We start from the raw sequence: 54,834 nt of genomic DNA on the forward strand, positions 1-54,834 counted from the left end.
GGTGGCAAGCTGATCGCTGAAGATGGCTACAGCCGCACCGCAGGTAAAGTGCAGCCTGCGTGATCGCTTGGTACTTCTACAAAGCCCGGCCTGGTCCGGGCTTTATTTTGTCTGGCGTTTGGCTCAGTACTTGGCGCCGGTCTTGGTGTTATTGCCTTTTGCCAAACGATCGTAAAGCACTACGTTGACCGTCGCGGCAAGGTTCATGCAGCCCTGCGTCGGGATGTACACCACCTCTTCGCACCAGTCGCGCACCTCTTTGCTCAGCGAGCCATCTTCTGGGCCGAAGATATAGAAGGCGCGATCAGGGTGGGTATAGGTGGGCAGCGGCAGAGCACCGTCGACCAGTTCCACGGCAACCGGCGTGCAACCGAGCGGAATGACTTTTTGCAGGTCATCAATACCGATCAGCGGAATGTCCAGGTGCACACGCTTGGTGTCGGTCACGAAGTCGCGGGCGCGCTCGTAGCGCTTGCCGGTATAGAACACCGACGCCACGCTATAGCAGCCGGCTGCGCGCATGACCGCACCGACGTTCTCCGGCGATTTGGGGTTGTAGAGACCAATGCAGCTGTATCGTTTGTTGCCCACGGACAGGCCTCGCGCAAAAGGAGCGGCATTATACGGCCTGTTCGGCGCTCAGGACTTTTTCTGCAGCAGGTCGGCGAGATTGGCGAATGCCTTGTGAGTGGTTTTAGGCCCGGTCTGACTCGCCGTGGAGCCTTCGCTGAAATATTGCTGGTCGGTGTAACGGGCGTGTTCATTGTCATGGCAGAACAGGCACAGCAACTCCCAGTTTGAGCCATCCTGGGGGTTGTTGTCGTGGTTGTGATCGCGGTGGTGCACGGTCAGTTCGCTGAGGCGCTTGCCGGAGAATTCGCGGGCGCATCGCCCACAGACGTGCGGGTACATGCGCAGCGCCTTGTCCCGGTAGCCTTCTTCACGGCTGCGCTGGGCATCGGCAAGGATGCGGTCAAGTTTAGAGGTGGGCGAGGACGGGCTGCTCATGATTGCTCCTTGGTGGTGGGCTTCAGTATAGAGGGCCGGCGGTGGCGTTGGCTGCCAGGCTGAATCAATTTGCACTTTTGCCGGCCTCGACGTGCCCAATGCAGCACGTCTTAATGAATAGAGGAGCCAGAAGCATGCTCAAGTCCCTCATGGTGGTAGCTAGTCTGCTGTCATTCACTGCCGTAGCCCAAGCCCAGCAAGAGCCAGCCTCGTCTCCACAGTCGTCGGGCACGATTCAGCAGCCGAGTGTGCCTGATCCGTCCGCCGTGGACCCCGATAGCCCGCCGGTGATCCACGATGGTCGCGACAACGATGAGTCGACGGAGGCGGCCGAAGACGCCGCCGAGCGCCGCGACGAGCAGGCGCCCGAGCATGAGCCCGACCAGCAGCAGTGACCGCCAAGCCCTGGCTGCCCGTTGTGGCAGCCAGTCTTCAGCTGGCTGAGCGCAGGCCTAGCACCTTGAGCAGAAATGCATATTCCAGCGCGACATCACGTAGCGCCTGATAACGGCCGCTCATGCCGCCATGGCCGGCCTCGAGGTCGGTCTTCAGCAACAGCAGGTTGCTGTCGGTTTTCAGCTCGCGCAGTCGCGCTACCCATTTCGCGGCTTCCCAGTACTGCACGCGGCTGTCGTTGTAACCGGCCACTGCGAGGATGGCTGGATACGCCTGTGCACTGACATTCTCGTACGGTGCATACCCTTTGATTCGCTCATGCACGTCCGGCTCGTTGGGGTTGCCCCATTCGTCGTATTCGGTGACGGTCAACGGCAGTTCGGGGTTGAGCATGGTGTTGAGCACGTCGACGAAGGGCACTTCGGCAATCGCTGCGGCGAACAGATCTGGTCGCTGGTTGAGCGTGGCACCGATCAACAGACCGCCCGCGCTGCCACCGCTGATGGCCAGCTGCGACGGGTTGGTGAATCCTTCGGCGATCAGGTGCTCGGCGCAGGCGATGAAATCGCCAAAGCTGTTCTGCTTGTGCTCCAGTTTGCCGGCGCGGTACCACGCTTCGCCCAGCTCACCGCCGCCGCGCACGTGGGCAATAGCGAACACCACGCCGCGATCGAGCAGGCTCAGGCGCGCATGAGAAAACCACGGGTCGAGGCTCTCGCCATAGGCCCCGTAGCCATATAAGTAAAGCGGCGCTGCCTGGCCCAAGGCATCACGACGAGCCACCAGACTGATCGGCACCTGGGTGCCATCTTCGGTGGTTGCCCACAGGCGCTGGCTCACGTAATTATCAGCATCGAACTCGCCGAGTACCGGGGTTTCCTTGAGGACCTGCTGGGTGCCGTCGGCCAGGTTCAATTGGCGGATCTGCGCCGGTCGATTGAGCGCTTCATAGCGAAGACGAACTACCGGGCTGGTGAACTCCAGGTTGTCCTGCACGTAAAGGCTATAGGCTGCATCGGGCAGGGCAACCCGATAGCCAGCCAAGCCGCGTGGCCGCACCTCGATAATTGGCAGACCGCCTTCACGTAGGCTGAGCACCAGGGCCGACTCGGCCAAGCTGACGCCTTCGAGCATCACTCGGTCGTCATGTGCCACCCGCTCTTGCCAGTGTGGCCGTGTCGGCTGCTGCGGCGGCGCGCTGTACAGGGCGAAGTTGATACCGGCCTGGTTGCTGCGAATCAGCCAGGCCCATTGGTCGTCGAGCTTGCCGTGGTCGGCGTAGTATTCGTGACCTTCTTCTCGCGGCGCCAGGCACTGGAAGGGCTGCTCCGGGGTATCCGCGCCCAGCACCCAGCATTCGCTGGTGGTCTTGCTGCCGAGCAGCACTATCAGCTGGCGTTCCGAACTGCTGCGGTAGCAGCTGAGAAAGAAACGCTCGTCAGGCTCGTGGAATACCTGCGTGCTGGCAGTTTCGCCAAGTCGATAGCGGTGCAGCGTGCTGGGTCGGTGCGTCTCGTCCAGTTCGCCATAGAACAGTGTGTGGCTGTCGTTGGCCCACGTCATGCTGCCATCACAATTTTCGAACGGGAGCTCGTCGATTTTGCCGTCGGACAGTTCCTTGACGAACAGCCGATAGATCTCGTCGCCGCTGGTATCCAGACTGTAGGCGAGGCGTTGCTGGTCGGGACTGATGCTGAATGCACCGAGGGACAGGAAGCCACCCGCGGCCAATTCATTGGGGTCGAGCAGCAACTGCTCTGCGGTTTCGTCGATGTTCAGGCTGCCATTCGCCGGTCGCGGGCAGCGGTAGTGACGCGGGTATTCGTCGCCGGCGGTGGTGCGCTGGTAATAGAGATAGTCGCCCCACGGCGTGGGCAGCGACAGGTCGGTTTCACGGATGCGCGCCTTGATTTCCTGAAACAGCAGCTCGCGCAGATCGAGGTCGTTCAGCTGGCTTTCCAGGTAGGCGTTCTCGGCGCGAAGGTGCTCAAGCACCTCGCTGCTGCCGCGGGCTTCGAGCCAGCGGTAGGGATCGGCGCCAGTGTCCTTGCGGGCGATAGGGGCGTTGATCATCGATGTCTCCATAGCGCAGGGCGACGCCAGCAGCGCCGAACCGGGTAAAAGCCGTTATCATAAGCGTCTTTGTCGCCAGGCAGCCGCTCGAAATGCGGATTCGCCCGTTCGAGCCCAGTCAAGCAAGGGAACCGTCCCCTCATGATCGAAAACGACTATTTCCTCGCCTGGGGCGCCTATGCCATTGCCGCGCTAGGTTGCCTGCTGGTGTGGTTTCGCATCACCAGCTGGATGTGGCGCTATGTGCGCGAGCCGTTGCGCGTGCTGGTTGCCATCCTGTTGTTCTGCCCGACCATCGTCGATCCGGCCAAGGAGCTGTTCGCGCCCGCGGTGGCAATCGTTGCCCTCGACCTGCTCTTCAAGGTCGGCAGCAATGCCTGGCGCGCGGTGGCAGATCTGGCCATGTACGGGCTTATCGTATTCGCCGTTTACCTGGTGTTTGTGGCTATCCGCTGGCCGTTCCTGCGCAGCGCCAAGGCCCGCAAGGCGGCGCGCGATGAGGAGCAGGGCGAGGACAGTGATCTGACCCTGCGCGAGCGCATGCAGCAGGAGCAGCAACCGAAGCAGGTGCCTCGCAGTGCCCGCAGCGCTCGCGTTGAACCGCGCTTTTAAGCTTGCCCATCTAGAGCCAGACCATGTGCGAACTGCTCGGCATGAGCGCCAACGTCCCCACCGATATCGTCTTCAGCTTTACCGGGCTGATGCAGCGTGGCGGGCGTACCGGGCCTCACCGTGACGGCTGGGGCATCGGCTTCTACGAAGGCCGTGGCCTGCGCCTGTTTCAGGATCCGCGTGCGAGTAGCGAATCGGAAGTCGCGCAGCTGGTGCAGCGCTATCCGATCAAGAGCGAAGTGGTGATCGGCCATATCCGCCAGGCCAATGTGGGCCGGGTGTGCCTGGCCAACACCCATCCGTTCGTTCGCGAATTGTGGGGGCGCAACTGGTGCTTCGCCCATAATGGGCAACTGGCGGATTTCCGGCCGGCCCTGAGCTTCTACCGCGCCGTTGGTGACACTGACAGCGAAACCGCATTCTGCGATTTGCTCAACCGTATCAGAACAGCCTTCCCGGAAGCGGTACCGATCGAGGTGCTGCTGCCTGAACTCGTCGCCGCCTGTACGGCCTATCGACAGCACGGCGTGTTCAACTGTCTGCTCAGCGATGGCGATTGGCTGTTCAGCTTCTGTTCCAGCAAGCTGGCGCACATCACCCGGCGCGCACCTTTTGGTCCCGCGCAGCTGCGAGATGCCGACATGAGTGTGGATTTTCACGCCGAGACCACCCCCAATGATGTGGTGTCGGTGTTGGCAACCGAGCCGTTGACAGACAACGAGCGATGGACGCTGTACCAGCCTGGCGAATGGCGCCTATGGCGTGCGGGCGAATGCATCGCCCAGGGCCTCAGCAACTGACGAGCGTCCCGCATGGCGGGGCTGCGAGGGAATGATGGTAAGAAGTTATCTGCGTCTGGCGCTGTTCGCCCTGGGGCTGCTGTTGGGCGTTCAGGTGCCTGGTTTCATTGACGACTATGCCAAGCGCGTCGAAGCTCATCGTCTGGAGTCCGAACACAGCCTGAGTGGCTTTCGCGATACCGCCAAGCGCTTTTTCGACGGTGATCTGCCGCGGCTGGTTGCTCATTATCGCGGCAGTAGCGATCCGGTGATGCAGAGCGACGCACGTAGCGTTGGCCTGTTGGTTGAGCGCTCCGCGTTGCTCGAGCGCGAGTCGCTGGCGATGCAGGGGCCCTGGTATCACCAGGTCTGGCACCTGGCGACCGGGGCCGACGAGCAGCTGCTGCAGGAAACCCATGCCGCGTATCGCTATCAGGTGCTGCTGGCGCCAGAGGCTATCGCCTGGGGCATTGCCTGTGCGCTGTTCCTCGCCTGGGTGGTGGAAAGCATCGTGCTGCTGCTGGCCTTACCGTTTCGCCGCCGTGAGCGTCGCGTCGTATCCGAGCGCCAACAGCCGCGCATGCGCTGACTCAGGATGTCGATAGGCATGTCATGCAGGAGCGTCGCTCCCGGCGCGGACGTTGTGGCCTTACCGCCAAATCGCGTCGCTCGCATTATTTGCCGTGAGGGCGCGGCTTTTACAGCGTGCAGCCTGGGTTGAACGCAGCGATATCCGGTGCCGCCACCATGTTCCTGGGTGTCGCTGCACTCGACCCAGGCTACGGTTCTGACATCCGGGCGAAACCATCAAGCTCTTCGCCCGGCGGCGCCAGCGCCACTCCCTACTTGGCCAGAAACCGCATCCCGTCCTCCAGACCCTGCAAGGTCAGCGGGAACATCTGATCGTTGATCAGCTCGCGGATAATCCCAGTCGATGTGGTGTAGTCCCACGTCGGCAGCGGGTAGGGGTTGATCCAAATGAGCTTCTTGTAGGTTTCCATGAAGCGGCGGATCCATAGGTAACCCGCTTCTTCGTTCCAGTGCTCGACACTGCCCCCCGGCTGGGTGATCTCGTAGGGCGCCATCGCCGCGTCGCCGATGAACACCACTTTGTAGTCAGCGCCGTACTTGTGCAGCAGGTCGTGGGTGGAAATGCGTTCGGCGTTGCGCCGCAGGTTGTTCTTCCACACCGATTCGTACACGCAGTTATGGAAGTAGAAATACTCCATGTGCTTGAACTCGGTTCGGCACGCCGAAAACAGCTCTTCGCAGACCTTGACGTGAGCGTCCATGGAGCCGCCGATGTCGAACAGCAGGAGCAGTTTGACCGTATTGCGTCGCTCCGGGCGCATCTGGATGTTCAGCAGGCCGCCATCGCGTGCGGTGTGGTCGATGGTGCCGTCGAGGTCCAGCTCATCCTGCGCACCCTGGCGAGCGAACTTGCGCAGCCGGCGCAGGGCGACCTTGATATTGCGGGTGCCCAGCTCTACCGAGTCGTCGAGGTTCTTGTATTCGCGTTGCTCCCACACCTTGACCGCCTTGCCCTGACGCTCGCCGGCATCGCCGACGCGAATGCCCTCAGGGTTGTAGCCGCCCGAGCCAAACGGGCTGGTGCCGCCGGTGCCGATCCACTTGTTGCCGCCGGCATGGCGTTCCTTCTGCTCATCGAGGCGCTTCTTGAACGCCTCGATGAGCTTGTCGAGGCCACCGAGGGATTGGATCTGTGCACGCTCTTCGTCGCTCAGCGAGCGCTCGAACTCCTTGCGCAGCCACTCTTCGGGGATCAGGGCTTCCAAGTGCTGGTCGAGGTTCTGCAAACCCTCGAAGTAGGCGGAAAAGGCACGGTCGAACTTGTCGAAATGGCGCTCATCCTTGACCAGAATGGCGCGCGCCAGGAAGTAAAACTCGTCCATGTCGGCGAACACGACGTTGTGCTTGAGCGCATCGATCAGGTCGAGCAGTTCGCGCAGGGAAACCGGCACCTTGGCGGCGCGCATCTCGGTGAACAGGTTCAGCAGCATGCTGGGCCCTCAGTCGCGGTCGTCGACGGGCAGGCCGTCGTTGAGGCAGTACCAGTCCGCCTTGGAGCGGACGTAAATGTGCGTCTGGGTGAAATCGCTTACCGGCGTATCCAGAGTGCCCAGGGTCACGGACAGCCAGTTTGGTCGCGCCTGTTGGTCGAACCATTGCAGGTTTGAGCCGCAATGCTGGCAGAAGGTACGGCTCACGCCTGGCGAGGCCTGGAACACCGCCACCAATTGCTCGCCCTGAGTGAAACGGAAGTGCTCACGCCGCACGTTCGCATACGTTGCAAACGCCGCGCCATGACCTTTGCGGCACTGGCTGCAATGGCAATGGTTGGCGGATTCGATGGGCGCGTCGATCTCGTACCTGACCGTACCGCACAAGCAACTGCCGCGATGCATCAGCGATTGCCGCGGCGGGCCATGAACGCCAGGCGTTCTAGCAACTGCACGTCCTGTTCATTTTTTACCAGGGCGCCGGCCAGCGGCGGTATCGCCTTGGTCGGGTCGCGTTCGCGCAGCACTGCCTCGCCGATGTTGTCGGCCATCAGCAATTTGAGCCAGTCGACCAGTTCGCTGGTCGAGGGCTTTTTCTTCAGGCCCGGCACCTTGCGTACATCGAAGAATACATCGAGGGCTTCGGCCACCAGACTGTTGCTGATACCGGGGTAGTGCACGTCGACGATCTTCTGCAGGGTCTGGCGATCCGGGAAGGCGATGTAGTGGAAGAAGCAGCGGCGCAGGAAGGCGTCCGGCAGTTCTTTCTCGTTATTCGAGGTGATGATGATGATCGGTCGCTGTCTGGCTTTGATGGTCTCGTCGGTCTCGTAAACGTAGAACTCCATCTTGTCGAGTTCCTGCAACAGGTCGTTGGGAAACTCGATGTCGGCCTTGTCGATCTCGTCGATCAGTAGCACCACGCGCTCTTCGGCTTCGAAGGCCTCCCAGAGCTTGCCTTTCTTGATGTAGTTGCGAACATCGTGGACCTTCTCGGAGCTCAGTTGCGAGTCGCGCAGACGGCTCACCGCATCGTATTCGTACAGCCCCTGATGCGCCTTGGTAGTAGATTTGATGTGCCAGGTGATCAGCCGTGTGCCGAAGGATTCGGCCAACTGCTCGGCAAGCAATGTCTTGCCGGTGCCGGGTTCGCCCTTGACCAGCAGCGGGCGCTGCAGGGTGATGGCCGCATTGACCGCCAGCTTCAGGTCGTCGGTGGCGACATAAGACGGGGTGCCTTCGAACTTCATCGGGTAATCCTCATGCAGCGGCGCCGGCCAAGGGCAGGGCGGTTAACAAAGCGGCGACTATAACGTGACGGGGTCGTGACTGTGAACGCGGAGCAGCTATTCAGTCACTGAATGGACGCTTTTTACTCTTCGCTTGCAGCGCCTCGTTCGAAGCGGCTGTTGAATGCCTCGACGAAGCCATTACGCAGAATGCCGATGAAGGCCTGAAAGGCACTGATGTCCTGCTGTTTGGTACTGCCGCGCAGTTCCACGCGCGTGGCGATCTGATCCTGGCGCTGATTCTTCAGCACCTTTTCGCCGCCGCCGACCACGGCTTCCCAAATGGAGCGGAAGAAACCCTTGTCACTGTTCTCCACGTCTTGCTGCCAATCAAACACCTCGACATTGCGCAACAGCGGCTTGATATAGCCGCTGAGCTGCGAGTCCTCGGCGAATGCCTCGATCACCACATCGCCGTTACCGCTCTTGAAGTCGAATTTGCCATACGCGTTGGCCAGGTCATTGAGGCGTGGCAGTTCGATGCCGGTGGCGCGTACGCGGAACTCGAAATCCTGGAAGTTATGGAAGGGGTCGAATATCGCGCTGGCTTCCAATGGCGCGTGGCCGAGCAGCTGCGCCTTGCCTTCGAAACGGGCCACTCGATCACCCTGTTCATCGGCAACATTGGTCAGGTTATAGAGGCTGGCCTGGATGGACGTGGCCTGAATTTTCACCGCGGGCGAGGCATTGAAGTTGTAGAAGCCCAGCGTGCCGTCATTGACACGTACCTCGTTGAGGGTGATCGGCAGCAGCTTGTCCAACTGCTCGCGCCAGTCGACGCCTTCACCGGTTTGCACGTCCTCGCGGTTTTCGCTATCGATGAAATTCACTTCCGGCTTCTCGAACACCACCCGCGCCACCACCTCGCGCTGCCGCCACAGCTCGTTCCAGCCCACCGAAATTTCGATCTGTGGCGCCGCCACGAACGGCACCGGCGCTTCGCGCTCCTTTTTGGTGATGCGCAGACCATTGATGCGATAGCCGCCGCGCCACAGCGCTACGTCGATGTCGTCGATATGCCCGCGGTAATCACCCATGTCGGCGAGCTTGTCGTTCAGGTAGTCGCGCACCACATAGGGCAGGGCTACGTGAACAACCAGCACGAGTGCAAGCAGACCCAGGGCTATCCAGAGCGACAGGCTGTAGCGACGTTTCATTGAGCGCATCCGTTGTGGGCGTTGTCTGGGTGGACTGCGCTCGACGGTTGAGAGTTCGACCTTCCGGACGCTGGACGCTGGACGCCTTGGCGCATCGGGCATAGTCTGGTTGACCCAGCCATGACAAGGAACCGGTACACCATGAGCCGCATTTTCGCAGACAACGCACAGGCTATCGGCAATACGCCTCTGGTGATGATCAACCGCCTCGGGCCCAAGGGCGTGACCATCCTGGCCAAGATCGAGGGGCGCAACCCAGCCTATTCGGTAAAGTGCCGGATCGGCGCCAACATGGTCTGGGACGCCGAGTCCCGCGGCGTGCTCAAACCAGGCATGACCCTGGTCGAGCCGACCTCGGGCAATACTGGCATCGGCCTGGCCTTCGTTGCTGCCGCCCGCGGTTACAAACTGATGCTGACCATGCCGGCCTCCATGAGCCTGGAACGCCGCAAGGTACTCAAGGCCCTTGGCGCCGAACTGGTGCTCACCGAACCGGCCAAAGGCATGAAAGGCGCAATCGAGAAAGCCACCGAGATTGCCGCTTCCGATACCGCCAAGTACTACATGCCGCAGCAGTTCGAGAACCCGGCCAACCCGGCGATCCACGAAAAGACCACCGGCCCGGAAATCTGGAACGACACCGAAGGCGCGGTAGATGTGCTGGTTTCCGGCGTCGGTACCGGCGGCACTATCACCGGCGTTTCACGCTATATCAAACACACGCAGGGCAAGTCGATTTTGTCCGTGGCGGTCGAGCCAGTGTCTTCGCCGGTGATTACCCAGACCTTGGCTGGCGACGAGGTCAAACCCAGCCCGCACAAGATTCAGGGTATCGGCGCAGGCTTCGTGCCGAAGAACCTCGATCTGTCGTTGGTCGACCGGGTTGAGCAGGTGACCGATGAGGACTCCAAGGCCATGGCCCTGCGCCTGATGCGCGAGGAAGGCATCCTCTGCGGCATCTCCTGCGGCGCGGCCATGGCGGTGGCGGTGCGCCTGGCCGAGAAGCCGGAAATGCAAGGCAAGACCATCGTGGTGATTCTGCCGGACTCCGGCGAGCGCTATCTGTCTAGCATGCTGTTCAGTGACCTGTTCACCGAGCAGGAATTGCAGCAGTAAATCCAATCGTTTCTCTCGTTGGGCGTGGAGCGTCTTCCGGGGCGCTCTGCGCCCCGCAGCAAGCGCACTCGGGTGTTGGTCCCCTGGACCTAGGCCCTGCCTTGGAACATGGGCCATCAACTGCCTGCCATAGTGTGGATGACGTTCTTTTTCATCCACCACCGGTTGGGTCGTTGTGTTTAGACCGGTACCTTCTTCGCCGGACGCACCACTAACCACAAGGCGACTGCGATCAGCAGGCCGCCATACAGGTGCGCCCAGGACAACGGCTCGTCGAGTAGCAGGGCGCCCCAGAACACGCCGAAAATAGGAATCAGAAACGTGGTGGTCGAGGCCCTGATCGGGCCGATATCAGTGAGCAGCCGGAAGTACAGGACGTAGGCGAAGGCCGTGCAGCCCAAGCCCAAGACCAGCAATGACGACCATTCCAGCCAGCCGCCCCAGCTGGCTGGGGTCTGAAGGGCCAGCGAGCCGCCAAACAGCGGCAGCAAAAACAGGCAAGCGCCGCACAGGCTGCCAAAAGCAGTAAGGCGGTTATCGAGGTCGCCGGCGATCCAGCGCCGGGCAAGAAATCCCGCAAAGCCGTAGCACAGGGTGGCCACCAGACAGGCCAGGGCGCCCAGCAGCAGGCTCAAATCCATCTCGACCGGCCCGCTGCGGGTCAGCACGGCCACGCCGAACAGGCCGAGCGCCACGCCGGCCGCACGCATCATCGTCATTGCTTCGGCAAAGAACAATGCGCCGATCAACACGCCCATCATCGGCGTCGTGGCGTTGATGATGGCCGAGTAGCCTGCTGGCAACACCAGTGCAGCCAGGCTGTACATGGCTGACGGCAAGCCCGCGTTGATTACCCCAAGCACTATGCACAGGCCGAGCTTGCCGCGAAAGTCCCACTTCACGCGCATTAACAGCAGGATCGCCAGCAAACCGAGTGCGCCGATGGACGCGCGAAAGAATGCGGTCGGCATGCTGCCGATGACCGGGGCCACTACACGCAGAAAAAGGAAGCTGGCGCCCCAGATTGCGGCGAGTAGCAAGAGGCGCAGCATGTCGGCAGAGCGCACGGTCAGCTCCAGTGAGAGGGCGGAAGGCCGGCAGTTTTGCCGGATGGCGTTCGCAAGGCAAGCTCAGAATCAGCTTTCCGCGTTACAGCGCCGTCGGCGTGCAAAAGGAGCGGGCGAACTCGCTTAAACAACCTGTAGCCCATGCGCAGCGCCAGACTCGATAAGTAGCAGTATTGTTTGAACAACTGCTCTGGCCCGCAGGTCGCACCTCAAAGCCGAAAGGCAGGCAGTTATCGGCGCGTTAGCCTGAAAGGCAACGCTCGTTTCCGCCGCTCCGCCGCCTACACCGAATGAAGGATATACGCCCCATGAGCTGCAACCCGCGCGCGCAATTGCCAGAACTGTCTCGATTGGCCAAGGCCATGCTGCTCAGCAGTTTCGGAATCACCAGCAGCTCATTGGCCGCGGAGCCTGTTAGCCAAATTGTACTGGAGCCCAGCGTGGTCTCTGGCTCTCGTGCCGCAACGCAGAGCTTTGATCTGCCGTTCTCGGTGGATCGTATCGGCCGCGAGCAAATCAGTGACGGGCAGTTGGGCATCAATGCTTCGGAAGCGCTGACGCGCGTGCCGGGGCTGGTGGTGCAAAATCGCCAGAACTACGCCCAGGACTTGCAGATTTCATCCCGCGGCTTTGGCGCTCGGTCGGCCTTTGGCGTGCGCGGGCTGAAACTGATCACCGATGGTATCCCGGCCAGTACGCCAGATGGCCAGGGCCAGGCGGCTACCTTCAACCTAGATACCGCCGAAAGCATTGAGGTGCTGCGTGGCCCGGCATCGACGCTTTACGGCAGCAATGCCGGAGGGGTGATCCAGATGTTCTCGCGAGACGGCGTCGGTCGGCCGCGTATCGGTGCAGAAACATTGATCGGCAGCGACGGCCTGACCCGCAATCACCTGACCGCCGAAGGCGAGGCAGACGGTGTGGGTTTCGTGCTCGATGCGTCGCGGATGGATACCGACGGCTACCGCGATCACAGCTCAGCGCGTCGCGACCAGACTTTTGCCAAACTCAATTTCAAGCCGGACGAAGACAGCAAGCTGGCGCTGATTTACAGCAGCCTCGAGCAGAACGGTACGCAAGACCCGTTGGGGCAGGCGTGGCAGGCTTATAAGGCCGACCCGCGCTCGGTGGCGGTCAATGCGCTGAACTTCAATACCCGCAAAAGCATTGATCACCAGCAATTGGGCGCCAACTATGAGCGTTATTTTGGTGACGCGACCTTGCAGACCACTGTGTACGCCGGCAAGCGTAGCGTTATTCAGTATCTAGCCATTCCCCAAGGGCCGCAGGGCAGCCCGAACCATAGTGGTGGGGTAGTGGATTTCGACCGTGAGTTCCACGGCGGCAGCGTTCGCTGGCTGCAACCGGTGGATGGTGTGGCGGGTGATCTGCGCCTCGTATTCGGTCTGGATTACGATCAAAGCCGTGACGACCGGCGGGGTTACGAGAATTTCTCCGGCTCTCAAATCGGCGTGAAAGGGGCCCTGCGGCGAGACGAAGTAGATACCGTCACCAGCCTGGACCCCTACGCCCAGGCGACCTGGACGCTGGGTAACTGGACCCTGCAAGGCGGCCTGCGTTACAGCACCGTCGAGGTGGACGTCGACGATAAATATATTGTCGGTGCCAATGGTGACGACAGCGGCACCCGCCGCTACGAAAAGGCCACGCCCTCAGTCAGCCTAGGTTACGCGTTCACGCCGGACCTCAACGGCTATGTCAGCGTGGGTAAGGGTTTCGAGACGCCGAGTCAGGGAGAACTGGCCTATTCCCAAGACAATGCCGGTTTCAACTATGGACTCGAACCCTCAGAAAGCACGCAATATGAAATCGGTTTAAAGGCGCGTATAGCTGACGGTACTCGTGTGAACGCCGCGGTATTCCAGATCAACACGGAGGATGAGATCGTCGTGCTGGAAAACAGTGGTGGCCGTACCAGCTACCAGAATGCTGGCAAAACCCTGCGCCGCGGTTTCGAATTGGGTGTCGAAAGCCAGTTCAGCGAGCAGTGGTCTGCCGCTCTGGCTTATACCTATCTGGCGGCGACCTACGATTCACGCTTCGCTGCGGGCAGCAATACTGTCGACAAGGGCAACGACCTGCCCGGCGTGCCACGCACCACACTCTTCGGCGAACTCGCTTGGAAGCCGGTCGATAGCATCAGCACCGCACTGGAAGGTCTCTACCGCAGCAAGGTGTATGTCGAGGACACCAATGTCGAGAAAGCGGCGCCAAGCTATGCCGTTTTCAATTGGCGTACCCGCTTCGAACAAAACCTCGGGTCCTGGAAAACCCACCAGACCCTGCGCCTGGATAATCTGCTCGACCGGCAATATGTCGGCTCCGTGATAGTCGGAGACGGCAACGAGCGCTTTTATGAAGCCGCTCCAGGCCGCTCCTGGTATGCAGGTGCTGGAGTCGAATATCAGTTCTGAAGATCTGTTTGCGCGGCGGTAAAAGCTGCCGTGCTAGCTATCGACCTGTCGCAGTACCAACGCATTGAGGCTGGCGGTGGCCGACTTGAGCAACTAAGCGACAGTCGGTAGCGCTTTGCAATGCTTGGTGACTTGTTTCAGCTCCACCTGGGCTTCGGATTCGGCTACTCTCAAATCAAGCGGGCAAAATAGCCGCGTGTAGTTCGAGGAGACTTTGTATGAAAGCCTGGTTTGAAAGCGTTATTGCACAGCTCAGCGCATTGTTTGCCCCCCGCATGCAGCCAATTCCAATTCGCACGGAAGAGCAGCGCCGCTTAGCCGCTCAGCAGCGCCGTCGTCGTTAGGCAGATGGTAAAGAGCGCCTTTAGCGGCGCTCCAGCGATCACTTGAGTTTTTCGTGGCGCCCTTGATGCGCGCGCATGAAAAGGCGCTGTCATTTCATGGGTCCAGACAATCGTTTTGGGCCTTTCTTGCTGCTCGCGCTTTTCCGCATTGATGCGCTTTGCCTTTAGCGAGCGGTTCCCGCACTGGCCCGCTATAGCCATGTGTTTTTCAGCATTCGCTGACGTGCAAAGCTTTTGCGCGCCCTTCGTTCCCAAATACACCCTTCATAAGGCGTGCGAGCCTGCAGCATGCACGCGCCTGTACGGCCTGACTTGTCGGTAACTGCGGCCGTTATTTTTTTCGGCTAGGCTCAAGTGTCTTGGGGCGACGCCGACAACACAATTAAGTTCAGTCGGACGACAACAGCTTAGGTACGTGGCGATCCTCGTTGCGTCAGATTCAGTGTGCCCGTCTACGCTTAACCCTTGAAAAGCCCACATCTAAAAACCAACCCCTACCTCTACTGGCGCGGGCGCTTCGCTGTGCTAGACATAGTGGAGTGGCAGGGATGGACCGGTCACGAACTAAAGGATTGCAACCATGCGTCAGAATTTGCCGGTGACTCAGCGGGAACGGACTTTTCCTGCGAATGAGCGGTTGATCTCCACTACCGATCTCAACAGCAAGATCACCTATTGCAACGACGCATTCGTTGCCATCAGCGGCTTCACCCGCGAAGAGCTGATCGGTCAGCCTCATAACCTGGTACGCCATCCAGACATGCCGCCTGCGGTTTTCGGCCATATGTGGGAGACCATCAAGCAGGGCAAGCCGTGGATGGGCATCGTCAAAAATCGCGCTAAGAACGGCGATTACTATTGGGTCAGTGCGTATGTCACGCCGGTGTATCAGAACGGCCAGGTCGCTGGCTATGAGTCGGTACGTTCGCTGCCCAACGAAGACCAAAAACGTCGCGCCGAGGCACTGTATGCCAGGCTGCGGGCTGGCAAGTCGCCGGTGCCGAAAATCGAGTACCTGACCTACGACCTGATTCGCTCCTGGCCGTTGATTCTTGCCACCCTGATCATTCTCGCTGCGGTCTCTATGCTCAGTGGGATGTGGCTGTCGTTGCTCGTCGTGGCGGTGATGGTCGTGCTGGGCTCTTATCAGCTGCACAGCAAACGCGCGCTGATCCGCCGGACCCTCGCCAATCATCCCAAAGCGTTCACCAGCAGTCTGGTGGCGCTGACGTACAGTGAAAGCCGTGGTGCCCAGGCGCTGCTCGACATGGCGATGATCAGCGAAGAGGCGCGCTTGCAGACAGCGCTCACGCGTCTCGAAGACGCGGGCGTGAACGTCAAGAAGCAGGCTGCGCAGTCGGCCGGTTTTTCCCGCGCTGGCGCCGAGATGCTTGATCAACAACGCAGCGAGACGGACCAGTCTGCCACGGCGATCAATCAGATGGCGGCGACCATCCAGGAAGTCACGCAGAACGTGCAGAGCACCAGCCACGCTGCACAGGAGGCTGATCGTCTTGCCAAGGAAGGTCGGCAACTGGCAGGTGGCAGCCTGGAGTCCATGCAGCACATGGCCCAGGCCGTTGCGGATATCGGTCAGGCGGTCAACGACCTGGCCAACTCGACCCAGTCCATCGGCAGCGTGGCCGATGTGATCACCTCGATTGCCGAGCAGACCAATCTGCTGGCGCTCAATGCCGCGATTGAAGCGGCGCGGGCGGGCGAGCAGGGGCGTGGGTTCGCAGTGGTGGCCGATGAGGTTCGTTCGTTGGCCTCACGGACCCGCGAATCGACCCAACAGATTCATCAGATCATCGCCTCGTTGCGTGCCGGCGCCGAACGCGCCGTGGTCACTGCCGGGCGTGGCGAGGAGATATCTCGGGAAAGTGTGCAAAGCGTCGAGGCCGTGCGGATCGCCTTGGATGGCATCAGCGAATCGGTGAGCCGAATTACTGGTATGAGCCAGCAAATCGCTGCCGCGTCCGAAGAGCAGGGCCAGGTGGCCGAGGACATCAGCCGGCAGATTACCCGCATCGCTCACCTTTCCGAGCAGGGCGCCGAGCAGGCCCATCAGGGCGCTACCATCGGCAAGGAGCTGGAAACCATGGCCGATTACCTGCACAGCCTGGCTGAGCGCTTCAATCGCTGAGCATCTTTCGCCCAGTCTTCGGCTGCGTGCGCGTGCTATGGCACACTGCGCGGCCGAGGAGACCTGTCGATGCCACGCCCACGTTGCCCCCGCTGCAAACGCCCTGCAAGCCATTGCCTATGTGCGCTGATTCCCGACCTCGCCAGCCGCACGGGAATCCTCGTGCTGCAGCACCCTGATGAAGTCGATCACGCCCTTAATACTGCCAATCTCGCAGTCCTTGGTCTGCGCAACGCAGAGCTGCGAGTCGGCGAGGTGTTCGAGGACCTCGCCGGCTGGCTTGCGCAGCCCGGCTACCGGACACGCTTGCTGTTTCCTGGGGAGGACGCATGCCCGTTAAGCGCTGTGGTCGAGGAGGATGACTCGCGGCCGGTGCGGCTGGTAGTGCCGGATGGTACGTGGCGCAAGGCGCGCAAATTGCTGCATCTCAACCCGGCGCTGGCGGCGCTGCCACGAGTGACACTGACGGACGCTCGGCCCTCGCGTTATCGCCTGCGCAAGGCGCCGATGGAAGGCTCGTTGTCGACCCTTGAAGCGATCGTGGCGGCGTTGAACGTACTGGAGGCGCCCGCTGATTACCGAGCTTTGCTCAGACCCTTCGATGCCTTGATCGATGGGCAGATTGCGGCAATGGGTGAAGAGACCTTCAAGCGAAACCACCTGTCTTGAGTGAACGTCGACTGGTAGGGGATTAGGCTCGTCACGATTCCGGCGCGGGGTGAGGCGGGCCGCCCAACGCAACTCAACACCTGATCGCCGATATGAGATTCAGGCAAACGTACCGTCGCGAACATCGCGCAGCGCCTGCTCGATCTCTTCACGACTGTTCATCACGAACGGCCCGTACTGCACGATGGGCTCGTTCAGCGGCCTGCCGGCGAGCAGCAGCACGCGAGCGCCCACATTGCTGGCCAGCAACAGTTCACCCTGATCATCCAGACGCACCAGCCGCCCGGCTGTCACGTCGTGGCTCTCCTGCACCTGCGCATTGCCTTCATACACATAAAACAGCGCGCGGTGACCGTCAGGTAGAGCAGGGCGCAGGCTGCTGCCGGCTGGCAGGTGGATGTCGAACAACTGGGGATCGGTATGTGGCCGCTGCACGGCGCCTTTCTGATGAATATCGTCTTCGACCAACAGGCCCGCAATGACGGTTACTTCAGCGCCGTTGGCGGTGTGCACGCGAGGTATCTGCGCTGCCGGAATGTCGTGATAATCCGGATCAGCCATTTTGTCTTTGGCCGGCAGGTTGAGCCATAGCTGGAAGCCGCGCATGGCACCCTGTTCCTGCTCAGGCATTTCGCTGTGGATGACGCCACGTGCGGCAGTCATCCATTGCACATCGCCGCCCTGCAGCAGGCCGACATTACCCATATGGTCTTCGTGGCGCATACGCCCTTCGAGCATGTAGGTGATGGTTTCGAAGCCGCGATGAGGATGGGGCGGGAAGCCAGCGATGTAATCGTCAGCATTGTCGGTGCTGAATTCATCGAGCATCAGAAAGGGATCGAACCGTTCGATTCCACCGCCGCCGATTACCCGATTCAGGCGCACACCGGCACCGTCGGAGGCGGGGTGGCCCGGCTGGATGGCAAGTACGCGACGTAGGTTGGTCATCTTGAAGGCTCCAGGAAACGACTCGCCTATGTTAGGCGAGCCGATCCGAGAGATGGGTGGGAAAAAGCCGTGCTATCTATCGAGAAAATCGATGCCGGCGCGTTGCGTCCGGCATCAGTTGGCTTATTCGGCTATCTGCAGTTTGCGAGACTCGGTGTAGAAGAAGCGCAGCTTCTCGTACTCGAAGGGCGAGTTGATCTGGCCGTAACGGAAGTTAGTGGTTGCCCGCTGATTGACGGCGCGCAGTGCAATGATTTCCGGATGGTCCGAGCTGATTTCTGCCATGTCGAGGTAGTTGATCGCTTGTGCTGCGCCGAAATCGACGACCAGGCCGCCGGTGTCGCGCAGGTTAGACGGGCCCAGGATCGGCAACATCAGGTAAGCGCCAGACGGGGCTCCGTAATACCCCAGGGTTTGGCCGAAATCTTCCGCTTGCCTGGGCAGGCCCATCAGTGTGGCCGGGTCCCACAGCCCGACCACGCCAATGGTGGTGTTGAGCAACAGGCGCGCCGTGGTATTCAACGAGCGCTGGCCTTTGAGCTGCAGCGCGCTGTTGAGCAGGTTGGGCACATCACCCAGATTGCCGAAGAAGTTGCTCACGCCCTTCTGGACCAGGCTTGGCGTGATGTAGCGGTAACCGTCGACGACCGGCAGAAATACCCACTCGTCGAAGCGGTAGTTGAAGTGGTAAACGCGCCGGTTCCAGGACTCCAGCGGGTCGTATACCTCCAGGGCGGACAGCGTTGAGCGTTCGAACTCGCGCTGGTTAAGGCCTGGGTTGAACTTGAGGTCCTTGAGCGGCCGCTTGAAGCCGTCGTCTTCGACAGTGGTCTGAGCAGTTGCGGCGCTGCTTAGCAAAGCAGCGAACAGCGCGAGAGCAGGAAAGGACTTAGCCACGGAAGAACTCCAACATGTCGTTGCTGTTGACGCGGTAATTGAGGTTGCCGCAGTGGCCGCCAAGCGGATAGACCGTCAGGCGATCGCCCATCGTGCGTCGCAGGAAGCCGAGGTCGCCTGGGCCGAGGATCACGTCGTCGGCATTGTGCATGGCGGAGATTTTCGGGCTGTTCTTGAGGTAATCCTCGATGCCGTACAGGCTCACCTCGTTGACCAGCTGGCTCATGCTGCCGCCGTCATAACGAGCCCGCCACATGGGCACCAGTTGCTCGGTCATGTAGCAGTCGAAATCACACTGCAGCGCGCGACGGAAGAAGGGTGTCAGGCTGGTGCCTTCACCGATCGGATAGTCCACCGGAGTGATCAGCCCACGGCGATTGATCAGGTCGGATGTAAAGGCAATGTCGGCCGCCGAAAAGCGAAACGAGGTGCCGATCAGCATGGCCAGCTGCTCGTTGCTCAGCTGCTGTCTGGACTGCTGGAAGTCGTAGAGCATGGCATCGTTGATATCAACGTAGCCTTTCTGCTGGAAGTAGCGGGTCAGCTTGGCGAGGATCAATTCGTAGAATGTGGTGCGGTTGCTGATGCCCTTGACCTCGGTTTGTACCAGTCGATCCAGGTTAGTGATCGAGGTGTACAGATTGACCGGCGGGTTGAGCATCAACACGCGCTTGAAATTGAAGCTGCGGCGTGTTTCGTCCAATTGGCTGACGAAGGCTGCGTGCAGGGCGCCCAGGCTGTAACCGGTCAGGTAATAGTCGGTGACTTGCAGTTTCGGATGCTGGGCGCGCACCGCCTGCATGGCGCGGTATAAATCCTCGGCATCGTCGCGACTTAGGCCTGGCGTGGCAAAGCGCGAGGCGGAGGTCATGAAGTCATAACTGGTCGGCGATGACAGTTGCACCACGTGATAGCCGGCACCGTAGAACAGTTTTTTCAGGTACTCGGGCGTGGTGCTTGAATAGCGCGCGCCCGTGCCGGCAATGATGAAGATCAGCGGCGCAGCGCCTTTCTGCTCGGCCAGCCGATAGCGCATCTTGGTGACGGCCCAGAAATTGTCCGGCAGCTGGAACTCGCGCTCCGGGCGCAGGCGAACCTGATAGTCCTTCTGATTGATATCGGCATCGTCCGGCAGCTCCGGCCGGAGTTCGGGCGGCGTGGTGGCAATGGTCGCTTCGAATGGATTGGTCAGCGGGTAACCATACGTCTGCGGGTCGATATCAGCCGCCCAAAGCGGAACACTGAGCAGTAGACCGCTAAGCAGGGCAGCGAGGCGGGGAGTGAAAGACATACAAGATCCCTTTGGAGAGAGAACATTCTTTTCAGAGGTGGGCGGGGCTGCCCGTGCTTTTTCGGCATCAGCCGCGATCAGTAGGACAATTAGCAATGTGTCAAAGTGCCATGGGAATTATCGTCCTGCTAGCGCCGTGTGCTGTTGATACTGCATTTGCCTGCAAAGGTCGAGATAACGCGGCCTCGGCACTCCGGTGCAGAGCGCTATTTGTGACTTGCATCCGCCCGGCGGGAGATTATGCTGAGCGCCGTTTCCGTGCCTTCTGGAGTGCTGCATGCCTCGTCGTCTGTCTGTCGTTGTGCTGGTGATCGCCGCTGTGCTGTGTGTGATTGCCAGCTATGGCCTGCGCTATCTGCTCATGGAGGGTGATCAGTGGGTAGGCCGCTGCGTTGAAGACCCGGCCGCGCTGGCCTGCCAGGTTCGCGCGACTCTGGGTTGGATGATTCATTTGCGGGTCATCGCCTGGGCCGCCCTTGGCTGCGCGGTGCTGGCATTCGTGCTGCCAGGCGTCTGGGGCTGGCGCCTGGCGGTGCCCGGGCTGCTGCTCGGCTTGCCGGCGCTTGCGCTGTACACCGCAAGCCTGGCCGTGTTCGCCGTCGTGCTGGCGCTGTTGCGACTGGTACGTGCGCCTGCCGCGGTAGCCCGTTGATACGGACCCACGCGGCGTATTGCGCAGCGTGGGTCGCAAGCGCTTAGCGCCCCGTCGACAGTCTCAGGCTGCGCCAGAGCGCTGCGACCAGCACCGCGCTGGTTACCGCCCAGCCAATCGCTTGCAGGTTCTCCAGCGTCTCTTCATAGAGCTGCGGCACGATGCCTGCGGCAATCAATACGGCCAGCAGAGCGATTTCCCGACGCGGACCGGCAACCGGGCGCAGCAGATAGACCAGTGCCGGCAGCAGCAGCGCCGCGCTGGGGAAGCTGCGGTAGCGGGCATCGGTAACCATGGCCAGCATCATCACTGCGCCGGCGAACCCGGCGGCCACCAGCCACCAGCCTGAGCGACGCTCCAGCCAGTTGAACGCTTCGCCGCGCCAGCCTTGTGCCGTCGATAGCGACAGCGCGGCGTGGGCCAGCACCAGCAGATTGAGCGCGAGCAGAGCGCCGGCCCACAGCCATTCACCGACATAACGGCTGGTCACCCAGGACAGTTCCGCCCATAGCCCGATGCAGGCGGCGCCCAGTGCGGCCAGCAGCGGCAGCAGCACGGCATTACGGATCGAGTTCGGGCGCCCGCCGATTAGCAGTCCAAAGGCCAAAACGCCGCTGCTGATGGCCAGCCACAGCGGCCAGTGTGGAAGGTTGGAAACCGGTCCGGCGAGTATTGATTTTTCCTGCCGATCGGCGTCGTACAGCCCCCAGAAGCCGCCCACGGCACCTTCGCTGACGCGTTTCCAGGGTTGATCGAAGGCTTCGATCAAGTTGTAGCGCCAGCCATGCTGTTCTGCCAGGGCGACGAAGCCACGGATAAAAGTGGCCTGGTTGACCCGGCTGGGCACTGCCGTCTCACGCTGGCGGCCCTCGCTGGGCCAGCCGGTTTCGCCGATCATGATGTCCTTGGGCGCGAACTGTTTACCGAACAGCTCGCGAACCTCGGTGACTTCATGCAGCGCGGCGTCAATGCCGGCAGGGTCGTCTTCCCAGTAGGGCAGCAGGTGGATGGTGATGAAATCCACTGCAGGGGCGACTTCCGGGTGTTTGAGCCAGAACTCCCAGACATCGGCGTAAGTGACCGGTTGGGTGATTTCCGCTTTCACCTGATTGATCAGCTCGACGAGTTGCCCGCCGGTGACTTCCTTGCGCAGCAGCGCTTCGTTGCCGACGATCACCGCGTCGACCACGTCGGGATTTTCTTTGGCGAGCTTGATCAGACCCTGGATTTCGATCGCGGTGTCATGCGGGTTGCGGCTCACCCAGGCACCGGTTATGAGCTTCAAGCCGTGCTTGCGCGCCAGATCCGGCAGCGATTCCAAACCGGTGACCGAATAGGTACGGATGCACTGGAAGCGCTCGGCCAACAGCGCCAAATCGGTATCCATCTGCTCGGGATGAATCTGCAGCGGCAGGTCGAACGGCGACTGATCCTTGCCGAACGGCGTGTACGACGCGCATTGCAGCTTGTGCGTAGGCGTGGCGGCATCGGCCAATACAACCGGCTTGCCAATGGTTTGCCATAGGCTGCCAAGCGCAAGAAACCCGACAATGCAGGCGCAGAGATAAGGAAGCAAAGGAAAGCGAGCAATGACGGGCATGATCGAACACGCATGGTGAGGGAGCGCGCATCTTAGCGGCGAGCCGGGGCTTTAGATAGCGGCGGAAAAAGCGGTTACAAACCGTTTGTTTGACAGCCTGCGCAGGGCGACTAGTTTTGATGATGCGGCGTAAGGAACACCCGCGTCGCTCACCCGAGTGGAACAACAAAGGACGTTAGCTCATGTTTAAAAATACCCTGCAAGCCCTGCTGTTCACTACGCTGGCCAGCGCCTCGTTGCTAGTCAGCGCGAATGAAAGCGCAAAAACGCCTGTCGCCGAACCTGTCGCGCAACAAGTCGCTGAGCTCAACCCGATCAATCTCAATACTGCGGATGCTGAAACCCTGCAGCGTGAGCTCGCTGGCGTGGGCGCCGTCAAGGCCCAGGCAATTGTCAGCTACCGCGACACCCATGGCGAATTCGCCTCGGTGGACGAGTTGCTTGAAGTCAAAGGTATCGGCGAGTCATTGCTTGACCGCAACCGTGACAAGTTGACGGTTCAGTAGCCTAAATCTGCAATGGCGCAGCCGCTCCACCCGCACAGGGTAGAGCGGCTTTTTTACGCCAGGAGATAAGCGTTTTCATCTGACTCATCTCGGTATCCAGCCGTTTCACCCCTTACCCCCTCTTGGCGCGCTTTGTGCTCCCAGCCATGCGTGGGGCCGTAGCATCGCCAATATTCAGCCGTCACGGTCGAATCAGCTAGTTGGCACCCTTGTTGCAGTCACTCAGGCAAAGCACACGCGGCGTCAAAAAACCGCGGTCAGTGGAGGAAGGTCATGAGTCAGGGTGTCGCGTTCAATCGTCTAATGCTGGAAATGCGCTCGATGCAGGCCGAGGCCATGGCGCGCAAACCGGCAGTCTCCGAAGCCCAGGAAGCCGGCGCGCCGAGCTTCTCGGACATGCTTGGGCAGGCGGTTAACAAGGTCGGCGAAACCCAGCAGGTCTCTAGCCAGCTAGCGAGTGCCTTCGAGATGGGGCAGAGCGGCGTCGATCTGACTGACGTAATGATTGCTTCGCAGAAGGCCAGCGTTTCCTTCCAGGCCATGACCCAGGTTCGCAACAAGATGGTTCAGGCGTACCAAGACATCATGCAAATGCCGGTTTAAGGGGTAGATCACGATTATGGCCGAAGCACTTGCCACCACCGTACCCGTCACTTCTGCTGGCAGCGCGCCGAAGAAGCCGCTGTTCGGGCTGACCTTTCTGGAGAATCTCTCCGACATGCCGGTGTTGCGTCAGGCTGGCCTGTTGGTCGGACTGGCCGCCAGCGTGGCGATCGGTTTCGCCGTGGTGCTGTGGTCGCAGGAGCCGGATTACAAGCCGCTGTACGGCAGCTTGAACGGTATGGACGCGACCCAGGTGATGGAAACCCTGTCGACTGCCGACATCAGCTATACCATCGAGCCGAATTCCGGCGCGCTGCTGGTCAAGTCCGACGATCTGGCGCGTGCACGCATTCGTCTGGCCTCGGCTGGCGTGGCGCCGACCGACACCAGCATCGGTTTCGAAATTCTCGACAGGGAGCAGGGCCTCGGTACCAGCCAGTTCATGGAGGCGACTCGCTACCGTCGTGGCCTGGAAGGCGAATTGGCGCGCACCGTCTCGAGTCTGAACAACGTCAAGGCTGCTCGTGTGCACCTCGCGATTCCCAAAAGTTCGGTGTTCGTGCGCGACGAGCGCAAGCCCAGCGCGTCGGTACTGGTCGAGCTGTATGCGGGTCGCAACCTTGAGCCCAGCCAAGTGATGGCCATCGTCAATCTGGTCGCCAGCAGCGTGCCGGAAATGGACAAGGGCCAGGTTACCGTCGTCGACCAGAAGGGCACTCTGCTCTCCGATCAGCAGGAAATGTCCGAGCTGAGCATGGCCGGCAAGCAATTCGATTACAGCCGCCGCATGGAGAACCTCTTTACCCAGCGCGTGCACAATATTCTGCAACCCGTGCTCGGCATGGGCCGCTACAAGGCCGAAGTGTCGGCGGACGTCGATTTCAGCGCGGTCGAGTCCACCTCGGAAACCTTCAACCCGGACCAACCGGCGCTGCGCAGCGAGCAACAGGTCAACGAACAGCGCAGCAGTGGCAGCGGCCCGCAAGGCGTGCCAGGCGCTCTGAGCAACCAGCCGCCTGGTCCTGCCGCTGCACCACAGCAAGCCGGTGGCGCCGCAGCGCCTGGTGGCCCGGTAGCGCCTGGCCAGCCACTGGTCGATGCCAATGGTCAACAGATCATGGATCCGGCCACCGGCCTGCCGATGCTGGCGCCGTACCCGGCCGACAAGCGCGATCAGTCGACCCGCAACTTCGAGCTGGATCGCTCGGTCAGCTACACCAAGCAACAGCAAGGCCGTCTGCGTCGGCTTTCCGTCGCGGTCGTGGTGGATGACCAGATGCGTGTCGACCCCGCTACTGGTGATGTCACCCGCGTACCGTGGACCACTGACGACCTGGCGCGCTTTACCCGCCTGGTGCAGGACTCGGTCGGCTTCGATGCCAGCCGCGGCGACAGCGTCAGCGTGATCAATACGGCGTTCAGCACCGAAGCTGCCGAAGTCATCGAAATGCCGTGGTACCAGAGCGAGCTGTTCCTGATGGCCATGAGCGGCCTCAAGTCACTGTTCCCCGCTTTGCTGATCTTCCTGCTGGTGTGGTTCGTGCTGCGTCCGGTGTTGAACAACATCACCGGTGGTGGAAAAGGCAAGGAATTGGCACTGGCGGGTGGCGGCCGCGAAGGCGACGTGGATCTGGGCGAAATGGGCGGTCTCGATGGCCAGCTGTCATCCGATCGTGTGAGCCTTGGCGGCCCGCAAAGCATTCTCCTGCCGAGCCCGAGCGAGGGGTATGATGCACAACTGAACGCGATCAAGAGCTTGGTCGCCGAAGATCCGGGCCGTGTAGCCCAGGTCGTCAAAGACTGGATCAATGCTGATGAATGACAACCGTTCCACCGCCAAGATGAGCAAGGTCGAAAAGGCCGCGATTCTTCTGCTGTCGCTCGGTGAAACCGATGCGGCCCAAGTGCTTCGTCATTTGGGGCCCAAGGAAGTGCAGCGCGTGGGTGTGGCTATGGCCGGCATGCGCAACATTCATCGCGAGCAGGTCGAGCAGGTAATGGGCGAGTTCGTCGAAACCGTCGGCGACCAGACCAGCCTTGGCGTAGGCGCCGACGGCTATATCCGCAAGATGCTCACCCAGGCACTCGGCGAAGACAAAGCCGGCAACCTGATCGACCGCATCCTGCTGGGCGGCAGCACCAGTGGCCTGGACAGCCTGAAATGGATGGAACCACGCGCTGTGGCTGACGTGATCCGCTACGAGCACCCGCAGATTCAGGCCATTGTGGTGGCTTACCTCGACCCGGATCAGGCGGGCGAAGTATTGGGGCATTTCGACCACAAGGTTCGCCTGGATATCGTCCTGCGCGTGTCCTCGTTGAACACCGTACAGCCGGCGGCGCTCAAGGAACTCAATCTGATTCTCGAGAAACAGTTCTCCGGGAACTCCAACACCACCCGTGCGACCATGGGCGGCGTGAAGCGCGCTGCCGATATCATGAACTACCTCGACAGCTCGGTTGAAGGGCAACTGATGGACTCGATCCGCGAGCTTGACGAAGATTTGTCATCGCAGATCGAAGACCTGATGTTCGTCTTCGACAACCTGGCCGATGTCGACGACCGTGGCATCCAGGCGCTGCTGCGCGAGGTGTCTTCCGATGTGCTGGTGCTGGCGCTGAAAGGTGCAGACGAAGCCATCAAGGAAAAGGTCTTCAAGAACATGTCCAAGCGCGCTGCTGAATTGCTGCGTGATGATCTCGAGGCAAAAGGCCCGGTACGCGTCAGCGACGTCGAGACCGCCCAGAAGGAAATCCTCACCATCGCCCGGCGTATGGCCGAGGCGGGCGAAATCGTCTTGGGTGGCAAGGGCGGCGAGGAGATGGTTTAACCCATGGCCGAAAAGGAACCTGCCAGCGAGTTGATTCGCGCCAAAGACCTTGGCAGCGTCAATCGCTGGTCACTGCCCAGTTTCGACGAGCACGTCGATGAACCCGAGCAGGAGCAGCCGGTCGCCGAACCGGCTGCTCCTGCTGCCGTTGCGCCGCAAGAAAGCGAAGAGGTCGCGCTCGAGGATGTCAAACCCTTGACACTCGACGAACTCGAAGCGATTCGCCAGGACGCCTACAACGAAGGTTTCGCCACTGGGGAAAAAGACGGTTTCCGCGCGGGGCAGTTAAAGGCCAAGCAGGAAGCGGACGCAGCGCTCGCGGCTCGGGTCACTGCGCTCGAGCAGGTCATGAGCCATCTATTCGAGCCGATCGCCGAGCAGGATCAGCAGCTCGAAGTGGCACTGGTCGCTCTGGTCGGGCAGATTTCCCGCGAGGTCATTCAGCGCGAAGTGAGCCGCGACTCCAGCCAGATTCGCCAAGTGCTGCGTGAAGCCCTCAAACTGCTACCGATGGGCGCGGAAAATATCCGCATCCACCTTAATCCGCAGGACTTCGAGCTGGTCAAGGCGCTACGTGACCGCCACGAGGAAAGCTGGCGGATTCTTGAGGATGAGGGTTTGCTGCCCGGCGGCTGCCGTGTCGAGACTGAGCACAGCCGCATTGATGCCAGCGTAGAGACACGTTTGAGCCAGGCGCTCAAGCAGCTCTTCGAGCAGCAACGCGAAAACGCGACCACGCCTCGCGCTGCCGATATGCAGATCGACCTGGATGACACCCATGCGCCTTGAGCGCATCAGTTTTGCCCGCCGCATGGAAGGCTACGGTGAGGCGGTGAAACTGCCCACCCAGCCTATCGTTGAAGGTCGGCTGTTGCGCATGGTTGGCCTCACCCTGGAAGCCGAAGGCCTGCGCGCGGCCCTTGGCAGCCGCTGCTTGGTGATCAACGATGACAGTTATCACCCGGTGCAGGTCGAGGCCGAAGTGATGGGCTTTTCCTCCGGCAAGATCTATCTGATGCCGGTCGGCAGCCTGGCGGGCATCGCGCCGGGTGCCCGTGTGGTGCCACTGCCTGATACCGGGCGTCTGCCGATGGGTATGTCGATGCTCGGCCGCGTGCTCGACGGCGCCGGTCGCGCCCTAGATGGCAAGGGGGGTATGAAAGCCGAAGACTGGGTGCCGATGGACGGCCCGACAATCAACCCGCTCAAGCGTCATCCCATCAGCGAACCGCTGGATGTCGGCATCCGCAGCATCAATGGTCTGCTCACTGTTGGCCGTGGCCAGCGGCTCGGCTTGTTTGCCGGTACTGGCGTCGGCAAGTCGGTATTGCTGGGCATGATGACGCGCTTCACCGAAGCCGAGATCATCGTGGTGGGCCTGATCGGCGAGCGTGGCCGCGAGGTGAAGGAATTCATCGACGAGATTCTTGGTAAGGAGGGCATCAAGCGTTCGGTCGTGGTGGCATCGCCTGCTGACGATGCGCCACTGATGCGCTTGCGCGCGGCGATGTACTGCACGCGAATTGCCGAATACTTCCGCGACAAGGGCAAGAACGTCCTGCTGCTGATGGACTCATTGACCCGTTTCGCCCAGGCACAACGGGAAATTGCCCTGGCTATTGGCGAGCCGCCGGCGACCAAAGGCTATCCACCTTCAGTGTTCGCCAAGCTGCCACGACTGGTGGAGCGGGCGGGTAACGCCGAGGAGGGCGGTGGCTCGATCACGGCGTTCTATACCGTGCTGTCGGAGGGCGATGATCAGCAGGACCCTATCGCCGACGCCGCCCGTGGCGTACTCGACGGCCACTTCGTGCTATCCCGACGCCTGGCCGAAGAGGGTCATTACCCCGCGATCGACATCGAAGCATCGATCAGCCGGGTGATGCCGCAGGTGGTCAGTGCGGAACACATGCGTAACGCGCAGCGCTTCAAGCAGCTGTGGTCGCGTTATCAGCAGAGCCGTGACCTGATCAGCGTGGGCGCCTATGTGCCGGGTGGTGATGCCGATACTGATCTGGCCATCGCTCGCCAGCCGGTGATGGTGCGTTACCTGCGCCAGAGCCTGGGAGAAAGCGAAAGCCTGGACGGCAGCCGTGATCTGCTGGCCGCGGTTTTGAATCCTTCTTTGGCGCCTTAACCTGTGGCCACGAGCCGCGCCGCGCGGTTGGCGCCTGTCGTCGAAATGGCTCAAAAGGCCGAGCGCGAGGCCGCCCTGCAACTGGGGCGTGCCCAAGGCATGCTCGGACAGGCTCAGGCCAAACTGACGGATCTGGAAACCTACCTGCACGGTTATCAGCAGCAATGGATCAACGAAGGGCAGCATGGTGTGTCGGGCCAGTGGCTGATGAATTATCAGCGTTTCCTGTCGCAGCTCGATGTGGCCATCGCTCAGCAACAGCAGGCGGTGACCTGGCACCGTAATAATCTGGATAAGGTGCGTGAGGTCTGGCAGCAACGCTACGCTCGCCTTGAAGGGCTGCGCAAGCTGGTGCAGCGCTACGTTGACGAAGCGCGCCTGGCCGAGGACAAGCGCGAGCAAAAGCTGCTCGACGAACTTTCTCAGCGCATACCGCGGCGCGATTCCCACGAATGATGGTTGCCGCTGAGGCAGGCTAGTGCTACATGTTCATAGGCCGGAATTCAGTTGCTGGAGAGCGAACTGGGCAGGGTCAGGAAAAACAGGTGAGACACCGCGCCGCGGCATGGGTCAACAAGGTATCGCCTGCTTAATCAGGACAGGCTTCGCCAAGTTGGTCCGTTTATGCGGTCTGGCGGGTTTCCCGGATCTCAAGGAGTGTTTCATGCCCATCACCTCGCTGCCTTCGGAAGACGGGCAAGAGTTGACCATCACCATTCAAGGCCGCTTCGATTTTGGCGCGCACCAGGAGTTTCGTCGCGCCTACGAGCGCGTCGATATTCGTCCAAAGCGCTACTCGGTAGACCTCAAGGGGACGACCTATCTCGACAGTTCTGCGCTCGGTATGCTGCTGCTTTTGCGTGACCATGCAGGCGGTGACCGCGCGCAGATTCGCTTGCTCAATTGCAACGCCGACGTGCGCAAGATTCTCTCCATCTCCAATTTCGAACAGCTTTTTCAGATCGTCTGAAGCGCGATGAACGCTTCCTACCTCACCATCCTGATCGCTGAGGACAGCCCCAGCGACCGCATGCTGCTATCGACCATCGTCGCGCGACAGGGGCATCGGGTGCTGTCGGCCAGTGACGGTCTTGAGGCGGTTGCGTTGTTCGAGTCGCAGCGTCCGCAGCTGGTTTTGATGGATGCGCTGATGCCGGTGATGGATGGCTTCGAGGCGGCTCGGCGAATCAAGGCGATGGCCGGCGATGCGATGGTGCCGATCATTTTTCTCACTTCCCTGAGCGAGGACGAAGCGCTGGTTCGCTGCCTCGAGGCGGGCGGCGATGATTTTCTCGCCAAGCCTTACAGTCGGGTGATTCTCGAGGCCAAGATCAACGCGATGGATCGGCTGCGGCGCCTGCATCAGGAGGTGCTGCAGCAGCGCGATCAGATCGCGCGGCATAACGAGTATCTGCTCAACGAGCAGCAAGTGGCCAAAGCGGTTTTCGATAAAGTGGCGCATTCCGGCTGCCTGGGTGCCGGTAATATCCGCTACCTGCAATCACCCTATGCGCTGTTCAACGGCGATCTGCTGCTGGCAGCGTTCCATCCGAGTGGCGATATGCATGTGCTGCTCGGTGACTTCACCGGCCACGGCCTCCCGGCGGCGATCGGCGCGATGCCGCTGGCTGATGTGTTTTACCGCATGACTGGCAAAGGCCACTCGCTGGCTGAAATCCTCCATGAAAGTAATGCCAAGCTGCGCCGTATTCTGCCGCGTGGGGTGTTCTGCTGTGCGACGGTGCTGAACATCAGCTTCCGTCGGCAAACGGTGGAGTTCTGGGGTGGCGGTCTGCCGGATGGCTACATCTTGCGCAAGGACGGCGAGCGACTTCCCCTGGTGTCTCGCCACCTGCCACTCGGCGTGCTCGAGCCTGATCGCTTTCACGATGGCTACGAGGCACATCCATTGGCGCTCGGCGACCGGGTATTCCTGCTGTCCGACGGGGTGCTGGAGGCGCGCAACGAGCACGAGCAGCTGTTTGGTGAGCAGCGCCTGCTCGATGTGCTCGACAACGGCCACCCGCCAGCGGCGTTGTTTGACGAGATTCAGCAGGCCTTGCAGCGGTTCCATGGCGAAGCGCGTGACGATGTCAGCCTGGTCGAAGTGACTATGGTCGAAGACAGCGCCGTAAACCGACCGCCTCTTTCCCAGGGCGAGTGGCGCGCAGGGCCCGAGCAGTGGTCGGCGCGTTTCGATTTCCGAGGGCGGACTTTGCGCGACTTCTACCCATTGCCGTACCTGCTGCAGCTACTGCTGGAGGTGCCGGGTTTGCGCGGGCAGGGTGGCAACCTCTACAGCGTGCTTTGTGAGCTGTACACCAACGCATTGGAGCATGGTGTGCTCGGGCTGGACTCGGGTTTGAAACGCGATGCCACCGGCTTCTCCAACTACTACCGACAACGCGCCGAGCGCCTGGATACGCTGCTCGACGGATGTGTCAGCATCGGCTTCGAGACCCGTCGCGAAGCCAGTGGCGGTCGGTTGACGCTGACCGTTGAGGATAGCGGTGCCGGTTTCGATGCCGAGGCGATGCTAAGCCACCCGCATGCGGCGCAAGGTTTCAGCGGGCGGGGCATGAGCCTGGTTCGCGAACTGAGTGACCAGTGCAGCTGGTCGCCAGACGGGCGTCGGGTCAGTGTGGAGTTCTCGTGGCCTGCCGAGGCATAATCTGACCCACTGGTACGTTATTCGGCCATCCCGGCACACGATGCGTATCAGCGACGGTGAGCTGCCGTCAGGCTGGCCTGGAGCTTAGGGTGTCCGACAATCATCTCGATCACGCCGTGCTGGTGACCCTGCAGGACATCATGGAGGACGAGTATCCCGTGCTGCTGGATACCTTCATTACCGATTCTGAGGAGCGCCTACGTCTTTTGCAGCACGCCGAGCAGAATCAGGACGCGCAGGCTATGCGCCATGCGGCTCACAGCTTCAAAGGCAGCTGCAGCAACATGGGTGCCGGGGCACTGGCCGAATCCTGCCGCGAACTCGAGGAGCTGGCTCGCCGTGGTGAATTGGGCGCGTCTGCGACGCTGATAGGGCGCATCAACGGCCAATTTGCCATCGTACGCACGTTGCTCAACACCGAGCGCCAACGGTTTATCCGCGGTTAATCTGTCTGCTTGAAAAGTTGGCCCGCGCCTTGCTTGCGCTATGGTCACGAATCACTCAAGCGGAGAGCATTCATGCCCGTTGCCCCCGATCTGCTGCTTACGCCTGCAGCCCCTGTAAAGCCCAAGGCACCCGCGGCAAACACCGCGCAGAACAAGGCCGAGCCGCGCAAGCAGGAGGCTTCCAGCTTCTCGCAGGTCTATGCCAAAGAGCGTCAGGCCAAGGCTGCCGAGCGGCAGGATAACGCTGCCAAGAGCGCTCGGGACAGCAAAGCCGAGCCGCAGGAAAGCGCCAGTAGTCCGGCGCCGACCGCCGATCAGACGCCTGTAGTTGCCGAAAGCGGCAAGGACTTGCCAGTCGATTCAGCGGGTGAAGATGCCGTTGTCGATCCGTTGCTGATGCTCGGTCTGTTCGAGCCTCAGCCCGTGGTGGATGTTGTCGATCCCGAGCTGCAGACCCAGGCGGCCGCGTCGACCAGCCTGATTGGATCGGCACCCGCGAGCATGACCGAAGCCAGCTTCGATCCCGAGATTGACGCACTCAACCAATTGCCGGCCGTGCGTTTGGCGATGGATATCGGTGCGCAGGAAAAAGCTGCCCAACAAGCTGCAACCTCGGGCGGTAATGCCGCGACGTCTTCGTCGGCCAGCAGTGGCCAGGCGTTTGCCAGTGCTATGGCAGCGATGGGCATGAAGTCGACGGAAATTGATGTTGCCACTGGCGACACCACCGAGCTGCCGGTACTCGAGCTGAGCACCGAAGGCCTGGAGGCGCTGAAGGAAAGCTCGGCAGGTACCGCGCCTGAGCAGTTCGTCAGCAAGCTGAGTGCGCTGAGCCAGGCAATCGGTCAGCAAACGTCCCAGGTCGCGCGGACACCGCTGGTACCGGGGCAGCCCGTGGCCATGCAGCAGGCCGGCTGGAGCGAGGGCGTGGTCGACAAGGTGATGTGGATGTCCAGCCAGAATCTCAAGTCCGCTGAAATCCAGCTCGACCCCGCCGAGCTTGGTCGTCTGGATGTGCGCATCAGCCTGAATCAGGACCAGACACAGATCAGCTTTGCCAGCGCCCACCCAGGCGTGCGCGAGGCGCTGGAAAGCCAGGTGCACCGCCTGCGAGAAATGTTCAACCAGCAAGGCATGGACCTTGCCGATGTGAATGTCTCCGACCAATCCCAGGGCCGAGCGTGGCAAGGGCAGGGCCAGGAAGGCGACGGTCGCAGTCGTGATGGGCGGCTTGTGGATGATGGTGTCGCAGGTTCCGGTGACGAAGAACGGGTGATCGGTAGTGTCGAGCTGCGCGATCCCGCTCAAGGCACTGGCCGCGGCATGGTCGACTACTACGCCTGATGATCGGCTTGGTTTGTTGGCGCGAGGGGGCGTGACGGCTTACCGCGATGCTGTGTTCTAGACTTCACCCTGCCCGAGCTTATCGGTCAGGGTGATTTCGTTTCTGGCCCAGCGCTCGCCGCAGCCATGGTGCTTTCGCGTACCATGTGCGCCCATAGCGATTGCGCCACTGCTGATCAACTGGCATAACACTTGCTCTTAACTCTTTGAAAGCGGAGGAATCTCCGCCTCGTGACGGATTTTTGGCATGGCTAAGAAGAACGCCCCACCCGCTGCAGCTGCCGAGGCAGGCAGCAAGCCGCCTGGCAAGATGAAGCTCATCATCGTGATCGTCCTCGTACTGCTAGTGGCGGTAGGCGCGTCGATTGGCGGGACGTGGTTCTTTCTCAGCAAGGACGCACCCAAGGAAGACGCCGCTCACGAGCAGGCGGAGCATGCCGCACCGGTTAAACAGCCCGCTATTTACGAAGAGCTGACGCCAGCCTTCGTGGTCAATTTCACCCAGAATGGCAGGGCGCGCTACATGCAGGTCAGTGTCGCGCTGATGACGCGTGACCAGGCTGGGCTAGACGCCTTGAAGGTGCACATGCCGGTGCTGCGCAACAACCTGGTGATGCTGTTCTCCGGCCAGGACTTCGCCACGCTGGTTACTCCGGTCGGCAAGGAAATGCTGCGTCAGCAGGCAACGGCCAGTGTGCAGCAACTGGCCGAAAAGGAGACGGGTAAAGTCACCGTCGAGCAGGTGCTGTTCACCAACCTCGTGTTGCAATAGGGCAGGAGTTCAATAATGGCTGTGCAAGACCTGCTATCCCAGGACGAGATCGATGCGCTGTTGCATGGCGTCGATGACGGCCTGGTGGACACCGAGGAGTTCGTCGAGCCGGGTACCGTCAAAGGCTACGACCTGAGCAGTCAGGATCGAATCGTCCGCGGTCGCATGCCGACTCTGGAAATGATCAATGAGCGCTTTGCGCGCTATACCCGCATCAGCATGTTCAACCTCCTGCGGCGCTCTGCCGATGTCGCTGTAGGTGGCGTGCAGGTGATGAAGTTCGGCGAATACGTTCATTCACTGTACGTGCCGACCAGCCTCAATCTGGTGAAGATGAAACCGCTACGCGGTACCGGCCTGTTCATTCTCGACGCGAAGCTGGTGTTCAAACTCGTCGATAACTTCTTTGGCGGGGACGGCCGTCACGCCAAGATCGAAGGCCGCGAATTCACCCCCACCGAGTTGCGTGTGGTGCGCATGGTGCTCGATCAGGCATTCGTCGACTTGCGCGAAGCCTGGGCGGCGGTCATGGACATCAACTTCGAGTATGTCGGCTCCGAAGTGAACCCGGCGCTGGCCAACATCGTCAGCCCCAGTGAAGTAATCGTCGTCTCGACCTTTCACATCGAACTCGATGGCGGTGGCGGCGACCTGCATATCACCATGCCGTACGCGATGGTCGAGCCGATTCGCGAGATGCTGGACGCCGGCTTCCAGTCCGATGTCGATGATCAGGACGAGCGCTGGGGCAAGGCGCTTCGAGAAGACATCCTCGACGTCAAGGTGCCGCTCAGCGCGAGCGTCGCGAAGCGCCAACTCAAGGTACGCGACATTTTGCACATGCAGCCCGGCGACGTGATCCCGGTGGAGTTGCCGGAGCACATGGTGCTGCGTGCCAATGGCGTGCCGTCCTTCAAGGTGAAGCTTGGCTCGCACAAAGGCAACTTGTCATTGCAGGTGCTCGATCCGATCCAGACCCACCGTTAGTCATATTTTTCGTCAGGCGCACAGCGCCTGGCCCAACTGATAACCGCCAGCCGAGGTTGAACGATGGCAGACGAAAACGAAAACACCACGCCAGAGGAACAGGCGTTGGCCGATGAGTGGGCTGCTGCTCTGTCCGAGTCCGGCGATGCCGGGCAGGACGATATCGATGCCATGTTGGCTGCCAGCGCGGCGAGCCAGCCGGCCGCGCCCCGCGCGCCGATGGAAGAGTTCGGGAGCATGCCCAAGGTCAATAATCCGGTTAATCTGGAAGGGCCGAACCTCGATGTGATTCTCGACATTCCTGTGTCAATTTCCATGGAAGTGGGCAATGTCGATATCACCATCCGCAACCTGCTGCAGCTCAACCAGGGCTCGGTGATCGAGTTGGATCGCCTGGCCGGCGAGCCGCTCGACGTGCTGGTCAACGGCACGCTGATCGCGCATGGCGAAGTGGTAGTGGTCAACGAAAAGTTCGGCATCCGCCTGACCGACGTGATCAGTCCCAGCGAACGTATCAAGAAGCTGCGCTGAAACCATGAACAGAATCCTGCTCGCTTTGCTGACATTGCCTTGCTCTGTCCTGGCCGCCGAACCCGTCGCTCAAGCGCCCGCTGCCGGTAGCGGCATCGGCGGTCAGTTGGTGCAGCTGGTAATTGGCTTGTTGCTGGTCATCGGCCTGATCTTTCTGCTGGCCTGGATGATGCGTCGGGTACAACGCCTGGGGCCGTCGGGCGGCAAGGTCATCAAGATTGTCGCCACACAGGCATTGAGCCCGCGTGATCGGCTGGTGCTGGTGCAGGTAGGGAACGAACAGATATTGCTTGGCCTGACCCCGGGTCGGATCAATCAACTGCATGTGATGGCCGAGCCCGTGCACTTGCCGGATGCCGAGCCGGCGTCGACGGAGTTTGCCCAGCGCCTGATGGAGCTGCTGGGCAAGGATCAGAAGGACAAGTCCTGATGCTGCGTCTTCTGCTTGTGCTGGTGTTCACGTTGGGGGCATCGCTGGCCTTCGCTCAGGAGCCGCCGGGCGGTATTTCGCTGATCCAGCAGGGTAATAATCCGCTGTCGATTCCGGCGATTACGCTGAGCACCGACGCCGAGGGTCAACAGGAATATTCGGTCAGCTTGCAGATTTTGCTGATCATGACTGCGCTGAGCTTCATCCCGGCGTTCGTCATGTTGATGACCAGCTTCACGCGCATCATCATCGTCTTTTCCATCCTGCGTCAGGCCATGGGCCTGCAGCAGACGCCGTCCAATCAGATTCTTATCGGCCTCGCACTGTTCCTGACCATGTTCATCATGGCGCCGGTGTTCGACCAGATAAACCGCGAGGCGCTGCAGCCTTATCTGAACCAGCAGCTACCTGCCCAGCAGGCCATCGAGCGGGCCGAGGTGCCGATCAAGAACTTCATGCTGGCGCAGACCCGCGAAAGCGATCTGGAGCTGTTCGTGCGCCTGTCCAAACGTACCGACATCGCCACCCCCGAGCAGGCACCGCTGACCATTCTGGTACCTGCGTTCGTGACCTCGGAGCTGAAGACCGCATTCCAGATCGGTTTCATGATCTTCATTCCGTTTTTGATCATCGACATGGTGGTAGCCAGTATTCTCATGGCCATGGGGATGATGATGCTCTCGCCGCTGATCATTTCCCTGCCGTTCAAGATCATGCTGTTCGTGCTGATCGACGGCTGGGCGCTGATCATGGGCACCCTGGCCAGCAGTTTCGGCACCCTATAGCGAGGCTCTCATGACCCCTGAAGTTGCCGTCGACCTGTTCCGCGAAGGGCTCTGGCTGATCTCCATGATGGTTGGCTTGCTGGTCATGCCGAGTTTACTGGTCGGCCTGCTGGTGGCGATGTTCCAGGCCGCCACCCAGATCAACGAACAGACGCTGAGCTTTCTGCCGCGCCTGTTGGTCATGCTGCTGACGTTGATCGTCGCCGGGCCGTGGATGGTGCAACAGCTGATGGAATACACGCAGAACCTGATCATGAACATTCCGCAGCTGATCGGCTAAGCACGATGTTCGAGCTGAGCGACGCGCAGATTGGCAGCTGGGTCAGCAGTTTTGTGCTGCCGCTGTTTCGAATCGCCGCGTTGCTGATGGTCATGCCGATCATCGGTACCCAGCTGGTTCCGACGCGTGTACGGCTTTATTTGTCGCTGGCTATCAGCGTGGTGCTGGTGCCAACCTTGCCGCCAATGCCGCAGGTTGACTCGATCAGCCTGCAGGCTTTCATGCTCATCGCCCAGGAGATTCTCATCGGGGTGATGCTCGGCTTCGTGCTGCAGCTGTTCTTCCACGTCTTCGTGGTCGCCGGGCAGATTCTGGCGATGCAGATGGGGCTGGGGTTCGCCTCCATGGTCGACCCGGCCAACGGAATATCGGTACCGGTGATTGGCCAGTACTTCACCATGTTGGTTACGCTGCTGTTTCTGGCCATGAACGGCCACCTGGTGGTGTTCGAAGTGCTGGCCGAGAGCTTCCTTACGCTGCCGCCCGGGTCTGGGCTGCAAGTCGACCATTACTGGGAAATAGCCACCAAGCTCGGCTGGGTAATGGGTGCGGCGCTGATCATCGTACTGCCTGCGGTGACCGCGCTGCTGGTGGTCAATATCGCCTTTGGGGTGATGACCCGAGCGGCGCCGCAACTGAACATCTTTTCCATCGGTTTCCCGCTCACGCTGGTGCTGGGGATGGTGATCGTGTGGATTTCCATGGCCGACATCCTGTCGCATTATCAGGCGTTGGCTTCCGAGGCACTGATCATGCTGCGTGAACTGGCGAGGGCGAGCTGATGGCCGAGTCGGAAAGCGGTGCCGATAAAAGCGAGGAACCCACGGAGAAACGGGTCCGTGAGTCTCGTGCGAAAGGACAGATTGCCCGCTCCAGAGAGCTGAACACCTTCGCCGTGATGCTGGCAGGTACCGGCGGCTTGCTGGCGACCGGCGGCGCCATCGGCAATGCGCTGCTGGAAATCATGCGTGGCAATTTCGAGCTGACGCGTGAGGTGTTGTTTGACGAGCGGAGTATGGCGTTATTGCTGGCCGCCTCTGGAGAGGTTGCTCTTAAGGCGCTCATGCCGCTTTTCGTGGTCTTGCTGATAGCCTCCATCGTCGGCCCTATCGCGTTGGGCGGCTGGCTGTTCTCGGCCAAGGCGATGGCACCCAAGTTCAGCCGCATGAACCCGCTGGCTGGGCTCAAGCGCATGTTCTCGATGAAGGCGCTGATCGAACTCGTCAAGGCGCTGGCGAAGTTCATCCTGATCCTGGTTGTGGCGCTGGTGGTGCTGTCGATGGATCGCGACGACTTGTTGGCGATCGCCAATGAGCCGATCGAGTCGGCCATCATGCATTCCGCAGAGGTGGTGGGCTGGAGCGCCCTGTGGATGTCATTCGGACTGATTCTGATCGCCGCCGTGGATGTACCGTTCCAGCTCTGGGACAACAAGCAGAAGCTGATGATGACCAAGCAGGAGGTCCGGGACGAGTACAAGGACAGTGAGGGCAAACCTGAGGTCAAGCAGCGCATTCGTCAGTTGCAGCACGAGATGACCCAGCGCCGCATGATGCAGGCCGTGCCGCAGGCCGATGTGGTGATCACAAACCCGACCCACTTTGCCGTGGCGTTGAAGTACGACCCTGAAAAGGGCCAGGCGCCGATGCTGCTCGCCAAGGGCAGCGACTTTACTGCGCTGAAAATTCGTGAGATCGCCCAAGAGCACAAGGTCATGCTGCTGGAGTCCCCGGCGCTCGCGCGCTCGATCTATCACACCACCGAACTTGACCAGGAGATCCCGGCGGGGCTGTACCTGGCGGTGGCCCAAGTGCTGGCGTATGTCTATCAGATTCGCCAGTACCAGGCCGGGAAGGGCAAGCGTCCTGAACCGCTCAAGGATCTGCCCATTCCGCCTGATCTGCGTCGCGACGAATAAACCAGTGCATCGCGAACCGCGGTTCGCGATGTCTGCAGGTTTGTTACTTGATTACGCCACAGGCGACGCGAGCGCCACCGCCACCCAATGGTTTCGGGTGGTCAGCATGGTTGTCGCCACCCGCATGTACCATCAGCGACAGGTTCTTCAGCTCGTCGACGCTCTTGATGCGCGGCGCCAGCACCGGCTGGTTGGCTTTGCCGTCTGCGGTGACCAGCAGGGCGGGAAGGTCGCCCAGATGGCCTTCACCCCACGGCAAACCGTGCTTGCCGGCATTCTTCGGATCCCAGTGGCCGCCAGCCGCTTCTGCAGCAGATGCTTGGCCGTCTTTCTCGGCGGCATCGCAGCTGGGCTTGCTGTGTACATGGAAGCCGTGCACGCCGGGGGCCAGGTCGTGCAGCTCAGGTGTGAATACCACGCCGTATGGGCTTTGACTGATCACCACCTTGCCGACTGAAGAGCCAACGCCTTTCGCGTCCACGGCATTGAGGTCGACGGTCAGGTCGGCGGCTTGCAGGCTAGCGGCGCAGCAACTGGCCAGTGCGGCCATCATCCAGCGTTTCATAGTGCACTCCTCGAGAATGAAAAATCTGTCGGCGAAGACATCGCCTACACAGTGAGTGGACTTGAGTTTTCCCGCGTGGTTCGTGTTTTCGTCCCCTTTATCCACACACGCGACACGCGCAGAGCCGCTCGTTCAAGGCTTTTCGCAGACTTGGACAGCTTCTTGCAAAGACCGGCAGCAGAGGCGCTCAGGGCGTCAAAAGTTTGAATCAGCCGGGGTAACCACGTGGCAGCAGATCGCTCACAAATGATTGGCAACGTTCGCAGCAACCTCTCCGGGTTGCGCAACGGCAATCTCGGTATCCCGCTGATGCTGCTGACCATGCTGGCCATGGTCATGCTGCCGATTCCGCCGCTGCTGCTCGACATTCTGTTCACCTTCAGCATCGCGCTGTCCATCGTCGTGTTGCTGGTGGCGATTTACGCCCTACGGCCGCTCGACTTCGCCGTGTTTCCTACCATTCTGTTGGCCGCAACGCTCTTGCGTCTGGCGCTCAACGTGGCGTCCACCCGCGTGGTGCTACTCAACGGGCAAGACGGCCACGATGCTGCCGGTAAGGTGATCCAGGCATTCGGTGAGGTGGTGATCGGCGGCAACTATGTGGTCGGTATCGTGGTGTTCGCGATCCTCATGATCATCAACTTCGTGGTGGTCACCAAGGGCGCGGGGCGCATTTCTGAAGTCAGCGCGCGGTTCACCCTCGACGCCATGCCCGGCAAACAGATGGCCATCGACGCCGACCTTAATGCTGGCCTGATCGATCAGGTCGAAGCCAAGAAGCGTCGCAGCGAAGTGGCGCAGGAGGCTGATTTCTACGGCTCGATGGACGGTGCCAGCAAATTTGTCCGCGGTGATGCCGTTGCAGGCCTGCTGATCCTGTTTATCAACCTGATTGGCGGGGTCGCCATCGGCATGCTGCAGCACGGCCTGACGTTCGCCGATGCAGGCCGTATCTACACCCTGCTGACCATCGGTGACGGCCTGGTGGCGCAGATACCATCGCTGCTGCTGTCGACCGCTGCTGCGATCATGGTGACCCGGGTTTCCAGTTCCGAAGACATGGGCGCTCAGGTCAATCGCCAGATGTTCGCCTCACCGCGGGCGTTGGCAGTATCGGCCGCCATCATGATCGCCATGGGCCTGGTGCCCGGCATGCCGCACATGTCCTTTATCAGCCTGGGCTTGGTCGCTGCAGGCGCCGCTTACTGGATTGCCAACAAGCAGCGCAAGGTCAAGGAAGAGGAAGTCCAGGAAGTACAGCGTCAACAGGAGTTGTTGCCGGCGCAGCGTGCTCAAGAGGTCAAGGAACTCGGCTGGGATGACGTCATGCCTGTCGATATGGTCGGCCTGGAAGTCGGCTACCGGCTTATCCCGCTGGTCGATCGCAACCAGGGTGGGCAATTGCTGGCGCGTATCAAGGGCGTGCGCAAGAAGCTTTCGCAGGAGATGGGCTTCCTGATGCCGTCTGTGCACATACGCGACAACCTCGACCTGCAGCCTAACGCCTATCGTTTGACGCTAATGGGTGTGAGTGTCGCTGAAGCTGAGGTGTACCCGGACCGTGAGCTGGCGATCAACCCCGGCCAGGTGTTTGGCACCCTCAACGGAGTGGCCGCCAAAGATCCGGCGTTCGGTCTGGAGGCGGTGTGGATCGACCCAGGCCAGCGTGACCAGGCGCAATCGCTTGGTTACACCGTCGTTGACGCCAGCACTGTGGTCGCCACCCACCTTAATCAGGTGTTGCACAAGCACGCTCACGAGCTGCTCGGCCATGAAGAAGTCCAGCAGTTGATGCAGTTGCTGGCGAAAAGCTCGCCCAAGCTGGCGGAGGAGCTGGTTCCAGGGCTGATCTCGCTGTCGACACTGCTCAAGGTGCTGCAAGCGCTGTTGCAGGAGCAGGTACCGGTGCGCGACATCCGCACCATCGCCGAAGCCATCGCCAACGTCGCGCCACGGAGTCAAGATCCCGCCGCCATGGTTGCCGCCGTGCGCGTCGCGCTGGCCCGTGCAATCGTGCAAAACATCGTGGGACTAGAGCCGGAGCTGCCTGTGATCACCCTTGAGCCAAGGTTGGAACAGATATTGCTAAATAGTCTTCAGAAGGCCGGTCAAGGCTCCGAGGATGGCATCCTCCTGGAGCCTGGCATGGCCGAGAAGCTGCAACGTTCCCTGGTGGAAGCAGCGCAGCGTCAGGAGATGCTTGGCAAGCCGGTGATTCTGCTGGCAGCCGGGCCGGTTCGGGGAATGCTCTCGCGTTTCGCCCGGTTGGCCGTCCCGAGCATGCATGTTCTGGCGTACCAGGAAATTCCGGACAACAAGCAGGTCACCATCGTTGCGACGGTGGGGCAGAACTAATCGAGGGTACGGGCCATGCAGGTCAAACGCTTTTTCGCCGCCGATATGCGCCAAGCCATGAAGTTGGTTCGCGATGAGCTGGGCGCTGATGCGACCATCATCGGTAACCGCCGTGTAGCAGGTGGCGTGGAATTGACGGCCGCACTCGATTATCAGGTTGCGCCTGCACCGGCACGGCAACCGAATCCGGCCCTGGAAGCAGAGCTGCGCAAGACGCAATCGCGCATTGCCAGTGCCCAGGCCGAACTGACCACCCGTGCGCAGCACGATGCTGGCAAGGACCGCCAATTGCTTGGCGAGGCGCCCGCTAAGGCGGCTGACAGCCTCGCCGCTGTGCTCGAGCGCCAGCAGAAGACCGCCGCGGCACCCGCGGACCAGTCTGCTCTGGAGTCGATGCGCTCCGAGTTGCATGGCCTGCGCGAATTGATCGAAATGCAAATGGGCTCCATGGCGTGGGGCCAACTGCAGGCTCGTCGCCCGCAGCAGGCTACTCTCTGGCGCCGCCTACAGCGCATGGGCCTACCCGCTGAACTGGCACGCTCGCTGCTGGATCGCGTGGCTTCGCTGACCGATCAGCGCCAGGCCTGGCGCATGGTACTGGCGCATTTGGCACACTCGATTCAGACCCCCAAGCAGGAACCGATGGAAGAGGGCGGCGTTATCGCTCTGGTTGGTCCGGCAGGCATGGGCAAGACCACCACGCTGGCCAAACTGGCAGCGCGCTATGTACTCAAGTACGGCGCTACGAACATCGCGCTGGTGAGTATGGACAGCTACCGCATCGGCGCGCAGGAGCAGCTCAAGACCTTGGGCCGTATTCTTGGTGTATCGGTGACTCACGTCGATCCGGGGCAGTCTTTGACACAAGCCCTGTCGCCGCTGGCCCGCAAGCGTGTCGTGCTGATTGATACCGCCGGCCTGCCAGCCAACGACCCGGCGCTGCGCATGCAGCTGGAGGCTCTGGCAAGCCGTGGCGTCAACGCCCGGAATTATCTGGTGATGGCGGCTACCAGCCAGGCCCAGGTGCTCAAGGCGGCGTATCACAGCTACAAGCGCTGCGGGCTCGCCGGCTGCATTCTGAGTAAACTGGATGAGGCAACGAGTATGGGTGAGGTATTGGGTCTGGCTATTAGCCACCGTCTACCGGTAGCCTATCTGGCAGATGGCCCCCGTATTCCGGATGACATACACGTACCGCGCAGCCATCAACTGGTCAGCCGTGCTGTCGGGCTGCAGGCTCCGGAAGAGCCGAGCGAAGACACAATGGCCGATATGTTCGCTGGGTTGTATCAGGACCCGGCGCGACGCGCAGGATGAACAGGCAGATGTGGCGAGGCGCTGGTTGCGCGCGCCATGGCAGCGCACAATGGCCCTACGGCTTAAAGCGACGTTAGATAAGGTGTGTAGATAACATGGGTATGCATCCCGTACAGGTGATCGCGGTGACTGGCGGCAAAGGCGGCGTTGGCAAGACCAATGTGTCGGTGAATTTGTCGCTGGCGCTGGCGGATCTCGGTCGGCGCGTCATGCTTATGGATGCCGACCTTGGCTTGGCCAACGTCGACGTACTGCTTGGGCTGACCGCCAAGCGCACCCTCGCTGACGTGATTGACGGCCAGTGTGATCTGCGTGATGTCGTGTTGCAGGGGCCGGGCGGGGTGCGCATCGTGCCTGCCGCCTCCGGCACACAGAGCATGGTGCAGCTCACGCCCATGCAGCACGCTGGCCTTATCCAGGCGTTCAGCGACATCAGCGACAACCTCGACGTACTGATCGTGGACACCGCTGCCGGTATCGGCGACTCGGTGGTGAGTTTCGTGCGCGCGGCCCAGGAAGTGCTGGTGGTAGTGTGTGACGAACCCACCTCGATCACCGACGCTTATGCGCTGATCAAGCTGCTCAACCGCGACCACGGCATGAACCGTTTTCGGGTGCTTGCCAACATGGCGCACAGCCCGCAGGAGGGTCGCAATCTGTTTGCTAAGCTGACCAAGGTGACCGACCGTTTTCTGGATGTTGCGCTGCAGTATGTAGGCGCGGTGCCCTATGACGAGTCGGTGCGCAAAGCCGTACAGAAGCAACGTGCGGTATATGAAGCGTTCCCTCGCTCGAAGTGCGCACTTGCGTTCAAGGCGATTGCTCAGAAGGTCGACGCGTGGCCATTGCCGGCTAACCCTCGCGGCCACCTGGAGTTTTTCGTTGAACGTCTTGTGCACCAACCGACTGCAGACACGGCTGTATGACGACAGCCTCTGGACTCCGTATGTACAGCAAGGCAACAGCACGAGATTCACAGCATCAGTTGATTGAACGCTATGCCCCGCTGGTCAAGCGCATCGCCTATCACTTGTTGGCGCGGTTACCCGCCAGCGTGCAGGTTGATGATTTGATTCAGGCAGGGATGATTGGCCTGCTCGAGGCATCGCGTAAATACGATGCCGGCAAGGGCGCCAGTTTCGAGACGTTTGCGGGTATTCGTATCCGTGGCGCCATGCTCGACGAAGTGCGTAAAGGTGACTGGGCGCCGCGTTCTGTGCACCGCAATAGCCGTATGGTCAGCGACGCAATACGAAAAATTGAGGCCAGAACCGGAAGAGACGCTAAAGATCAGGAGGTTGCTGCCGAACTCCAATTGAGTCTCGAAGATTACTACGGCATTCTTGGCGACACTTTGGGCAGCCGCCTGTTCAGTTTCGACGACCTGTTGCAGGAAGGCGAGAACGGCGGGCTGCAGGAAGACATGAGTTCCCTGCACCACGGACCTTCGCATGAACTGGAAGACGATCGTTTCCAGGCAGCGCTGGTGGATGCCATTGGCAACCTGCCAGAGCGTGAACGGCTGGTGCTGTCGCTGTATTACGACGAGGAATTGAACCTCAAGGAAATCGGCGAGGTGCTGGGGGTGAGTGAATCGCGAGTCAGCCAATTGCATAGCCAATGTGCCGCACGCTTACGTGCGCGGCTGGGTGAATGGCGCGCATAGACAATTTGCAGGGCGCTGGAAAACACAGTGAACGCAGCAAAGCCGGACGCAATAGTTTTGCGGCGTTCCGCCAGGCCGGTTTCACGATTTAGAAGCGCTTCAGAATGCTGGATGCGTTTTAGGACTGTACGGAGGTCGACTTGGACAAGAACATGAAAATCCTTATCGTCGATGATTTTTCGACGATGCGACGAATCATCAAGAACCTCTTGCGGGATCTGGGGTTCACCAACACCTCAGAAGCCGACGATGGCGTGACGGCGTTGCCGATGCTGCAAAGCGGTAGCTTCGACTTTCTCGTCACTGACTGGAACATGCCCGGCATGAGCGGCATCGATCTGCTGCGCGCAGTGCGTGCGGACGAGCGTTTGAAGCAAATGCCGGTATTGATGGTAACGGCGGAAGCCAAGCGAGATCAGATCATCGAGGCCGCCCAGGCCGGTGTAAATGGCTATGTGGTCAAGCCTTTCACCGCTCAGGTGCTCAAGGAAAAGATCGAAAAAATCTTCGAGCGGGTCAACGGCTGATGTCTGCCGCGAGGTTGTTATGGAACACGATGATTCTCAAGAGGCCGACCTCGAGTCGACTCTGAAAAGCAATGCCCGTCAACTGGTAAGCAGCCTTGAACAAGGCAACTTTGGCGAAGCGGTACAGCTGATCAATGAACTGAACAAGGCACGCGACCGGGGTCTTTACCACGAAGTCGGCAAGCTCACACGTGAGCTGCACAACGCCATCGTCAATTTTCAGCTGGATCCGCGAGTACCTCATGCCAAGGAAGTCTCACAGATTTCCGATGCCACCGAACGCCTCAACTACGTCGTGACCATGACCGAGCGTGCGGCCAATCGCACCATGGATCTGGTCGAGCAGAGTGCGCCACTGGTCAATGATCTGAGCAGCGAAGCCGATGCCCTGAGCGAGGATTGGGGCAAGTTCATGCGCCGAGAAATGGGCGCTGAAGCATTCCGCGAGTTGGCCAAACGCATCGAGTTGTTTCTGGCGCGTAGCCAGCGCGACAGCAGCAAATTGTCCGGGCACCTCAACGACATCATGCTCGCGCAGGATTACCAGGACCTCACCGGACAAGTGATCAAGCGGGTGACGCAGCTGGTTACCGAGGTCGAGAGCAATTTGCTGAAACTGATGCTGATGGCCAGTCAGGTCGATCGCTTCGCCGGTATCGACCACGACCATACCGAGCTGCGCGCCGAGCAAAACAAACAAAAACCTGCGTCGCATGGTGAAGGTCCGCAGATTCATGCCGATAAGCGTGATGATGTCGCATCGAACCAGGACGACGTCGACGATTTGCTGTCCAGTCTGGGATTTTAGGAGCACGTCATATGAGCTTCGGCGCCGATGAAGAAATCCTCCAGGATTTCCTGGTAGAGGCCGGCGAGATTCTTGAGCAGTTGTCTGAGCAGTTGGTGGAGCTGGAAAGCCGCCCTGACGACATGAACCTGCTCAATGCAATTTTTCGGGGATTTCACACGGTAAAAGGCGGGGCCGGTTTTCTGCAGCTCAACGAGCTGGTGGAGTGCTGCCACATTGCCGAGAACGTGTTCGACATCCTGCGCAAGGGTGAGCGTCGCGTCGACTCTGAATTGATGGATGTGGTGCTCGAAGCGCTGGATGCGGTCAACGGCATGTTTACCGAAGTGCGCGAGCGCACCACGCCGACGCCTGCTTCTCCGCAACTGCTGGCCGCACTGGCACGCCTTGCAGAGCCTGCCGGCGCCCAGCCGGTTACCGCCGTGCAGCCTGCTGCTGCCGCGGCAGCACCGGTCGCGGCCGACACTTCCGCGCACATCACAGACAGCGAATTCGAGCAGTTGCTTGACGCGCTGGGCGATAAACCGCAACCGCAGGCAAGTACCTCGGATGATGAAATCAGCGACGACGAATTCGAGTCACTGCTTGATCAGCTGCATGGCAAAGGCCAGTTCGCGGCACCGGCAGTTGCCGCCGCCGAGGCGCCTTTAGCTGCCGCTGTCGCGCCTGGCGCCAACGGCGATGAAATCACCGACGACGAATTCGAGGCACTGCTCGACCAGTTGCATGGCAAGGGGCAGTTCGTTGCTCCCGCCGTGGAAGCACCTGCAGCGGCAACGCCTGTTGTGCCCGCCAGCTCTGCTGCGCAAGGCGACGACATCAGCGATGATGAGTTCGAAGCGCTGCTGGACCAACTGCACGGCAAAGGCAAGTTTGTCGAGCCTGAGGCCATCGCGCCTTTGGCAGTAGCTCCGGCCGCCGCTGCCCCGGTCGCCAAACCTGCGGCACCCGCTCCAGCGGCGGCCCGGACTGCTCCCGCTGCTGCCGTCAAAGCTGAACCAGCCAAGCCCGCCGCGGCTGCGGCGCCCGCCAACGAGGCGGAAACTACCGTACGGGTCGACACTGCACGCCTCGACGAAATCATGAACATGGTTGGCGAGCTGGTGTTGGTGCGTAACCGTCTGGTGCGCCTGGGGCTCAATAGCGAAGACGAGGCCATGGCCAAGGCCGTGTCCAACCTCGACGTGGTTACCGCCGATCTGCAGACATCGGTCATGAAGACCCGTATGCAGCCGATCAAAAAGGTCTTCGGGCGCTTCCCGCGTCTGGTACGTGACCTGGCCCGTCAGCTGAAGAAAGAAATCAATCTGGAGCTGGTCGGCGAAGAAACCGACCTCGACAAGAACCTTGTCGAGGCACTGGCCGACCCGCTGGTTCACTTGGTGCGCAACGCCGTCGATCACGGCGTAGAAGGTCCTGACGAGCGCGAAGCTGCCGGCAAGTCACGCACCGGCCGAGTCGTGCTGTCGGCCGAGCAGGAGGGCGATCACATCCTGCTGATGATTACCGATGACGGCAAAGGCATGGACGCTGAGGTCCTGCGTAGCAAAGCCGTGGAAAAAGGCTTGCTGGACAAGGACGCAGCCGACCGCCTGACTGATCTGGAGTGCTACAACCTGATCTTCGCACCGGGTTTCTCGACCAAAACCGAGATTTCCGACGTGTCCGGCCGTGGCGTCGGCATGGACGTGGTGAAGACCAAGATTTCCCAGCTCAACGGCACGGTCAACGTGTTCTCGCAGAAGGGCCAAGGCTCGAAGATCGTCATCAAGGTACCGCTGACGCTGGCGATCATGCCGACGCTGATGGTGATGCTCGGCAACCAGGCATTCGCCTTCCCGCTGGTCAACGTCAACGAGATCTTCCACCTCGACCTGTCGCGTACCAACGTGGTCGACGGCCAGGAAGTGGTGATCGTCCGAGACAAAGCGCTGCCGCTGTTCTATCTCAAACGCTGGCTGGTGCGCAGCGCTGCCCACGAAGAGCAGGGCGAGGGCCACGTGGTGATCCTCACCGTCGGCAACCAGCGTATCGGTTTTGTCGTCGATCAATTGGTTGGCCAGGAAGAGGTGGTCATCAAGCCGCTGGGCAAGATGCTGCAAGGCACGCCCGGTATGTCCGGTGCGACCATCACCGGCGACGGCCGCATCGCGCTGATTCTCGACGTGCCGAGCATGCTCAAGCGCTACGCACGGCGTATCTGATCGTCCGCGGCGCGGCCTCTGTCGCGCCGCTTAGGAGTGTTTATGGTTGTCAAGGTACTGGTGGTCGACGACTCCGGCTTCTTCCGTCGCCGGGTTTCGGAGATCCTCTCGTCCGACCCCAACATCACCGTGGTCGGTACGGCTACCAACGGCCGCGAAGCCATCGATCAGGCGCTGGCGCTCAAGCCGGACGTGATCACCATGGACTACGAAATGCCGTTGATGGACGGCATCACCGCAGTGCGCAGCATCATGCAGCGCTGCCCGACGCCGGTACTGATGTTCTCTTCGCTGACCCACGAAGGCGCCCGAGTGACCCTCGATGCGCTGGACGCCGGTGCGGTGGATTTCCTGCCGAAGAATTTCGAGGACATCTCGCGCAACCCTGAGAAGGTCAAACAGCTGTTGTGCGAGAAGGTGCACAGCATTTCGCGCAGTAACCGCCGGGGGATCGGCGCGGCGTCCCTGACGCCGCCTGCCGGCGGTAGCCTGAGCCGACCTGCGAGAGTGCCGACTACGCCAGCGCCAGCTACCCGACCGCAGCCAAGCGTAAGCCCGCCGCCGGTCGAGCGTCACTCGTCTGCCAGCAGCGCTGCGCCCAAGCGCAAGGCCTATAAGTTGGTCGCGATCGGCACATCGACTGGCGGCCCGGTTGCCCTGCAGCGGGTGCTCACCCAGCTGCCAGCGAACTTCCCGACCCCGATCGTGTTGATTCAGCACATGCCTGCGGCCTTCACCAAGGCCTTCGCCGAGCGGCTCGACAAGCTTTGCAAGATCAACGTCAAGGAAGCGGAAGACGGCGATATCCTGCGCCCCGGCCTGGCCATTCTCGCTCCGGGTGGCAAGCAGATGATGATCGACGGGCGCGGTACCATCCGCATCCTGCCCGGTGATGAGCGCCTGAACTACAAGCCTTGCGTGGATATCACCTTCGGTTCTGCATCCAAGTCTTACAACGACAAGGTGCTGGCTGTGGTGCTTACCGGCATGGGCGCCGATGGCCGTGAAGGCGCGCGTCTGCTCAAGCAGGGTGGCAGCCAGGTGTGGGCGCAGGACGAAGCTAGCTGCGTGATTTATGGCATGCCCATGGCGATCGTCAAAGCCAACCTCGCCGATGCGATCTACCCGCTGGATGATATCGGCCGGCATCTGGTCGAGGCCTGTATCTGATGGATGTGCTGAGCCTGATCGGTGTCATCCTGGCATTCGTCGCCATTCTCGGCGGCAATTACCTGGAAGGCGGTCATGTTTCGGCCCTGCTCAACGGCCCGGCGGCGCTGATCGTGATCGGTGGCACGCTGGGCGCGGCGTTTTTGCAGACGCCTGTCGCGGTGTTCAAGCGTGCCATGAATATCCTGCGGTGGATTTTCTTTCCCCCGCAGATCGACCTGCCCGGCGGCATCGACCGCGTGGTGAGTTGGAGCATGACCGCGCGCAAGGAGGGGCTGCTGGGGCTCGAGGCTGTGGCTGACGGCGAAGCCGATCCTTATGCGCGCAAAGGCCTGCAGTTGCTAGTAGATGGCGCCGAGCCGGAAGCCATTCGCAGCATTCTCGAGGTGGACCTCTATACCCAGGAAAGCCGCGACATCCAGGCTGCCAAGTTCTTCGAGTGCATGGGCGGCTACGCACCCACCATCGGCATCATCGGCGCGGTAATGGGGCTGATCCATGTGATGGGTAATCTGGCCGACCCGAGCCTGCTCGGTGGCGGCATCGCCGTCGCGTTCGTCGCCACCATTTACGGTGTGGCGTTCGCCAACCTGATGCTATTGCCCGTAGGCGCCAAGCTCAAGTCGGTGGCCCTGCGTCAGTCGGCTTATCGCGAGATGCTCCTGGAGGGGATTCTGTCCATCGGCGAGGGTGAAAACCCGCGTTCCATCGAGTTGAAGCTGCAAGGCTTCATGAACTGACCATGGCTCGTCGACGCCGCCACGAAGAGCACGAAAACCACGAACGTTGGCTGGTGTCCTACGCGGACTTCATCACGCTGCTGTTCGCGTTTTTTGTGGTCATGTACTCGATTTCCTCGATCAACGAAGGCAAGTACAAGATATTGTCGGAAACGCTGACCGGCGTATTCAGTCAGCCAGAGCGTTCCATCAAACCCATTCCGGTGGGTGACGAACGGCCGCGCACCACCGAGCCGGATAACTCCATGGTCGATGAGGCGTCGACGGAGCAGATTGCTGCCTCGACCCTGCAGAACATCGCCAATAGCATTCGTGACGCCTTTGGTGGTTTGTTGCAAAGCGATCAGCTGAAGGTGCGTGGCAACGAGCTGTGGATCGAGATCGAGTTGAGTTCCGGTCTGCTGTTCCCCAGTGGTGATGCACTGCCCAACGACATGGCGTTTGAAATCATCGAGAAGATTGCCAAGATTCTGGCGCCTTACGGGAATCCTGTTCACGTAGAGGGCTTCACTGATAACCAGCCGATCAGAACCGCACAGTTCCCCACCAACTGGGAATTGTCGGCAGCGCGTGCCGCGAGCATCGTGCGCATGCTGGCCATGGATGGTGTCGATCCGTCGCGGATGGCTGCCGTGGGTTACGGTGAGTTTCAGCCAGTGGCCGATAATGCGACTGCCGAAGGCAGGGCGCGTAACCGTCGAGTGGTACTGGTGGTTTCGCGTAATCTCGATGTGCGGCGCAGTGTCAGCGGAACGGGCAGCGCCAACGCTCAACCCGATGCGGCTCTGCTACGCGCTGGCACGCAACCTGCTACACCGCCTGTAGTGCAGGCTCCAGCTACTGGCGCCGTCAATTCCCCGTCGCCTGCCCAATGAAGCGGGCGCTCAGTCTCGGTCGGGCTCAGCCCGCTCCGAGAGGATGAAGAGTATGAGAGTTTGGGCTGTATCCAACCAGAAAGGCGGCGTGGGTAAAACCACTTCAACCATCGCGCTCGCCGGTCTGCTGGCCGATGCCGGTAAACGGGTGGTGGTGGTCGATCTTGATCCGCATGGCTCGATGACCAGCTATTTCGGTCATGATCCCGATACCCTCGAAAACAGCATCTTTGATCTGTTTCAACATCAGGGCAGCGTGCCCCAGGGCTTGCCCGCGCAATTACTGTTGCCGACCAGCCATGAGCGAATTTCCTTGCTGCCGTCGAGCACTGCGTTGGCCACGCTTGAGCGGCAATCACCCGGGCAGAGCGGCCTGGGGCTGGTAGTTGCCAAAAGTCTCGCGCAGTTATGGCAGGATTTCGACCATGCGGTGATCGACAGTCCGCCACTGCTCGGCGTACTGATGGTGAATGCGCTGGCGGCCAGTCAACAATTGGTGATCCCGGTGCAGACCGAGTTTCTTGCCGTTAAGGGCCTGGAGCGTATGGTCAGCACGTTGGCAATGATCAATCGTTCGCGCAAGCAGGCCTTGCCTTACACCATCGTGCCGACCTTGTTCGATCGCCGTACCCAGGCCTCGATGTCCACGTTGCGTTTGCTCAAGAACAGCTTCCCGGAGCACCTGTGGCAGGCCTACATTCCGGTCGACACCCGCCTGCGTGACGCCAGTCGGGCAGGGCTGACGCCTTCGCAGTTCGATGGCAACAGCCGCGGCACCATCGCCTATCGCGCGCTGCTCAAACATTTACTGGCGCAGCAGCCTGCATCGCAAGTGGCCTGATCGATGAATGCCGCTTATTCTTCGCAAACTGGCTCAAGTCTGCCGCCCCTGCGGCCGATAGCTCATACAGGTTTCCATTGCGGGTTGTATCCATGAGTCGTTCCACTGCCACCGCCACGCGGCCCCAACTGGCACTGCAGTCCTATCTTGATGGGTTGCTGCAGGATGCTGCGGTCGAGCTCGAGCAAGAGTTGGCCGACAGCGGTCTCGACGACTTCGAGGCGGCCGTGCTCGAGGAGCAGATCCGTGATGCACAGGTAGCGCCGCGCGCCGAGGCCCCGCCGCTGGCTTTGGTTCAGCCTGTTGAAGAGGTCATTGTCGCGCCGGTTGCTGAGGCACCGCCTGCCGTTGTCGTCGCGCCTATAGCCATGCCGCCATTGGTCGAGCCGCTTGCCGACGTGCATCGCCCGACACCACAACTCGCTGCCGTGCTGGCGGACGGTCGCCCTGACTGGGCAGAAGAGCCTTTCGAATGCCTGCTGTTCGATGTCGCCGGGCTGACGCTTGCCGTGCCGCTGGTATGTCTGGGCTCGATCTATCCGCTGGCCGGGCAGGACCTGACACCTTTGTTTGGCCAGCCAGACTGGTTTCTCGGCATACTGCCGTCGCAGTCGGGCAACCTTAAGGTGCTCGACACGGCGCGCTGGGTCATGCCGGATCGCTACCGGGACGATTTCCGCCAGGGGCTGCAGTACGTGATTTCCGTCCAGGGTTACGAGTGGGGGCTGGCGGTTCATCAGGTCAGCCGTTCGATCCGGCTCAACCCCGACGAAATCAAGTGGCGCAGCCAGCGTGCCCAACGGCCTTGGCTGGCGGGTACCGTGATCGAACATATGTGTGCATTGCTGGATGTCGCCGCACTGGCTGAGTTGATCGCCAGCGGCGCGACCAAGCGGATGCATAACGGGCAGATACACTAATTACTGGACGCGCGTGCAGCGGCACGTGCAGCCGATGAATAGCGGGACTCCCGCACACCGCTATGCGGTCAATGACGAGGCTAGGCCATGAAGAAAAGCTCTGCACAAGGCGCTGAAGATCCGATCCTGCAATGGGTCACGTTCCGTCTGGACAACGAGTCCTACGGCATCAACGTGATGCAGGTTCAGGAAGTATTGCGCTACACGGAAATTGCCCCGGTGCCGGGCGCGCCGAGCTACGTGCTGGGTATCATCAACCTGCGCGGCAACGTGGTCACCGTAATCGACACGCGCCAGCGCTTTGGCCTGGACTCTGCCGAAGTGACCGATAACACGCGTATCGTCATCATCGAGGCAGACAAGCAAGTAGTCGGCATCATGGTCGACAGCGTCGCCGAGGTGGTTTACCTGCGTCAGTCCGAAGTAGAGACCGCGCCGAACGTCGGTAACGACGAGTCTGCCAAGTTCATTCAAGGCGTCTGCAACAAGAACGGCGAGCTGCTGATTCTGGTCGAGCTGGACAAGATGATGACCGAGGAGGAGTGGTCGGAGCTGGAGAGCATCTGAGGTGCTCGAAGCCGTACTGATCGTTCTTGCTCTGGTCTGTGCCGGGCTGGTGGGTACCTGCGTCTGGCTTGCAGGGCGCCTGCGCCTGGCCAGCCAGTTGCAGGCTGAGCGTGATGCTCAGCGTGACCTACGCATCCGTGAGCTCGGCAAACGCCTGGACACCTACCTGACCGGCAGCATACGCATGGGTGAAGAGCTCCACGAGCTTCGTCGCACCGTTGCACCACTGCCGGACAAGCTTACCCAGATCGAACAGCGCGATCCCACCAGCCTGTCGTTTACCCAGGCTGCTCGTTTGGTCGGCATGGGCGCGAGCGCTGATGATCTGACCCATTCCTGTGGTCTCAGCAAGGCCGAAGCTGAGCTGGTCGCCAAGCTGCACCAGTCCCGCAGGTCCTAGGCAATACGTCCCTGATCTCAATCCCGGGTATCGCTGCGCTCAACCCAGGCTACGCCGGATAGGTGTTTGCTGACGTAGGAGTAACGCCTTCACGTGTAAAGCGTCGCCCTTGGCGCGAACGATTGTGGCTGTACCGCAATTTTTCGTCGGCCAGACGATTCGCCGCGGGGGCGCGGCTCCTACAGGGTTTACTCAACGGACACTGGCGTAACCCAGCGTCGAGCCTGGTAGCCTGGGTTGAGCGAAGCGATACCCCGGTTCGATGCGGTCCCAAGAGGCTACCGGCCACTACCCGAGCGATCCGGCCCATCGAGCAACAGCGGACCATCCTTTGGCTTGCCGCGTGGATCGAATCCCGGCGGGTATTTGCCCTTGAGGTACCAGGCAAACGCAATGATTTCCGCGATGCAGCGGTACAGCTGCTCGGGGATCGCTTCGCCCAATTCCAGGCGCGCGAGCAAACGCACCAGCTCGGCATTCTCGTAGATCGGTACATCATGCGCACGCGCGATGGCCAGTATCGCTTCAGCCAGTTCGTCGTCGCCTTTGGCGCTGAGGTTGGGGGCGTTCTGGCCATCGTAGGTGAGGGCGATAGCCTGGCGTGGGCCTTTTCTGCTCATGCGGTTTCGTCGACCCAGCGCTGTTCCAATGAAGTTTTCGGGCCTTGCGGCGGCGTCCCCTGGCTGCAGGCCAGGTCGCCGACAGTAAGGCCCGCCGCCACCAGGCGTTCACGCAAGTTGCCCAGTTCGCGGTCGATCATCCCGGCAGTGCTGGCACGTTCCGCCCATAGCTGGCTGGACAGGCTGCCGTGGGCCAGCTGCGCTTGCACCTGCAGCGGCCCGAGGGGATCGAGATCGAATGCCAGGTCGATACGCCAGAGCGTTTCCTTGGGATCCTGTTTGCCGGATGGCGCCGGCTCTTCGTGCTGAATCTTCACCTGCAGGGGCACCAGCTCATGCTGATTGCGCATCGGCACTTCGATCTGCCACGTGGTGACCAGTGCGCCGTCCGGCCCGGTCTGGCTTTGCGCCAGGCTGGATAGCTGGTGGGTTTGCAGGCGCGAGATCGCGGCAGCGGCCAGCTTGAGCAGCGCTTCCAGATCATCTTCCCCGTCCATGGCTTGCAGCATGCGGCTGGG

At 60.8% G+C, this 54,834-nt stretch carries 58 protein-coding genes (1 of these 58 only partly in view); 43 read left to right on the plus strand and 15 right to left on the minus strand.

What is annotated here, in order from left to right; translation table 11 throughout:
- Window positions 1-123 precede the first annotated feature (123 nt).
- Window positions 124-591: an RNA methyltransferase gene (locus BLS60_RS04400; protein ID WP_070882890.1), complete on the minus strand. Its 468-nt coding sequence runs from the start codon at window positions 589-591 to the stop codon at window positions 124-126.
- Window positions 592-639: 48 nt separating this feature from the next.
- Window positions 640-1,008: a YajD family HNH nuclease gene (locus BLS60_RS04405; RefSeq protein ID WP_092365072.1), complete on the minus strand. Its 369-nt coding sequence runs from the start codon at window positions 1,006-1,008 to the stop codon at window positions 640-642.
- Between the two features lie 134 nt (window positions 1,009-1,142).
- Between BLS60_RS04405 and BLS60_RS04410 the strand changes: the two genes are divergently transcribed.
- A complete protein-coding gene (locus tag BLS60_RS04410) occupies window positions 1,143-1,403 on the plus strand; it encodes a hypothetical protein (protein WP_092365075.1) in 261 nt (86 codons plus the stop codon).
- A gap of 37 nt (window positions 1,404-1,440) precedes the next feature.
- Here BLS60_RS04410 and BLS60_RS04415 read toward each other — a convergent pair whose 3' ends face one another.
- On the minus strand, window positions 1,441-3,477 hold the full coding sequence (locus BLS60_RS04415; protein ID WP_092365078.1) for a S9 family peptidase: 2,037 nt from the start codon (window positions 3,475-3,477) through the stop codon (window positions 1,441-1,443).
- Window positions 3,478-3,618: 141 nt separating this feature from the next.
- Here BLS60_RS04415 and BLS60_RS04420 point away from each other — a divergent pair, with 141 nt between their 5' ends.
- From BLS60_RS04420 to BLS60_RS04430, 3 genes are read left to right on the plus strand one after another with little or no spacing between them, the layout of a single operon-like run.
- Window positions 3,619-4,089, plus strand: a complete 471-nt coding sequence (locus BLS60_RS04420) for an MFS transporter (protein WP_092365081.1) — start codon at window positions 3,619-3,621, stop codon at window positions 4,087-4,089.
- A gap of 23 nt (window positions 4,090-4,112) precedes the next feature.
- On the plus strand, window positions 4,113-4,889 hold the full coding sequence (locus BLS60_RS04425; protein WP_070882895.1) for a class II glutamine amidotransferase: 777 nt from the start codon (window positions 4,113-4,115) through the stop codon (window positions 4,887-4,889).
- Window positions 4,890-4,923: 34 nt separating this feature from the next.
- The gene (locus BLS60_RS04430; RefSeq protein WP_092365345.1) at window positions 4,924-5,457 is read left to right on the plus strand and encodes a DUF2937 family protein; all 534 of its coding nucleotides are present in this window, start codon (window positions 4,924-4,926) and stop codon (window positions 5,455-5,457) included.
- Between the two features lie 253 nt (window positions 5,458-5,710).
- Here the strand turns inward: BLS60_RS04430 and BLS60_RS04435 are convergent, their stop codons facing one another.
- The 4 genes from BLS60_RS04435 to BLS60_RS04450 all read right to left on the minus strand — a co-directional run bounded on the left by BLS60_RS04435 (window position 5,711) and on the right by BLS60_RS04450 (window position 9,335).
- Window positions 5,711-6,889, minus strand: a complete 1,179-nt coding sequence (locus BLS60_RS04435; protein WP_092365084.1) for a vWA domain-containing protein — start codon at window positions 6,887-6,889, stop codon at window positions 5,711-5,713.
- A gap of 9 nt (window positions 6,890-6,898) precedes the next feature.
- Entirely contained in the window at window positions 6,899-7,294 is a 396-nt protein-coding gene (locus tag BLS60_RS04440; RefSeq protein WP_092365087.1) for a GFA family protein, read from the minus strand.
- A complete protein-coding gene (locus BLS60_RS04445; RefSeq protein ID WP_070882898.1) occupies window positions 7,294-8,139 on the minus strand; it encodes an AAA family ATPase in 846 nt (281 codons plus the stop codon). The genes BLS60_RS04440 and BLS60_RS04445 overlap by 1 nt, the downstream gene beginning before the upstream one ends.
- A 122-nt stretch (window positions 8,140-8,261) precedes the next feature.
- Window positions 8,262-9,335: a DUF748 domain-containing protein gene (locus tag BLS60_RS04450; protein ID WP_092365090.1), complete on the minus strand. Its 1,074-nt coding sequence runs from the start codon at window positions 9,333-9,335 to the stop codon at window positions 8,262-8,264.
- Window positions 9,336-9,476: 141 nt separating this feature from the next.
- On the opposite strand from BLS60_RS04450, the gene cysK reads away from it, so the two are divergent.
- Window positions 9,477-10,451: a cysteine synthase A gene (cysK, locus tag BLS60_RS04455; protein WP_070882900.1), complete on the plus strand. Its 975-nt coding sequence runs from the start codon at window positions 9,477-9,479 to the stop codon at window positions 10,449-10,451.
- A gap of 179 nt (window positions 10,452-10,630) precedes the next feature.
- Here the strand turns inward: cysK and BLS60_RS04460 are convergent, their stop codons facing one another.
- Window positions 10,631-11,518: a DMT family transporter gene (locus BLS60_RS04460; RefSeq protein WP_092365093.1), complete on the minus strand. Its 888-nt coding sequence runs from the start codon at window positions 11,516-11,518 to the stop codon at window positions 10,631-10,633.
- Window positions 11,519-11,826: 308 nt separating this feature from the next.
- Here BLS60_RS04460 and BLS60_RS04465 point away from each other — a divergent pair, with 308 nt between their 5' ends.
- From BLS60_RS04465 to BLS60_RS04475, 4 genes are all read left to right on the plus strand, one after another.
- Window positions 11,827-13,953 (plus strand): TonB-dependent receptor family protein, encoded by a 2,127-nt coding sequence (locus BLS60_RS04465; protein WP_420848412.1) that lies wholly within the window; start codon window positions 11,827-11,829, stop codon window positions 13,951-13,953.
- A 218-nt stretch (window positions 13,954-14,171) separates the two neighbouring features.
- On the plus strand, window positions 14,172-14,297 hold the full coding sequence (locus BLS60_RS21720) for a PA1414 family protein (protein ID WP_276325643.1): 126 nt from the start codon (window positions 14,172-14,174) through the stop codon (window positions 14,295-14,297).
- A gap of 580 nt (window positions 14,298-14,877) precedes the next feature.
- Entirely contained in the window at window positions 14,878-16,443 is a 1,566-nt protein-coding gene (locus BLS60_RS04470; protein ID WP_070882902.1) for a methyl-accepting chemotaxis protein, read from the plus strand.
- Window positions 16,444-16,512: 69 nt separating this feature from the next.
- Window positions 16,513-17,112 carry a tRNA-uridine aminocarboxypropyltransferase gene (locus BLS60_RS04475; RefSeq protein ID WP_092365096.1) on the plus strand — a complete coding sequence of 200 codons (600 nt, stop codon included), beginning with the start codon at window positions 16,513-16,515 and terminating at the stop codon, window positions 17,110-17,112.
- Window positions 17,113-17,211: 99 nt separating this feature from the next.
- Here BLS60_RS04475 and BLS60_RS04480 read toward each other — a convergent pair whose 3' ends face one another.
- The 3 genes from BLS60_RS04480 to BLS60_RS04490 form a co-directional block, all read right to left on the minus strand.
- Window positions 17,212-18,060 carry a pirin family protein gene (locus tag BLS60_RS04480; protein WP_092365099.1) on the minus strand — a complete coding sequence of 283 codons (849 nt, stop codon included), beginning with the start codon at window positions 18,058-18,060 and terminating at the stop codon, window positions 17,212-17,214.
- A gap of 123 nt (window positions 18,061-18,183) precedes the next feature.
- Window positions 18,184-18,957: an MlaA family lipoprotein gene (locus BLS60_RS04485; protein ID WP_070882905.1), complete on the minus strand. Its 774-nt coding sequence runs from the start codon at window positions 18,955-18,957 to the stop codon at window positions 18,184-18,186.
- Window positions 18,950-20,248: a serine/threonine protein kinase gene (locus BLS60_RS04490; RefSeq protein ID WP_070882906.1), complete on the minus strand. Its 1,299-nt coding sequence runs from the start codon at window positions 20,246-20,248 to the stop codon at window positions 18,950-18,952. Before BLS60_RS04490 ends, BLS60_RS04485 begins: the two co-directional genes overlap by 8 nt.
- Before the next feature lie 277 nt (window positions 20,249-20,525).
- Between BLS60_RS04490 and BLS60_RS04495 the strand changes: the two genes are divergently transcribed.
- Window positions 20,526-20,900, plus strand: coding sequence for a hypothetical protein (locus BLS60_RS04495; RefSeq protein ID WP_070882907.1), 375 nt, complete (start codon window positions 20,526-20,528; stop codon window positions 20,898-20,900).
- 43 nt (window positions 20,901-20,943) lie between these two features.
- Here the strand turns inward: BLS60_RS04495 and BLS60_RS04500 are convergent, their stop codons facing one another.
- Window positions 20,944-22,500: a glycoside hydrolase family 17 protein gene (locus BLS60_RS04500; protein WP_092365102.1), complete on the minus strand. Its 1,557-nt coding sequence runs from the start codon at window positions 22,498-22,500 to the stop codon at window positions 20,944-20,946.
- 182 nt (window positions 22,501-22,682) lie between these two features.
- Here BLS60_RS04500 and BLS60_RS04505 point away from each other — a divergent pair, with 182 nt between their 5' ends.
- From BLS60_RS04505 to flhB, 19 genes are all read left to right on the plus strand, one after another.
- Complete coding sequence (locus BLS60_RS04505) at window positions 22,683-23,006, plus strand: ComEA family DNA-binding protein (protein ID WP_092365105.1); 324 nt, start codon at window positions 22,683-22,685, stop codon at window positions 23,004-23,006.
- Window positions 23,007-23,279: 273 nt separating this feature from the next.
- The gene (gene fliE / locus BLS60_RS04510; protein WP_092365108.1) at window positions 23,280-23,609 is read left to right on the plus strand and encodes a flagellar hook-basal body complex protein FliE; all 330 of its coding nucleotides are present in this window, start codon (window positions 23,280-23,282) and stop codon (window positions 23,607-23,609) included.
- A gap of 16 nt (window positions 23,610-23,625) precedes the next feature.
- Window positions 23,626-25,431, plus strand: coding sequence for a flagellar basal-body MS-ring/collar protein FliF (fliF, locus tag BLS60_RS04515; protein ID WP_092365111.1), 1,806 nt, complete (start codon window positions 23,626-23,628; stop codon window positions 25,429-25,431).
- A complete protein-coding gene (gene fliG / locus BLS60_RS04520; protein WP_070883018.1) occupies window positions 25,424-26,440 on the plus strand; it encodes a flagellar motor switch protein FliG in 1,017 nt (338 codons plus the stop codon). The genes fliF and fliG overlap by 8 nt, the downstream gene beginning before the upstream one ends.
- Window positions 26,441-26,443: 3 nt before the next feature.
- Window positions 26,444-27,229: a flagellar assembly protein FliH gene (gene fliH / locus BLS60_RS04525; RefSeq protein WP_092365114.1), complete on the plus strand. Its 786-nt coding sequence runs from the start codon at window positions 26,444-26,446 to the stop codon at window positions 27,227-27,229.
- Window positions 27,219-28,577 carry a flagellar protein export ATPase FliI gene (gene fliI / locus BLS60_RS04530; RefSeq protein ID WP_092365117.1) on the plus strand — a complete coding sequence of 453 codons (1,359 nt, stop codon included), beginning with the start codon at window positions 27,219-27,221 and terminating at the stop codon, window positions 28,575-28,577. The genes fliH and fliI overlap by 11 nt, the downstream gene beginning before the upstream one ends.
- A gap of 3 nt (window positions 28,578-28,580) precedes the next feature.
- Complete coding sequence (gene fliJ, locus BLS60_RS04535; RefSeq protein WP_092365120.1) at window positions 28,581-29,033, plus strand: flagellar export protein FliJ; 453 nt, start codon at window positions 28,581-28,583, stop codon at window positions 29,031-29,033.
- Window positions 29,034-29,241: 208 nt separating this feature from the next.
- Complete coding sequence (locus BLS60_RS04540; RefSeq protein ID WP_070882915.1) at window positions 29,242-29,547, plus strand: STAS domain-containing protein; 306 nt, start codon at window positions 29,242-29,244, stop codon at window positions 29,545-29,547.
- Between the two features lie 6 nt (window positions 29,548-29,553).
- On the plus strand, window positions 29,554-31,248 hold the full coding sequence (locus BLS60_RS04545; RefSeq protein WP_092365123.1) for a fused response regulator/phosphatase: 1,695 nt from the start codon (window positions 29,554-29,556) through the stop codon (window positions 31,246-31,248).
- 89 nt (window positions 31,249-31,337) lie between these two features.
- Window positions 31,338-31,694: an Hpt domain-containing protein gene (locus BLS60_RS04550; protein WP_092365127.1), complete on the plus strand. Its 357-nt coding sequence runs from the start codon at window positions 31,338-31,340 to the stop codon at window positions 31,692-31,694.
- 72 nt (window positions 31,695-31,766) lie between these two features.
- The gene (locus BLS60_RS04555; RefSeq protein ID WP_092365130.1) at window positions 31,767-33,038 is read left to right on the plus strand and encodes a flagellar hook-length control protein FliK; all 1,272 of its coding nucleotides are present in this window, start codon (window positions 31,767-31,769) and stop codon (window positions 33,036-33,038) included.
- Between the two features lie 247 nt (window positions 33,039-33,285).
- Window positions 33,286-33,810, plus strand: a complete 525-nt coding sequence (gene fliL / locus BLS60_RS04560; protein ID WP_070882919.1) for a flagellar basal body-associated protein FliL — start codon at window positions 33,286-33,288, stop codon at window positions 33,808-33,810.
- Window positions 33,811-33,825: 15 nt separating this feature from the next.
- Window positions 33,826-34,797 carry a flagellar motor switch protein FliM gene (fliM, locus tag BLS60_RS04565; protein ID WP_092365133.1) on the plus strand — a complete coding sequence of 324 codons (972 nt, stop codon included), beginning with the start codon at window positions 33,826-33,828 and terminating at the stop codon, window positions 34,795-34,797.
- A 63-nt stretch (window positions 34,798-34,860) separates the two neighbouring features.
- Window positions 34,861-35,328 carry a flagellar motor switch protein FliN gene (gene fliN / locus BLS60_RS04570; protein WP_070882921.1) on the plus strand — a complete coding sequence of 156 codons (468 nt, stop codon included), beginning with the start codon at window positions 34,861-34,863 and terminating at the stop codon, window positions 35,326-35,328.
- 4 nt (window positions 35,329-35,332) lie between these two features.
- Window positions 35,333-35,758, plus strand: coding sequence for a flagellar biosynthetic protein FliO (gene fliO / locus BLS60_RS04575; RefSeq protein WP_092365136.1), 426 nt, complete (start codon window positions 35,333-35,335; stop codon window positions 35,756-35,758).
- Window positions 35,758-36,543, plus strand: coding sequence for a flagellar type III secretion system pore protein FliP (gene fliP, locus BLS60_RS04580; protein WP_070882923.1), 786 nt, complete (start codon window positions 35,758-35,760; stop codon window positions 36,541-36,543). The genes fliO and fliP overlap by 1 nt, the downstream gene beginning before the upstream one ends.
- 10 nt (window positions 36,544-36,553) lie before the next feature.
- On the plus strand, window positions 36,554-36,823 hold the full coding sequence (fliQ, locus tag BLS60_RS04585) for a flagellar biosynthesis protein FliQ (protein WP_070882924.1): 270 nt from the start codon (window positions 36,554-36,556) through the stop codon (window positions 36,821-36,823).
- Window positions 36,824-36,828: 5 nt separating this feature from the next.
- Complete coding sequence (fliR, locus tag BLS60_RS04590) at window positions 36,829-37,605, plus strand: flagellar biosynthetic protein FliR (RefSeq protein WP_092365139.1); 777 nt, start codon at window positions 36,829-36,831, stop codon at window positions 37,603-37,605.
- On the plus strand, window positions 37,605-38,741 hold the full coding sequence (gene flhB / locus BLS60_RS04595) for a flagellar biosynthesis protein FlhB (protein ID WP_092365142.1): 1,137 nt from the start codon (window positions 37,605-37,607) through the stop codon (window positions 38,739-38,741). The genes fliR and flhB overlap by 1 nt, the downstream gene beginning before the upstream one ends.
- Window positions 38,742-38,784: 43 nt before the next feature.
- On the opposite strand, the gene sodC is transcribed toward flhB, so the two are convergent.
- Entirely contained in the window at window positions 38,785-39,306 is a 522-nt protein-coding gene (gene sodC, locus BLS60_RS04600) for a superoxide dismutase family protein (RefSeq protein WP_070882927.1), read from the minus strand.
- A 246-nt stretch (window positions 39,307-39,552) separates the two neighbouring features.
- On the opposite strand from sodC, the gene flhA reads away from it, so the two are divergent.
- The 14 genes from flhA to BLS60_RS04670 all read left to right on the plus strand — a co-directional run bounded on the left by flhA (window position 39,553) and on the right by BLS60_RS04670 (window position 53,696).
- The gene (flhA, locus tag BLS60_RS04605) at window positions 39,553-41,661 is read left to right on the plus strand and encodes a flagellar biosynthesis protein FlhA (RefSeq protein WP_070882928.1); all 2,109 of its coding nucleotides are present in this window, start codon (window positions 39,553-39,555) and stop codon (window positions 41,659-41,661) included.
- Between the two features lie 15 nt (window positions 41,662-41,676).
- The gene (gene flhF, locus BLS60_RS04610; RefSeq protein WP_070882929.1) at window positions 41,677-42,978 is read left to right on the plus strand and encodes a flagellar biosynthesis GTPase FlhF; all 1,302 of its coding nucleotides are present in this window, start codon (window positions 41,677-41,679) and stop codon (window positions 42,976-42,978) included.
- Between the two features lie 95 nt (window positions 42,979-43,073).
- Window positions 43,074-43,904: a flagellar synthesis regulator FleN gene (gene fleN / locus BLS60_RS04615; protein WP_172140348.1), complete on the plus strand. Its 831-nt coding sequence runs from the start codon at window positions 43,074-43,076 to the stop codon at window positions 43,902-43,904.
- On the plus strand, window positions 43,901-44,644 hold the full coding sequence (fliA, locus tag BLS60_RS04620; RefSeq protein ID WP_083328722.1) for an RNA polymerase sigma factor FliA: 744 nt from the start codon (window positions 43,901-43,903) through the stop codon (window positions 44,642-44,644). Before fleN ends, fliA begins: the two co-directional genes overlap by 4 nt.
- A gap of 152 nt (window positions 44,645-44,796) precedes the next feature.
- Window positions 44,797-45,171, plus strand: a complete 375-nt coding sequence (locus BLS60_RS04625) for a chemotaxis response regulator CheY (protein WP_172139682.1) — start codon at window positions 44,797-44,799, stop codon at window positions 45,169-45,171.
- Between the two features lie 19 nt (window positions 45,172-45,190).
- A complete protein-coding gene (locus tag BLS60_RS04630; protein ID WP_092365145.1) occupies window positions 45,191-45,979 on the plus strand; it encodes a protein phosphatase CheZ in 789 nt (262 codons plus the stop codon).
- 11 nt (window positions 45,980-45,990) lie between these two features.
- Window positions 45,991-48,183 (plus strand): chemotaxis protein CheA, encoded by a 2,193-nt coding sequence (locus tag BLS60_RS04635; protein WP_092365148.1) that lies wholly within the window; start codon window positions 45,991-45,993, stop codon window positions 48,181-48,183.
- Window positions 48,184-48,225: 42 nt separating this feature from the next.
- A complete protein-coding gene (locus tag BLS60_RS04640; RefSeq protein ID WP_070882934.1) occupies window positions 48,226-49,353 on the plus strand; it encodes a protein-glutamate methylesterase/protein-glutamine glutaminase in 1,128 nt (375 codons plus the stop codon).
- Window positions 49,353-50,093, plus strand: a complete 741-nt coding sequence (locus BLS60_RS04645) for a flagellar motor protein (RefSeq protein WP_070882935.1) — start codon at window positions 49,353-49,355, stop codon at window positions 50,091-50,093. Before BLS60_RS04640 ends, BLS60_RS04645 begins: the two co-directional genes overlap by 1 nt.
- Before the next feature lie 2 nt (window positions 50,094-50,095).
- Complete coding sequence (motD, locus tag BLS60_RS04650; RefSeq protein WP_092365152.1) at window positions 50,096-50,968, plus strand: flagellar motor protein MotD; 873 nt, start codon at window positions 50,096-50,098, stop codon at window positions 50,966-50,968.
- A gap of 52 nt (window positions 50,969-51,020) precedes the next feature.
- Complete coding sequence (locus tag BLS60_RS04655; RefSeq protein WP_070882937.1) at window positions 51,021-51,809, plus strand: ParA family protein; 789 nt, start codon at window positions 51,021-51,023, stop codon at window positions 51,807-51,809.
- 92 nt (window positions 51,810-51,901) lie between these two features.
- On the plus strand, window positions 51,902-52,729 hold the full coding sequence (locus BLS60_RS04660) for a CheW domain-containing protein (RefSeq protein ID WP_092365155.1): 828 nt from the start codon (window positions 51,902-51,904) through the stop codon (window positions 52,727-52,729).
- 87 nt (window positions 52,730-52,816) lie between these two features.
- Window positions 52,817-53,296, plus strand: a complete 480-nt coding sequence (locus tag BLS60_RS04665) for a chemotaxis protein CheW (protein WP_070882939.1) — start codon at window positions 52,817-52,819, stop codon at window positions 53,294-53,296.
- Window position 53,297: 1 nt separating this feature from the next.
- Window positions 53,298-53,696, plus strand: a complete 399-nt coding sequence (locus BLS60_RS04670) for a DUF2802 domain-containing protein (protein WP_070882940.1) — start codon at window positions 53,298-53,300, stop codon at window positions 53,694-53,696.
- A gap of 278 nt (window positions 53,697-53,974) precedes the next feature.
- Here the strand turns inward: BLS60_RS04670 and BLS60_RS04675 are convergent, their stop codons facing one another.
- The gene (locus BLS60_RS04675) at window positions 53,975-54,316 is read right to left on the minus strand and encodes an EscU/YscU/HrcU family type III secretion system export apparatus switch protein (protein WP_092365158.1); all 342 of its coding nucleotides are present in this window, start codon (window positions 54,314-54,316) and stop codon (window positions 53,975-53,977) included.
- Window positions 54,313-54,834: the end of a flagellar hook-length control protein FliK gene (fliK, locus tag BLS60_RS04680; protein ID WP_092365161.1), read on the minus strand. 1,014 nt of this gene lie beyond the right edge of the window; 522 of the gene's 1,536 nt are visible here — the last part of the coding sequence; the start codon falls outside the window, past its right edge — the gene reads right to left on this strand; its stop codon occupies window positions 54,313-54,315. The genes BLS60_RS04675 and fliK overlap by 4 nt, the downstream gene beginning before the upstream one ends.

This window comes from Phytopseudomonas seleniipraecipitans (genome assembly GCF_900102335.1).
Classification (GTDB): domain Bacteria; phylum Pseudomonadota; class Gammaproteobacteria; order Pseudomonadales; family Pseudomonadaceae; genus Aquipseudomonas; species Aquipseudomonas seleniipraecipitans.

What these genes read in the sequence shown, in the direction of transcription:
- fliG (WP_070883018.1), top strand. Translation starts at nt 25,424, where the DNA reads ATGAATGACAACCGTTCCACCGCCAAGATGAGCAAGGTCGAAAAGGCC.
- fliL (WP_070882919.1), top strand. Translation starts at nt 33,286, where the DNA reads ATGGCTAAGAAGAACGCCCCACCCGCTGCAGCTGCCGAGGCAGGCAGC.
- fliM (WP_092365133.1), top strand. Translation starts at nt 33,826, where the DNA reads ATGGCTGTGCAAGACCTGCTATCCCAGGACGAGATCGATGCGCTGTTG.
- BLS60_RS04495 (WP_070882907.1), top strand. Translation starts at nt 20,526, where the DNA reads ATGCCTCGTCGTCTGTCTGTCGTTGTGCTGGTGATCGCCGCTGTGCTG.
- BLS60_RS04645 (WP_070882935.1), top strand. Translation starts at nt 49,353, where the DNA reads ATGGATGTGCTGAGCCTGATCGGTGTCATCCTGGCATTCGTCGCCATT.
- BLS60_RS04640 (WP_070882934.1), top strand. Translation starts at nt 48,226, where the DNA reads ATGGTTGTCAAGGTACTGGTGGTCGACGACTCCGGCTTCTTCCGTCGC.
- BLS60_RS04415 (WP_092365078.1), bottom strand. Translation starts at nt 3,477, where the DNA reads ATGATCAACGCCCCTATCGCCCGCAAGGACACTGGCGCCGATCCCTAC.
- BLS60_RS04435 (WP_092365084.1), bottom strand. Translation starts at nt 6,889, where the DNA reads ATGCTGCTGAACCTGTTCACCGAGATGCGCGCCGCCAAGGTGCCGGTT.
- BLS60_RS04500 (WP_092365102.1), bottom strand. Translation starts at nt 22,500, where the DNA reads ATGCCCGTCATTGCTCGCTTTCCTTTGCTTCCTTATCTCTGCGCCTGC.
- flhA (WP_070882928.1), top strand. Translation starts at nt 39,553, where the DNA reads ATGATTGGCAACGTTCGCAGCAACCTCTCCGGGTTGCGCAACGGCAAT.
- BLS60_RS04445 (WP_070882898.1), bottom strand. Translation starts at nt 8,139, where the DNA reads ATGAAGTTCGAAGGCACCCCGTCTTATGTCGCCACCGACGACCTGAAG.
- BLS60_RS04470 (WP_070882902.1), top strand. Translation starts at nt 14,878, where the DNA reads ATGCGTCAGAATTTGCCGGTGACTCAGCGGGAACGGACTTTTCCTGCG.
- motD (WP_092365152.1), top strand. Translation starts at nt 50,096, where the DNA reads ATGGCTCGTCGACGCCGCCACGAAGAGCACGAAAACCACGAACGTTGG.
- fliR (WP_092365139.1), top strand. Translation starts at nt 36,829, where the DNA reads ATGTTCGAGCTGAGCGACGCGCAGATTGGCAGCTGGGTCAGCAGTTTT.
- cysK (WP_070882900.1), top strand. Translation starts at nt 9,477, where the DNA reads ATGAGCCGCATTTTCGCAGACAACGCACAGGCTATCGGCAATACGCCT.
- BLS60_RS04430 (WP_092365345.1), top strand. Translation starts at nt 4,924, where the DNA reads ATGGTAAGAAGTTATCTGCGTCTGGCGCTGTTCGCCCTGGGGCTGCTG.
- fleN (WP_172140348.1), top strand. Translation starts at nt 43,074, where the DNA reads ATGGGTATGCATCCCGTACAGGTGATCGCGGTGACTGGCGGCAAAGGC.
- BLS60_RS04465 (WP_420848412.1), top strand. Translation starts at nt 11,827, where the DNA reads ATGAGCTGCAACCCGCGCGCGCAATTGCCAGAACTGTCTCGATTGGCC.
- BLS60_RS04660 (WP_092365155.1), top strand. Translation starts at nt 51,902, where the DNA reads ATGAGTCGTTCCACTGCCACCGCCACGCGGCCCCAACTGGCACTGCAG.
- BLS60_RS04410 (WP_092365075.1), top strand. Translation starts at nt 1,143, where the DNA reads ATGCTCAAGTCCCTCATGGTGGTAGCTAGTCTGCTGTCATTCACTGCC.
- BLS60_RS04545 (WP_092365123.1), top strand. Translation starts at nt 29,554, where the DNA reads ATGAACGCTTCCTACCTCACCATCCTGATCGCTGAGGACAGCCCCAGC.
- fliA (WP_083328722.1), top strand. Translation starts at nt 43,901, where the DNA reads ATGACGACAGCCTCTGGACTCCGTATGTACAGCAAGGCAACAGCACGA.
- BLS60_RS04425 (WP_070882895.1), top strand. Translation starts at nt 4,113, where the DNA reads ATGTGCGAACTGCTCGGCATGAGCGCCAACGTCCCCACCGATATCGTC.
- fliH (WP_092365114.1), top strand. Translation starts at nt 26,444, where the DNA reads ATGGCCGAAAAGGAACCTGCCAGCGAGTTGATTCGCGCCAAAGACCTT.
- BLS60_RS04475 (WP_092365096.1), top strand. Translation starts at nt 16,513, where the DNA reads ATGCCACGCCCACGTTGCCCCCGCTGCAAACGCCCTGCAAGCCATTGC.
- BLS60_RS04655 (WP_070882937.1), top strand. Translation starts at nt 51,021, where the DNA reads ATGAGAGTTTGGGCTGTATCCAACCAGAAAGGCGGCGTGGGTAAAACC.
- fliF (WP_092365111.1), top strand. Translation starts at nt 23,626, where the DNA reads ATGGCCGAAGCACTTGCCACCACCGTACCCGTCACTTCTGCTGGCAGC.
- BLS60_RS04675 (WP_092365158.1), bottom strand. Translation starts at nt 54,316, where the DNA reads ATGAGCAGAAAAGGCCCACGCCAGGCTATCGCCCTCACCTACGATGGC.
- BLS60_RS04555 (WP_092365130.1), top strand. Translation starts at nt 31,767, where the DNA reads ATGCCCGTTGCCCCCGATCTGCTGCTTACGCCTGCAGCCCCTGTAAAG.
- BLS60_RS04630 (WP_092365145.1), top strand. Translation starts at nt 45,191, where the DNA reads ATGGAACACGATGATTCTCAAGAGGCCGACCTCGAGTCGACTCTGAAA.
- BLS60_RS04625 (WP_172139682.1), top strand. Translation starts at nt 44,797, where the DNA reads ATGAAAATCCTTATCGTCGATGATTTTTCGACGATGCGACGAATCATC.
- BLS60_RS04420 (WP_092365081.1), top strand. Translation starts at nt 3,619, where the DNA reads ATGATCGAAAACGACTATTTCCTCGCCTGGGGCGCCTATGCCATTGCC.
- fliE (WP_092365108.1), top strand. Translation starts at nt 23,280, where the DNA reads ATGAGTCAGGGTGTCGCGTTCAATCGTCTAATGCTGGAAATGCGCTCG.
- BLS60_RS04405 (WP_092365072.1), bottom strand. Translation starts at nt 1,008, where the DNA reads ATGAGCAGCCCGTCCTCGCCCACCTCTAAACTTGACCGCATCCTTGCC.
- fliN (WP_070882921.1), top strand. Translation starts at nt 34,861, where the DNA reads ATGGCAGACGAAAACGAAAACACCACGCCAGAGGAACAGGCGTTGGCC.
- BLS60_RS04505 (WP_092365105.1), top strand. Translation starts at nt 22,683, where the DNA reads ATGTTTAAAAATACCCTGCAAGCCCTGCTGTTCACTACGCTGGCCAGC.
- BLS60_RS21720 (WP_276325643.1), top strand. Translation starts at nt 14,172, where the DNA reads ATGAAAGCCTGGTTTGAAAGCGTTATTGCACAGCTCAGCGCATTGTTT.
- fliO (WP_092365136.1), top strand. Translation starts at nt 35,333, where the DNA reads ATGAACAGAATCCTGCTCGCTTTGCTGACATTGCCTTGCTCTGTCCTG.
- sodC (WP_070882927.1), bottom strand. Translation starts at nt 39,306, where the DNA reads ATGAAACGCTGGATGATGGCCGCACTGGCCAGTTGCTGCGCCGCTAGC.
- BLS60_RS04490 (WP_070882906.1), bottom strand. Translation starts at nt 20,248, where the DNA reads ATGTCTTTCACTCCCCGCCTCGCTGCCCTGCTTAGCGGTCTACTGCTC.
- fliQ (WP_070882924.1), top strand. Translation starts at nt 36,554, where the DNA reads ATGACCCCTGAAGTTGCCGTCGACCTGTTCCGCGAAGGGCTCTGGCTG.
- BLS60_RS04480 (WP_092365099.1), bottom strand. Translation starts at nt 18,060, where the DNA reads ATGACCAACCTACGTCGCGTACTTGCCATCCAGCCGGGCCACCCCGCC.
- fliI (WP_092365117.1), top strand. Translation starts at nt 27,219, where the DNA reads ATGCGCCTTGAGCGCATCAGTTTTGCCCGCCGCATGGAAGGCTACGGT.
- BLS60_RS04665 (WP_070882939.1), top strand. Translation starts at nt 52,817, where the DNA reads ATGAAGAAAAGCTCTGCACAAGGCGCTGAAGATCCGATCCTGCAATGG.
- BLS60_RS04540 (WP_070882915.1), top strand. Translation starts at nt 29,242, where the DNA reads ATGCCCATCACCTCGCTGCCTTCGGAAGACGGGCAAGAGTTGACCATC.
- flhF (WP_070882929.1), top strand. Translation starts at nt 41,677, where the DNA reads ATGCAGGTCAAACGCTTTTTCGCCGCCGATATGCGCCAAGCCATGAAG.
- BLS60_RS04635 (WP_092365148.1), top strand. Translation starts at nt 45,991, where the DNA reads ATGAGCTTCGGCGCCGATGAAGAAATCCTCCAGGATTTCCTGGTAGAG.
- fliP (WP_070882923.1), top strand. Translation starts at nt 35,758, where the DNA reads ATGCTGCGTCTTCTGCTTGTGCTGGTGTTCACGTTGGGGGCATCGCTG.
- BLS60_RS04450 (WP_092365090.1), bottom strand. Translation starts at nt 9,335, where the DNA reads ATGAAACGTCGCTACAGCCTGTCGCTCTGGATAGCCCTGGGTCTGCTT.
- BLS60_RS04440 (WP_092365087.1), bottom strand. Translation starts at nt 7,294, where the DNA reads ATGCATCGCGGCAGTTGCTTGTGCGGTACGGTCAGGTACGAGATCGAC.
- flhB (WP_092365142.1), top strand. Translation starts at nt 37,605, where the DNA reads ATGGCCGAGTCGGAAAGCGGTGCCGATAAAAGCGAGGAACCCACGGAG.